This window comes from Mesorhizobium sp. M0954 (assembly GCF_040319155.1).
Classification (GTDB): Bacteria; Pseudomonadota; Alphaproteobacteria; order Rhizobiales; family Rhizobiaceae; genus Mesorhizobium.
The window spans coordinates 279,169-333,446 of record NZ_JAMYNR010000004.1; the positions used below are offsets into that span (position 1 = coordinate 279,169).

The 54,278-nt window shown below is 63.9% G+C and carries 63 protein-coding genes and 2 pseudogenes (2 of these 65 only partly in view); 34 read left to right on the forward strand and 31 right to left on the reverse strand.

Going from position 1 to position 54,278, the window contains the following annotated elements:
• The 3 genes from NKH93_RS08115 to NKH93_RS08125 all read right to left on the reverse strand — a co-directional run.
• On the reverse strand, positions 1–1,545 hold the 5' portion of the coding sequence (locus NKH93_RS08115; RefSeq protein WP_352920210.1) for an acyltransferase family protein. Its footprint begins 420 nt before the window's first position; only the first 1,545 of its 1,965 coding nucleotides appear in the window; it begins with the start codon at positions 1,543–1,545; its stop codon lies off the left edge, out of view.
• Between the two features lie 192 nt (positions 1,546–1,737).
• Positions 1,738–1,959 (reverse strand): alkylphosphonate utilization protein, encoded by a 222-nt coding sequence (locus tag NKH93_RS08120; protein WP_023675660.1) that lies wholly within the window; start codon positions 1,957–1,959, stop codon positions 1,738–1,740.
• A gap of 318 nt (positions 1,960–2,277) precedes the next feature.
• Positions 2,278–2,565, reverse strand: a complete 288-nt coding sequence (locus NKH93_RS08125; RefSeq protein ID WP_352501220.1) for a hypothetical protein — start codon at positions 2,563–2,565, stop codon at positions 2,278–2,280.
• Positions 2,566–2,825: 260 nt separating this feature from the next.
• On the opposite strand from NKH93_RS08125, the gene NKH93_RS08130 reads away from it, so the two are divergent.
• Positions 2,826–4,823: an AI-2E family transporter gene (locus NKH93_RS08130; protein ID WP_352969806.1), complete on the forward strand. Its 1,998-nt coding sequence runs from the start codon at positions 2,826–2,828 to the stop codon at positions 4,821–4,823.
• Between the two features lie 124 nt (positions 4,824–4,947).
• Here NKH93_RS08130 and NKH93_RS08135 read toward each other — a convergent pair whose 3' ends face one another.
• From NKH93_RS08135 to NKH93_RS08175, 9 genes are all read right to left on the reverse strand, one after another.
• A complete protein-coding gene (locus NKH93_RS08135; protein ID WP_023675663.1) occupies positions 4,948–5,883 on the reverse strand; it encodes a phosphatidate cytidylyltransferase in 936 nt (311 codons plus the stop codon).
• Between the two features lie 22 nt (positions 5,884–5,905).
• Positions 5,906–6,568: a lysophospholipid acyltransferase family protein gene (locus NKH93_RS08140; RefSeq protein ID WP_031211476.1), complete on the reverse strand. Its 663-nt coding sequence runs from the start codon at positions 6,566–6,568 to the stop codon at positions 5,906–5,908.
• Positions 6,569–6,576: 8 nt separating this feature from the next.
• Positions 6,577–7,005, reverse strand: a complete 429-nt coding sequence (locus tag NKH93_RS08145; protein ID WP_352501219.1) for a hypothetical protein — start codon at positions 7,003–7,005, stop codon at positions 6,577–6,579.
• Positions 7,002–8,345 (reverse strand): phosphatase PAP2/dual specificity phosphatase family protein, encoded by a 1,344-nt coding sequence (locus NKH93_RS08150; RefSeq protein WP_352920207.1) that lies wholly within the window; start codon positions 8,343–8,345, stop codon positions 7,002–7,004. The genes NKH93_RS08145 and NKH93_RS08150 overlap by 4 nt, the downstream gene beginning before the upstream one ends.
• 2 nt (positions 8,346–8,347) lie before the next feature.
• On the reverse strand, positions 8,348–10,135 hold the full coding sequence (locus NKH93_RS08155) for a bifunctional alpha/beta hydrolase/class I SAM-dependent methyltransferase (protein ID WP_352920204.1): 1,788 nt from the start codon (positions 10,133–10,135) through the stop codon (positions 8,348–8,350).
• A gap of 26 nt (positions 10,136–10,161) precedes the next feature.
• On the reverse strand, positions 10,162–10,764 hold the full coding sequence (locus tag NKH93_RS08160) for a CDP-alcohol phosphatidyltransferase family protein (protein WP_352501216.1): 603 nt from the start codon (positions 10,762–10,764) through the stop codon (positions 10,162–10,164).
• Positions 10,765–10,873: 109 nt separating this feature from the next.
• Positions 10,874–11,557 carry a hypothetical protein gene (locus tag NKH93_RS08165; protein WP_352969809.1) on the reverse strand — a complete coding sequence of 228 codons (684 nt, stop codon included), beginning with the start codon at positions 11,555–11,557 and terminating at the stop codon, positions 10,874–10,876.
• Positions 11,558–11,614: 57 nt separating this feature from the next.
• Positions 11,615–12,136, reverse strand: coding sequence for an Hsp20/alpha crystallin family protein (locus NKH93_RS08170; RefSeq protein WP_352472123.1), 522 nt, complete (start codon positions 12,134–12,136; stop codon positions 11,615–11,617).
• A gap of 29 nt (positions 12,137–12,165) precedes the next feature.
• The gene (locus tag NKH93_RS08175) at positions 12,166–12,642 is read right to left on the reverse strand and encodes an Hsp20 family protein (protein WP_352472122.1); all 477 of its coding nucleotides are present in this window, start codon (positions 12,640–12,642) and stop codon (positions 12,166–12,168) included.
• Between the two features lie 344 nt (positions 12,643–12,986).
• Between NKH93_RS08175 and NKH93_RS08180 the strand changes: the two genes are divergently transcribed.
• Together NKH93_RS08180 and NKH93_RS08185 are read left to right on the forward strand one after the other, a co-directional pair.
• Positions 12,987–13,199, forward strand: coding sequence for a hypothetical protein (locus NKH93_RS08180; RefSeq protein WP_245274651.1), 213 nt, complete (start codon positions 12,987–12,989; stop codon positions 13,197–13,199).
• Between the two features lie 137 nt (positions 13,200–13,336).
• A complete protein-coding gene (locus NKH93_RS08185) occupies positions 13,337–13,606 on the forward strand; it encodes a DUF982 domain-containing protein (protein ID WP_352541165.1) in 270 nt (89 codons plus the stop codon).
• Between the two features lie 115 nt (positions 13,607–13,721).
• On the opposite strand, the gene NKH93_RS08190 is transcribed toward NKH93_RS08185, so the two are convergent.
• Positions 13,722–13,991, reverse strand: coding sequence for an usg protein (locus NKH93_RS08190; RefSeq protein ID WP_352457304.1), 270 nt, complete (start codon positions 13,989–13,991; stop codon positions 13,722–13,724).
• Positions 13,992–14,330: 339 nt separating this feature from the next.
• On the opposite strand from NKH93_RS08190, the gene NKH93_RS08195 reads away from it, so the two are divergent.
• From NKH93_RS08195 to NKH93_RS08210, 4 genes are all read left to right on the forward strand, one after another.
• Positions 14,331–14,645 carry a co-chaperone GroES gene (locus NKH93_RS08195; RefSeq protein WP_352472118.1) on the forward strand — a complete coding sequence of 105 codons (315 nt, stop codon included), beginning with the start codon at positions 14,331–14,333 and terminating at the stop codon, positions 14,643–14,645.
• A gap of 57 nt (positions 14,646–14,702) precedes the next feature.
• The gene (gene groL / locus NKH93_RS08200) at positions 14,703–16,334 is read left to right on the forward strand and encodes a chaperonin GroEL (protein WP_352501213.1); all 1,632 of its coding nucleotides are present in this window, start codon (positions 14,703–14,705) and stop codon (positions 16,332–16,334) included.
• A gap of 103 nt (positions 16,335–16,437) precedes the next feature.
• On the forward strand, positions 16,438–16,653 hold the full coding sequence (locus NKH93_RS08205) for a hypothetical protein (RefSeq protein ID WP_254819654.1): 216 nt from the start codon (positions 16,438–16,440) through the stop codon (positions 16,651–16,653).
• Positions 16,650–17,279, forward strand: coding sequence for a DUF982 domain-containing protein (locus tag NKH93_RS08210; protein ID WP_352920195.1), 630 nt, complete (start codon positions 16,650–16,652; stop codon positions 17,277–17,279). Before NKH93_RS08205 ends, NKH93_RS08210 begins: the two co-directional genes overlap by 4 nt.
• A gap of 207 nt (positions 17,280–17,486) precedes the next feature.
• Here NKH93_RS08210 and NKH93_RS08215 read toward each other — a convergent pair whose 3' ends face one another.
• The 5 genes from NKH93_RS08215 to NKH93_RS08235 form a co-directional block, all read right to left on the reverse strand.
• Entirely contained in the window at positions 17,487–17,984 is a 498-nt protein-coding gene (locus NKH93_RS08215; protein WP_352920192.1) for a GNAT family N-acetyltransferase, read from the reverse strand.
• A 90-nt stretch (positions 17,985–18,074) separates the two neighbouring features.
• On the reverse strand, positions 18,075–18,443 hold the full coding sequence (locus NKH93_RS08220; RefSeq protein WP_352472114.1) for an endonuclease domain-containing protein: 369 nt from the start codon (positions 18,441–18,443) through the stop codon (positions 18,075–18,077).
• A 241-nt stretch (positions 18,444–18,684) separates the two neighbouring features.
• The gene (locus tag NKH93_RS08225) at positions 18,685–19,701 is read right to left on the reverse strand and encodes an ABC transporter permease (protein WP_254819652.1); all 1,017 of its coding nucleotides are present in this window, start codon (positions 19,699–19,701) and stop codon (positions 18,685–18,687) included.
• Positions 19,698–21,266 (reverse strand): sugar ABC transporter ATP-binding protein, encoded by a 1,569-nt coding sequence (locus NKH93_RS08230; RefSeq protein ID WP_352920190.1) that lies wholly within the window; start codon positions 21,264–21,266, stop codon positions 19,698–19,700. Before NKH93_RS08230 ends, NKH93_RS08225 begins: the two co-directional genes overlap by 4 nt.
• A gap of 229 nt (positions 21,267–21,495) precedes the next feature.
• Positions 21,496–22,446, reverse strand: coding sequence for a substrate-binding domain-containing protein (locus tag NKH93_RS08235; protein ID WP_352472200.1), 951 nt, complete (start codon positions 22,444–22,446; stop codon positions 21,496–21,498).
• Positions 22,447–22,762: 316 nt separating this feature from the next.
• Here NKH93_RS08235 and NKH93_RS08240 point away from each other — a divergent pair, with 316 nt between their 5' ends.
• The 6 genes from NKH93_RS08240 to NKH93_RS08265 all read left to right on the forward strand — a co-directional run bounded on the left by NKH93_RS08240 (position 22,763) and on the right by NKH93_RS08265 (position 29,403).
• Positions 22,763–22,987, forward strand: coding sequence for a hypothetical protein (locus tag NKH93_RS08240; protein WP_352472112.1), 225 nt, complete (start codon positions 22,763–22,765; stop codon positions 22,985–22,987).
• 87 nt (positions 22,988–23,074) lie between these two features.
• Positions 23,075–25,573, forward strand: coding sequence for a DNA ligase D (gene ligD, locus NKH93_RS08245; RefSeq protein ID WP_352501210.1), 2,499 nt, complete (start codon positions 23,075–23,077; stop codon positions 25,571–25,573).
• Positions 25,574–25,791: 218 nt separating this feature from the next.
• Positions 25,792–26,706, forward strand: a complete 915-nt coding sequence (gene ku, locus NKH93_RS08250) for a non-homologous end joining protein Ku (RefSeq protein WP_352773121.1) — start codon at positions 25,792–25,794, stop codon at positions 26,704–26,706.
• On the forward strand, positions 26,703–27,797 hold the full coding sequence (locus NKH93_RS08255; protein WP_352920186.1) for a tetratricopeptide repeat protein: 1,095 nt from the start codon (positions 26,703–26,705) through the stop codon (positions 27,795–27,797). The genes ku and NKH93_RS08255 overlap by 4 nt, the downstream gene beginning before the upstream one ends.
• Before the next feature lie 181 nt (positions 27,798–27,978).
• A complete protein-coding gene (locus NKH93_RS08260; protein WP_352920184.1) occupies positions 27,979–28,623 on the forward strand; it encodes an alpha/beta hydrolase family protein in 645 nt (214 codons plus the stop codon).
• Positions 28,624–28,632: 9 nt separating this feature from the next.
• On the forward strand, positions 28,633–29,403 hold the full coding sequence (locus NKH93_RS08265) for an exodeoxyribonuclease III (protein ID WP_352920181.1): 771 nt from the start codon (positions 28,633–28,635) through the stop codon (positions 29,401–29,403).
• Between the two features lie 39 nt (positions 29,404–29,442).
• Here the strand turns inward: NKH93_RS08265 and NKH93_RS08270 are convergent, their stop codons facing one another.
• Entirely contained in the window at positions 29,443–29,907 is a 465-nt protein-coding gene (locus NKH93_RS08270; RefSeq protein WP_352920179.1) for a GFA family protein, read from the reverse strand.
• A 153-nt stretch (positions 29,908–30,060) separates the two neighbouring features.
• Here NKH93_RS08270 and NKH93_RS08275 point away from each other — a divergent pair, with 153 nt between their 5' ends.
• The 3 genes from NKH93_RS08275 (at position 30,061) to NKH93_RS08285 (ending at position 33,059) form a co-directional block, all read left to right on the forward strand.
• Positions 30,061–30,360, forward strand: a complete 300-nt coding sequence (locus tag NKH93_RS08275) for a WD40 repeat domain-containing protein (protein WP_352501204.1) — start codon at positions 30,061–30,063, stop codon at positions 30,358–30,360.
• Between the two features lie 363 nt (positions 30,361–30,723).
• Positions 30,724–31,275, forward strand: a complete 552-nt coding sequence (locus tag NKH93_RS08280; protein WP_352920177.1) for an isochorismatase family protein — start codon at positions 30,724–30,726, stop codon at positions 31,273–31,275.
• Between the two features lie 161 nt (positions 31,276–31,436).
• Complete coding sequence (locus NKH93_RS08285) at positions 31,437–33,059, forward strand: ABC-F family ATP-binding cassette domain-containing protein (protein ID WP_352472101.1); 1,623 nt, start codon at positions 31,437–31,439, stop codon at positions 33,057–33,059.
• A 61-nt stretch (positions 33,060–33,120) separates the two neighbouring features.
• On the opposite strand, the gene NKH93_RS08290 is transcribed toward NKH93_RS08285, so the two are convergent.
• Positions 33,121–33,552 carry an SAM-dependent methyltransferase gene (locus NKH93_RS08290; RefSeq protein ID WP_023675692.1) on the reverse strand — a complete coding sequence of 144 codons (432 nt, stop codon included), beginning with the start codon at positions 33,550–33,552 and terminating at the stop codon, positions 33,121–33,123.
• Between the two features lie 481 nt (positions 33,553–34,033).
• Between NKH93_RS08290 and NKH93_RS08295 the strand changes: the two genes are divergently transcribed.
• The 3 genes from NKH93_RS08295 to NKH93_RS08305 all read left to right on the forward strand — a co-directional run bounded on the left by NKH93_RS08295 (position 34,034) and on the right by NKH93_RS08305 (position 36,755).
• The gene (locus NKH93_RS08295; protein WP_502896442.1) at positions 34,034–35,155 is read left to right on the forward strand and encodes a KamA family radical SAM protein; all 1,122 of its coding nucleotides are present in this window, start codon (positions 34,034–34,036) and stop codon (positions 35,153–35,155) included.
• Between the two features lie 195 nt (positions 35,156–35,350).
• Positions 35,351–35,605 carry an exopolysaccharide production repressor protein gene (locus NKH93_RS08300; RefSeq protein ID WP_352472098.1) on the forward strand — a complete coding sequence of 85 codons (255 nt, stop codon included), beginning with the start codon at positions 35,351–35,353 and terminating at the stop codon, positions 35,603–35,605.
• A 325-nt stretch (positions 35,606–35,930) separates the two neighbouring features.
• Complete coding sequence (locus NKH93_RS08305; RefSeq protein ID WP_352490956.1) at positions 35,931–36,755, forward strand: hypothetical protein; 825 nt, start codon at positions 35,931–35,933, stop codon at positions 36,753–36,755.
• Positions 36,756–36,974: 219 nt separating this feature from the next.
• Here NKH93_RS08305 and yghU read toward each other — a convergent pair whose 3' ends face one another.
• On the reverse strand, positions 36,975–37,862 hold the full coding sequence (gene yghU / locus NKH93_RS08310; RefSeq protein WP_352685185.1) for a glutathione-dependent disulfide-bond oxidoreductase: 888 nt from the start codon (positions 37,860–37,862) through the stop codon (positions 36,975–36,977).
• Positions 37,863–38,110: 248 nt separating this feature from the next.
• On the opposite strand from yghU, the gene NKH93_RS08315 reads away from it, so the two are divergent.
• Positions 38,111–39,016, forward strand: a complete 906-nt coding sequence (locus NKH93_RS08315) for a S1C family serine protease (protein WP_023675699.1) — start codon at positions 38,111–38,113, stop codon at positions 39,014–39,016.
• Between the two features lie 15 nt (positions 39,017–39,031).
• Here NKH93_RS08315 and NKH93_RS08320 read toward each other — a convergent pair whose 3' ends face one another.
• From NKH93_RS08320 to NKH93_RS08340, 5 genes are all read right to left on the reverse strand, one after another.
• Complete coding sequence (locus NKH93_RS08320) at positions 39,032–39,643, reverse strand: hypothetical protein (protein WP_352780813.1); 612 nt, start codon at positions 39,641–39,643, stop codon at positions 39,032–39,034.
• Positions 39,644–39,684: 41 nt separating this feature from the next.
• Complete coding sequence (locus NKH93_RS08325; protein WP_352472094.1) at positions 39,685–39,882, reverse strand: hypothetical protein; 198 nt, start codon at positions 39,880–39,882, stop codon at positions 39,685–39,687.
• A 209-nt stretch (positions 39,883–40,091) separates the two neighbouring features.
• Positions 40,092–40,274, reverse strand: coding sequence for a DUF3606 domain-containing protein (locus NKH93_RS08330; RefSeq protein ID WP_023675702.1), 183 nt, complete (start codon positions 40,272–40,274; stop codon positions 40,092–40,094).
• Positions 40,275–40,285: 11 nt separating this feature from the next.
• Positions 40,286–40,594, reverse strand: coding sequence for a hypothetical protein (locus NKH93_RS08335; protein ID WP_352472092.1), 309 nt, complete (start codon positions 40,592–40,594; stop codon positions 40,286–40,288).
• Positions 40,591–40,950 carry a hypothetical protein gene (locus NKH93_RS08340; protein ID WP_352820019.1) on the reverse strand — a complete coding sequence of 120 codons (360 nt, stop codon included), beginning with the start codon at positions 40,948–40,950 and terminating at the stop codon, positions 40,591–40,593. The genes NKH93_RS08335 and NKH93_RS08340 overlap by 4 nt, the downstream gene beginning before the upstream one ends.
• 226 nt (positions 40,951–41,176) lie before the next feature.
• On the opposite strand from NKH93_RS08340, the gene NKH93_RS08345 reads away from it, so the two are divergent.
• Positions 41,177–42,136, forward strand: coding sequence for a prohibitin family protein (locus NKH93_RS08345; RefSeq protein ID WP_352465360.1), 960 nt, complete (start codon positions 41,177–41,179; stop codon positions 42,134–42,136).
• A gap of 52 nt (positions 42,137–42,188) precedes the next feature.
• Here NKH93_RS08345 and NKH93_RS08350 read toward each other — a convergent pair whose 3' ends face one another.
• Entirely contained in the window at positions 42,189–42,755 is a 567-nt protein-coding gene (locus NKH93_RS08350) for an RBBP9/YdeN family alpha/beta hydrolase (RefSeq protein WP_352820018.1), read from the reverse strand.
• Positions 42,756–42,867: 112 nt separating this feature from the next.
• Here NKH93_RS08350 and NKH93_RS08355 point away from each other — a divergent pair, with 112 nt between their 5' ends.
• Complete coding sequence (locus tag NKH93_RS08355; protein WP_352472087.1) at positions 42,868–43,341, forward strand: Lrp/AsnC family transcriptional regulator; 474 nt, start codon at positions 42,868–42,870, stop codon at positions 43,339–43,341.
• Here NKH93_RS08355 and NKH93_RS08360 read toward each other — a convergent pair whose 3' ends face one another.
• On the reverse strand, positions 43,342–43,818 hold the full coding sequence (locus NKH93_RS08360) for an Lrp/AsnC family transcriptional regulator (protein WP_352920166.1): 477 nt from the start codon (positions 43,816–43,818) through the stop codon (positions 43,342–43,344). It lies immediately after the preceding gene.
• A 155-nt stretch (positions 43,819–43,973) separates the two neighbouring features.
• Here NKH93_RS08360 and NKH93_RS08365 point away from each other — a divergent pair, with 155 nt between their 5' ends.
• Both NKH93_RS08365 and NKH93_RS08370 read left to right on the forward strand, forming a co-directional pair.
• On the forward strand, positions 43,974–44,726 hold the full coding sequence (locus tag NKH93_RS08365) for a tryptophan 2,3-dioxygenase family protein (RefSeq protein WP_352816944.1): 753 nt from the start codon (positions 43,974–43,976) through the stop codon (positions 44,724–44,726).
• 269 nt (positions 44,727–44,995) lie between these two features.
• Positions 44,996–45,427, forward strand: a complete 432-nt coding sequence (locus tag NKH93_RS08370; protein ID WP_352816941.1) for a DoxX family protein — start codon at positions 44,996–44,998, stop codon at positions 45,425–45,427.
• Between the two features lie 38 nt (positions 45,428–45,465).
• Here the strand turns inward: NKH93_RS08370 and NKH93_RS08375 are convergent, their stop codons facing one another.
• Positions 45,466–45,771: a hypothetical protein gene (locus NKH93_RS08375; RefSeq protein ID WP_352920162.1), complete on the reverse strand. Its 306-nt coding sequence runs from the start codon at positions 45,769–45,771 to the stop codon at positions 45,466–45,468.
• 110 nt (positions 45,772–45,881) lie between these two features.
• On the opposite strand from NKH93_RS08375, the gene NKH93_RS08380 reads away from it, so the two are divergent.
• Positions 45,882–46,109, forward strand: a complete 228-nt coding sequence (locus NKH93_RS08380) for a hypothetical protein (RefSeq protein WP_352920160.1) — start codon at positions 45,882–45,884, stop codon at positions 46,107–46,109.
• 377 nt (positions 46,110–46,486) lie between these two features.
• On the opposite strand, the gene NKH93_RS08385 is transcribed toward NKH93_RS08380, so the two are convergent.
• Complete coding sequence (locus NKH93_RS08385) at positions 46,487–47,314, reverse strand: class I SAM-dependent methyltransferase (RefSeq protein ID WP_352920157.1); 828 nt, start codon at positions 47,312–47,314, stop codon at positions 46,487–46,489.
• A gap of 375 nt (positions 47,315–47,689) precedes the next feature.
• On the opposite strand from NKH93_RS08385, the gene NKH93_RS08390 reads away from it, so the two are divergent.
• The 6 genes and pseudogenes from NKH93_RS08390 to NKH93_RS08415 all read left to right on the forward strand — a co-directional run bounded on the left by NKH93_RS08390 (position 47,690) and on the right by NKH93_RS08415 (position 51,638).
• Entirely contained in the window at positions 47,690–48,094 is a 405-nt protein-coding gene (locus NKH93_RS08390; protein ID WP_352920154.1) for a hypothetical protein, read from the forward strand.
• A 3-nt stretch (positions 48,095–48,097) separates the two neighbouring features.
• Positions 48,098–48,496 (forward strand): hypothetical protein, encoded by a 399-nt coding sequence (locus NKH93_RS08395; protein ID WP_352920151.1) that lies wholly within the window; start codon positions 48,098–48,100, stop codon positions 48,494–48,496.
• Positions 48,462–49,091: pseudogene (locus NKH93_RS08400) on the forward strand (terminase large subunit domain-containing protein); the annotation flags it as partial. The gene NKH93_RS08395 and the pseudogene NKH93_RS08400, both read left to right, overlap by 35 nt.
• Positions 49,092–49,280: 189 nt before the next feature.
• Positions 49,281–50,177 (forward strand): phage terminase large subunit family protein, encoded by an 897-nt coding sequence (locus tag NKH93_RS08405; protein ID WP_502896439.1) that lies wholly within the window; start codon positions 49,281–49,283, stop codon positions 50,175–50,177.
• Between the two features lie 147 nt (positions 50,178–50,324).
• Positions 50,325–51,350, forward strand: coding sequence for a methyltransferase (locus tag NKH93_RS08410; protein WP_352969822.1), 1,026 nt, complete (start codon positions 50,325–50,327; stop codon positions 51,348–51,350).
• Between the two features lie 36 nt (positions 51,351–51,386).
• On the forward strand, positions 51,387–51,638 hold the full coding sequence (locus NKH93_RS08415; protein ID WP_352920147.1) for a hypothetical protein: 252 nt from the start codon (positions 51,387–51,389) through the stop codon (positions 51,636–51,638).
• A gap of 406 nt (positions 51,639–52,044) precedes the next feature.
• Here NKH93_RS08415 and NKH93_RS08420 read toward each other — a convergent pair.
• Positions 52,045–53,028, reverse strand: a pseudogene (locus NKH93_RS08420) (IS630 family transposase).
• Positions 53,029–53,123: 95 nt separating this feature from the next.
• Between NKH93_RS08420 and NKH93_RS08425 the strand changes: the two are divergent.
• The 3 genes from NKH93_RS08425 to NKH93_RS08435 all read left to right on the forward strand — a co-directional run.
• On the forward strand, positions 53,124–53,666 hold the full coding sequence (locus tag NKH93_RS08425) for a hypothetical protein (protein WP_352920145.1): 543 nt from the start codon (positions 53,124–53,126) through the stop codon (positions 53,664–53,666).
• Positions 53,667–53,670: 4 nt separating this feature from the next.
• On the forward strand, positions 53,671–53,796 hold the full coding sequence (locus NKH93_RS08430; protein ID WP_352906155.1) for a hypothetical protein: 126 nt from the start codon (positions 53,671–53,673) through the stop codon (positions 53,794–53,796).
• A gap of 285 nt (positions 53,797–54,081) precedes the next feature.
• A protein-coding gene (locus tag NKH93_RS08435; RefSeq protein ID WP_352920142.1) for an acyltransferase family protein crosses the window boundary here: on the forward strand, positions 54,082–54,278 show its 5' end (the start). 967 nt of this gene lie beyond the right edge of the window; only the first 197 of its 1,164 coding nucleotides appear in the window; the start codon lies at positions 54,082–54,084; its stop codon lies beyond the right edge, outside the window.

A 54,278-nucleotide genomic window follows, 5' to 3' on the forward strand; every position in this document is an offset into this window, starting at 1 on the left:
CTCCTCGGGCGATTCTTTCATCACATTGCCGATCGAGAACTCCGAGATCACCACCAGTTGCGGGTGGAGCGCGATGATGTCCTTGACCGACTGCTCGCGCCATTGGTCGCATTCGGTGTAGTCGCGCTTCAGCCGCCAGTTCCAGGTCGTCACCCGCGAAGCCCGGCAGGAGGATTTGAGAAAGGTGACGACGCGAAAATTGTTCTTCTCGGCCGCCTTGATCAGCGGCGTCGACCAATGGTCGGCATGCGAGTCGCCGAACAGCACGACCGAGCGCTGGGCATCCTTGCGGCCGAACATGCAGGGTTTTGGCTTGACGGTCTCGAAATCGAGCACGCAGCCGCCATTGCTCGCGCGCACAGTAGAGAGCTGCGCGGCGCTGTCGGCGATGACGTGCTGTTCGGGGCTGAGATTGTGCTCGGCAAAGCGCGCATTGCCATAGGCCGCGACCACGCCGGCGCCGGTCAGCGCGACGGCGGGCACCAGCGCCCGCGCTGCTCCGGCCATCAGCCAGCCGTTGCGGCGGATCGGGTTCTCGATGAAATGATAGGTGAACATCGACAGAAGCAGCGTCAGCGCCGCGCAGGCAAGGCGGTCCAGGATGGACAGGCTGGGAACCACCATCGCCGCATAGACGATGACCGGCCAGTGCCAGAGATAGAGCGAATAGGACAGCCGGCCCAACCATTGCATGGGCGGCAGCGCCAGCAGGGCGCTCGGCAGATTGCGGCCGCCGCTGCCGCTGAGCAGCAGCAGCACGGTGCCGACAACAGGCGCCAGCGCATTCACCCCGGGAAACGGCGAGTCTTCGTCCAGCATCAGATAGGCCCAGGCGATCAGCGCCAGACCGAGGCATGCCTGGAGCGTGGCCAGCAGCGGCCGGTCGCGCCAGATCTTTGCCGGCGCCATGGTCGCGAGGCCGCCGGCGGCGAATTCCCAGGCCCTGAGCGGCGAGAAATAGAAGGCCCAGGGCTGCGACACTTCCGTCAGCCAGGCGCAGGCCGCGAAGGAGGCCGCGCCGGCGACGCCGATGACGATTATAGCGGCGCGCTTGCCGGGACGCAGCCAGGCGGCGGCAAGAAGCAGCGCCGGCCATGCCAAATAGAACTGTTCCTCGACCGAGAGCGACCAGAAGTGGATGAACGGGTTGTTGGTGGCGTCGGCGGCGAAATAGTCGAACGACCAGCGGATCAGCCAAAGGTTGATCATGTAGGCGGAGGCGAACATGGCGCCTTTCGAATAAAGCGCCTGTTCCTCCGGCGACAGGATGAAGTAACCCGCGAACAGCGTGGCGAGGATGACGAACAGTGCCGCCGGCAACAGGCGCCGGGCGCGCCGGGCGTAGAAGCGCCAGAGGTTCAGCCGCCCGGTCTCGGTAATTTCCGTAACCAGGTGGCGGGTGATCAGATAGCCGGAGATGACGAAGAAGATGTCGACGCCGGCAAAGCCGCCGGGCAGGCCGGACAGACCAAAATGGAAGGCGATGACACCCGCCACCGCCAGCGCGCGCAGCCCTTCGATGTCAGGCCGAAATGATGCCGACACAATCACCTCATGCAAGGAATGCCCACCTCGCAGAGGCTCGACCCGATGCGACGATATTGCAATGCAACAAATCTAACGCAGTGCAACATAGGGGGAGGGCGCGGCTCCTCCAGTTCCTCGCGTGGGCGGTTCACTCACACGAGCGATTCGAGAGCCACTGATATGGAAGCGAAGCGAAGGGTGCCGAGGCGATCACGCCTTTTTCAAAAACTCGGTCTTCAGCACCAGGCCCTTCACCTGCCTGGTGCTGCATTCGATCTCGCCGGGATTGCCGGTGAGGCGAATATTCTTCACCAGCGTGCCGCGCTTGATCGTCTCCGACGTGCCTTTGACCTTGAGATCCTTGATCAGGGTCACGGAGTCGCCCTCGTGCAGCGCCGTGCCATTGCTGTCTCTTATGATCGCGTCGGTCATGGCAGGTCTTTCGTGGGACTCCGGTGGGAGGTGGTCGGGCCAGTCCCCGGCCTATCCCACGCTCGGCGACAAGGTCAAGCGTCAAGCGGGGTCAAGCGTCAAGCGGGCCGCCCGCCAATACTATGCGGGAACGGCCGACCGGAAAACCCGAGGTTGCAAGCAGACGGTGCCCCTGGACCATAATGTCATTGCCGCTCCGGCCGGCGTCGCGATTTCAAATGGCTAGGCACCCGCCGGTATGAGTGCGGACTGGAAGGTCGCGAAAGGGCCGCCCGCCCTTTCGCTTGGCCCCCATTTCGCTTGGCAAGAAGCCGACGGTTACTTGTTGAGCTGCTTGGCCATCTTGCAGAAGTCGGCATGCATCTTGGCAATGCCTGCGTCGCTGCATTCCTTCAACATCATGGCCCGGTCGCTCGTGGACATGGCCATCCATGCCGCCTTGAATTCGGCTTCCGACTTCATGGTCTTCATGCCGGCGTCGGTGAAGAAGGGCGTCATTTTCTGCGGATCGTCGAGCGCCGAAGTGCCAGTGGCACCGGCGGCAAGCGCTGCGCCGGTCATCATCGAAAGGGCCATCGCGCCCATGCAAAGCGTCTTGAAGTTCATGATCATTCCTCCTGAGCTGCTGCTTTGAGGTTGTCCATCAGCGATCTACGAAGGAACGGTGTTTTGACCCAAAAGTTCCACGTTCTGGCGCAGACATGGAACAGGATTGCCCGTGACGTCATTAATGCAAAAAATTCTACCATGACTGAATTTGCCGCGCTGCCGACCAGGGCAATCGGCGTCCAGCTGGGTGAGACGCTGCGAAGTTGCAGGCCGGCTCAATATGCCCGATCATGGCGACGGCGGAGCGGAGGTATCAAGTGGCGGCAAATCGTCGAAACGACGCGCACCTGTCGGAGCCCCGGCGGGCGGGCATCGTTTCCGCGGCCAGGGCGCTTCCGCGCACATCGTTGCCCAGCGTAGCGTCGGTCGTGACGGCCGTCGCGGCGCTCTATTTCGGGCGCGAGGTCTTTCTGCCGATCGCAATCGCGCTGCTGCTTACCTTTGCGCTCGTGCCCATGGTGTCGGCACTCAAGCGAGCCGGCATTCCGCGTCTTCCGGCCGTGATCGCCAGTGTGCTCGGCGCATTCACCGTGCTGGCGCTGTTCTCCTTCATCGTCGCCACGCAGGTCAGTGAACTGGCGCAGAACATTCCGCTCTACCAGGCGAATATCCTGACCAAGGTCCGGTCGCTCAAGGAAACCGGCGTCGGCGGCGGCATCGTTTCCAGATTGAGCCGGGTGATCGAACGCGTCGGCCAGGAACTCGACAGACCCGAGCCCGTACAACCCGCCGCCGATCAGCCTCCGCGGGAACCGATCCCGGTCGAAATCGTCGCGCGCGAACGACCGCTCGAGGTTCTCCAGAATCTGATCGGCCCGCTGCTGAGCCCGCTGGCATCGGCCGGACTGATCGTCGTGGTCGTCATATTCATGCTGCTCGAGCGGGAGGACCTGCGCGATCGCTTCATACGCCTCGTCGGCTATGGCGATCTGCATCGAACCACCGAGGCGCTGCAGGATGCCGGCAAGCGCGTCGGCCGCTATCTGCTCATGCAACTGGTCGTGAACATCGTCTATGCCGTCCCGATTGCAATTGGACTTTGGCTGCTGGGCATACCCAATCCATTGCTGTGGGGTTTGCTGGCGCTGGCGCTGCGCTTCGTTCCCTATATCGGCCCGGTCATCGCGACGCTGTTGCCTCTGTTCCTGGCGCTTGCCGTGGCGCCCGGCTGGTCGCTCGTGCTCTGGACCGCAGGGCTTTTCGTCGTGGTCGAACTGATCACCGGCAACGTGATCGAACCCTGGCTCTACGGCTCGCGCACCGGGCTGTCGCCATTGGCCATCATCGTTGCGGCGATATTCTGGACCTGGCTCTGGGGGCCATTGGGCCTGGTTCTGTCGACGCCGCTCACGGTCTGCCTCGTCGTGCTCGGCCGCCATGTGCCGCAGTTCGAATTCCTCGACGTTCTGTTCGGCAACGAACCCGTGCTCGAACCTCACGCCCGGCTTTACCAGCGGCTGTTGGCCGGCGATCCCGAGGAAGCGACGGACCATGCCGAGGAGATGCTGGACGAAGAATATCTGGTCGAGTTCTACGACAAGGTCGCGATTCCCGCACTTCTGCTCGGCGAGCAGGACCGGGTGCGTGGTGTGCTGAGCGACGAGCAAAGACAGCAGGTCGCGGGCAGCGCGCTGACGATGGTGGCGAACCTCGACGACAGCGCGCAGGAGGAGGCGGAAGCGGACGACACGGCCGCGGCCGAGGACAACGGCTCACGCGAGGACAGGCACGTTCAGGGGGAGGTTCAGGGCGAGGAGTACACCGAACTGCCGGATGGCACGGGCATGTCGGTGCTGTGCGCCGGCGGGCGCGGCGAACTCGACGACGCGGCGGCCGCCATGCTGGCCCAGGTGCTCGAAGTCCAGGGCGCTACGGTGTTGAGAGCGAGCTTCGCCGAGATGGAACCGGGGAGCATTCGCCGCCTTGAGCTCGACGCCGTCGATAGTGTCGTCATCGGATTTTTGAACCGGGATTCCGTCAAGCACGGGCGGTTCCTGGTCCGTCGGCTGAAACGCACCAAACCAAGGTTGCGAGTGGGCATCGTGTTGTGGTCGGAAGCCGACAGCGACAACCAGGAGGCAGATGCCAGATTGGCCAACGAGATCAACGCCGATTTCGTCGCACATGGCATGGTCGGCGCGGTGCTCGGTGCGTTGTCCAGCGCTCCGCCGGTGGCGCTGAAGACCACCGCCAAACGCCGCATGCGCCGCCTCACGCCGGCGCGCAAGAAAGAGCCGCTCGCCGCGGCAAAATGAGCGCGGCGAAGACCGCGGCAGGTCGGGTTATTACCGCTTTCGCGAAAGTGGTAATAACGAGACGGATCAGGTTATCTTCGCAAGATCGCGCTGAACCATCCGCCGCGGCAAACGGCGCCAACCTTCATACAGTCCAGAAATAGCGCACCGTATGGAAGAAAACCGGAGCGGCGAAGACCAGGCTGTCGGCACGGTCCATCATGCCGCCATGGCCTTCGATCAGATGGCCCCAGTCCTTGACGCCCTGATCGCGCTTGATGGCCGAGGCGACCAGCCCGCCAAGGAAGCCCATCAGGCAGGCGATGAAGGCCACGCCGGCTGCCTGCAGCGGCGAGAACGGCGTCAGGAACGACAGCAGCGCGCCGAGCAGGCTCGACGCCGCCAGCCCGCCGACCAGCCCCTCCCAGGTCTTCGACGGCGAGACCGTCGGCGCCAGGAGATGCCGGCCGAACAGCTTGCCGAAAATATATTGCAGCACGTCGCTGCCTTGCACGGTGATGATCAGGAAAGCGATCAGCAACAGGTTGCGGCCTTCGAAGCCTGGCACCTCGAGCGTCAGCAGCGCCGGCACGTGGCTGACGCAGTAGACCGAAATCATCACCGCCCATTGCTGCGCCGAGACGCGCTCGAGAAAGCGTTCGGTGTCGCCGTGCAGCGCGGTGATCGCCGGCATCAGCAGGAAGCAGTAGACCGGGATGAAGATGGTGAACAGGCCATACCAGGCGGTCCACACCAACCAGTACTGGAACGGGATGACGATGCCGAACATGCCGAGCAGCACCCAGTGGTCGCTGCGGCGGCTGTGCGTCAGCGTCACGAATTCGCGCAACGCGGCGAAGGAAATCAGCGCGAACAGGATGGTCATGCCGGGGCGGCCGAAGAAGAAGGCGACGGTGATCGCCACCACCATCACCCACCAGGCATTGATGCGCTGGGTGAGGTTGACCAGCGTCGGCGACAACGGCTTTGGCGCGCGCCATGACAAGACGCCGGCGACGACGCTGGCACTGATCAGCACCGCCAGCAGGCCGACAATCAGAATGAGGGTTTCGTGCATCATCGGCAGCATTTTGCCTTGGTCCTCAATCGTCTCGCTGCGGCCGGGGGTTGAGCGCCAGCAGCGTTTCGCGGGCGCGGTCGAGAAAGGCGCGGCGTTCCTCACCCGGTTGAATGGCGATCGGTGCGCCGAAGACGACACGGCAAAGCAGCGGCACCGGCACGAATTGGCCCTTGGGCAGCACCCGCGACATGTTCTCGATCCAGCACGGGATGAGTTCGACATCGGGCCGCGCCATCGACAGATTGTAGAGGCCGGAACGGAACGGCAGGAGCGGTTCGTCGGTCATGTTGCGCGTGCCTTCGGGAAACAGGATCAGCGAATGGCCCTGGTCGAGCACCGACAGCATGATCGAGATCGGGTGCTGCGTTTCATCCGTCCACTGCCGGTGGATCAGCACGGAAGACAGCATGTCCTCGGCAATGAAACGGCGCAGCCGCGTCTTGCTCCAATAATCGGCGGCCGCCACCGCATGGGTACGGGCGCGCTCCTTCTCGCTGAGGCAGGCCGACAGCAGGATGAAATCGCCGTGGCTGGCATGGTTGGCGAAGTAGATGCGCTGCCGGTCCGATGGCTGGCTGCCGTTCCAGATCGGCCGCACGCCGGTGACCACCCAGGCCAGTGCTGACAGGCCGACCGAGGTCACCGTCTGCAGCAGGGTATAGGTGCTGACGCGAAGCTTTGTCATGGACGGGCTCAAAAGAATGCCGCGACGACCGAGGCCGCCGCGAACAGGCTGAAGGCGATACGCTGCTTGGCGAGCAGACGGCGCGTGCCGGCCATCCGCTGGTCGAGCGAGCGGCCACCGGCCGCCGTGGGTTTCAGCCGCATGCGCGCCAGCACGTCGTCGATCGCCGCAGCGCCGCCTGCTTCGCTGGCGTGGCTGGCCATCAGCCGGAACAGCAGCGCGTCAAACAAAAGCAGGGCCGAGAGAATGATTGTGGCTATGGCACCCGCGGCGGCGATCAGCCAGGCCGCCGCGGACAGCGACGATGTTTGCGGCGCAGTCGCCAGGCCGATGACCGGCGCCGCCAGCAAGGCAGCAGCAATCAACAGCAGCGGCCACGCCACCTGCACCATCAGTCCGGCGGCGAACGTCTCGGCCTTATCTCGAAAAGCGGTCATGTCGCCGCGTCCATGCCAAGATGCACAGGCCGGCCCGCGGCGGCGAGCTGGCCTCGCGCCTGATCCGGCGTGGCGGCCCGGCCGCTGGCGACCAGCCATTCGGCGACGACGGCGGCGCTGCGCTGGAAGCCGAGCGCACAGCAGACCAGCACCGTGCCCTGGCTCTGCGCCGTCTCGATCGCCGCCACCGCTTGCGCACGCGCCTCGCGAGACGGCGGCAAAAGGTCGACCATGGGCAGGCTCATCCAGTGGATCGAGGCGCCACGCGGCCGTTCCAATTCGCCGGCAAGGTCGATCACCGTGCCAAAGGCGTCGGCCTCGGCGGCGGTCGGAAAACGGCCAAGGGAAACACCGTCGGCGATGACGATCTGCGCCGGGAGCTTTCGCGTCCATGCCCACACATTGACCTTGGCGGCAACCCGGTAGGGCCACAGCAGAAGACGGCTGGCCAGCGACACGCGGCCATCGGCTGTTTTCTGGAACACCTTGGCGCCGGCGCCGGCATAGGCGAAAGCGACTATGGCCAGCGCCAGTGCCGGCCACAACAGGATGAGCCATAGCGCCGAGACCAATGCGCCGGCAGCAGCGCCGGCCAGCGCAAAGGCTGCGCCAAGCGCATAGAACAGCGCCAGAAGCCGCGCTTTCGGGTCCGCGGTCAGGCGGAAGCCGACGAAAGGCAAGGCGCCGTCGCGCGGAAACAGCCACAGCGCGAAAAGGCCGAGCAGCGCGCCGGTCGGTATGTCGATGAAATGGTGCTGCCACGTCGTCAGCACCGAGGCGCCGATCAGGAAACACCAGACATGCCAGGCGACGCCGGCGATGCCGGCCAATCTGTGACGCCAATGGTCCCAGATGATGACCAGCAGCGCGATATGCAGCGACGGCGCCTGGTTGAAGGATTTGTCGAAGCCGCCGAGCACGGCGAACATGAAGCCGGGCAGGCCGCTCGTCTGTGGGCGCACGAACGTGGCAGTCAGCGGGAACAGGATGAAGCAGGCGACGGCAACGATCTGTGCCGTCAGATAGCGGCCGGCGAGGCGGTCGACGCCGCTCTTCGAATTGTTCAACAGCAGCGACAAGCCGTAGAACAGGTTGATCGACCAGTAGGGCACGATCGTCCAAGCAAGGAACGGGATGCCGCGCTCCCAGCCAAAGACGATGCTGCCGACGTCGTCGCGCCGCGACGCCAGCCAGTTGGCGAAGCCGTAGGTGGCGTAGAAGAACGGCGCCAGAAATGCCAGCCACAATGCGGCGCGCAGGACTATCCCGTGATACGGCTCGCGTGGCAAGGCCGGAAGGGCAGGGGCATCGCGAGGTGAGGCACAGGCAGGCAGGTCCATGCTCAGACGCGCCGCGCGACCGAAACGGTGAAGATGCCCCACTGGTCGATGCGCTGGTCGAGCTTCTCGAAGCCGGCGGCCGCCACCAACTGGTCCATCTCGGTCTGCGTGCGGCGGCGCATCACCCATGCCTGGCCGCCGCGGTGCGAGGTCAGGCTGCGCGCGATCATCTCGAGCTGCGGATGCCAAGGCTGGTTGGTGTAGACCAGCAGGCTTCCGGGCTGCATGGCGCTGGCCAGTCCACCGAGCGAGCGGGCGATCATGGCATTGTCGGAAAACAATTCGTAGAGCCCCGAGACGATGGCGAGATCCGGCGCCGGGTCGAGCCCGGCCAGCATCGTGGCGTCGAAGGCGTCACCTCGATGGAACGAGACGGTCGCCGGCAGCTTGCGCTCGGCGATCAGCTTGCGGCCGAGCGAGACGTTCAGCTCGGAGAAATCCTGCAGCCGCACGCTTGCCGGCGACGCGGCGCCTTTCTGCACGGCATCGAGCACATAGCGGCCATGGCCGGCGGCGATATCGACGATATGGACCGGCCGACCGGCGGCCTTCAGCGTCTCAACGGCGCTGCCTATCAGCTCCTCCAGATGCAGCTTGCGCTGGCGGATGCCGCGCCAGCCGACGGCGTCCAGAAAGGTGCGGTCGATCATGCGGCCGATGGGGCTGATGCCGCGCGCCTCGTTCTCATAGACATAGTCGAGCGTCGAGCCGGAATCGAAGCCGGTGGCAATCCCCGTCTTCATGCCGGATGACAGCCAGGCGCCCATGCGGATCGAGGCGCGGCTCATTGCCCAGTAGAGTCCCCTGGGAGACAGCAGCGGCAGCGGCGAGGCCAGCCGGTCGGCCTCGTCGCGTGTGTAGCCGGCGCGGTCGGCCCAGGTCAGGTCGACCGGCTCTTCCGGCGCCGCGAACTGCTTTTCGAGGAAGGGCCTGATCAGGTCGAGTGCCTTGTGGCGGTCGCGCTCGCCCAGCGTGTCGTGGAAGAAGCCGGGCAGCACGTGCCGCTCCTTGGCCGGGCTCGCCAGATTGACGAAGAATTCGTGCTGCGGTCCATGCCGCACCACCCAGTCGCTGCCGGAGATCAGAAGCTGTGTCGGCACGGTGATGGCGCGGGCGTCGGCGACGATGCGCGCGGCATGATCGTAGAGCTCGACCAGGATGTTGGAGGCGATCGGCCGGGTGATCAGCGGGTCGGCGTCGAAGGAGGCGATGCGCTCGGGGTCATGCGTCAGGAATTTCGCTTTGACGTAGGAATTGACGAAGAAGCGGCCCTTCAGCTTCTGCCACAACGCAATGCCTTGCTTGGCGAAGGGTACGTAGAGCTTGACCGAGAAGGCCGGCGAGGCCAGCACCAGGGCGCGAATGTCGGGCGCGTAATCATGCACCCAGGCGGCGGCAAGCACGGCGCCGAAGGATTGCGCGATCAGCGCGATATCGCGCCGGGCAAAGCCGTCGCTGCCGATCTCGCGCACAAAACAATCGATGTCGCGCACCAGTGCGGCAAACGATGGCGCATAGCCGCGTTCGCCGGCGGAGCGGCCATTGCCGCGCGCGTCCCAGGCATAGAAGGCGTGGTCGGGCATCTGGAGCTCGTCGACCAGATGCGCCATGCGGCCGCCATGCTCGTGGCCGCGATGGAACAGCAGGATGGCGCCCTTGCGGTTTTCCGACAGCGCCGGCCAATAGCGGTAGAAGATCTCGGTGCCGTCATGGCTCTTGAAGCTGCGCTCCTGCGCCACCCGCTCGATATTGGCTGAAGCCACTGCGGCAACCGTCTGTTGGTGAAGCATGTTGTTCTCCCTGGCGAGACCGGAATTCAGCTGCCGCTCCCGTTAAGGCCGCTGCGTATCCGGTTGATGGCGGTCGCCAGCGAGAGTGTAGCCATGGCCGGAAACACGAGCGGCGTGAGCGCCGGGACCCACAGGCCGGACGCGATAAGCACGGCGAGGATGCCGAGCGCCAGCGCCCGGTCGCTTTTGCCGAACGGGCCGGCATAGTTGCGCCCGGTTCCGGCGGCGATGCCGAGCACGCCGGCGAACTCAGTGATCATAGCCGCGATCGCAAATGCAACGACACCCCAGGCGGGAAAAATGACGGCAAATGCCAGGATCAAAGCGAGGTCGGAGATCATATCGCAGAGCTCGTTGAGATACATGCCGAGCTTCGAGGCCTGGCCATGTTCCCTTGCGAGCATGCCGTCGATGGCATTCAGCGCCATTCGCGTAAACAGCACGAGCGGCATCAGCAGAAAGACCGCGCGATGGCCTGCAAGGACTGCCACCGCAAGGCCGGCGGCGAGCGAGAGGGCAGCGGCCAGCAGTGTGATCTGGTTGGCGGTGACGCCGGCCCTGGCCAGGCCATCGGCAAGCGGCCGCAGCCTGGCCTGGAAGGCCGGTTTCAGCGCATAAAGCGTCGGCATATGCGAACCCCCCGGCCGCGGTGCAAATGATGTTGGCGAGGATGGTCAATTGGCGCGCAAGACGCAAGGGCGGCGCCCTGCCACTTTTCGACATCCGGATATGTCGGCGCTAGCTTTCCCTGCCATTGTCGCCCGGGAACCGTGCGGGCAAGCTTTCTTCGGCCGCCGCCCAGGCGCGACTATGATAGCGCCGCAGGATGAGAATGCATGTCGCGAAGACCGCCAGCCCGCAAATCACGCCGGGCGACATGCCCCCGCCGAAAGCGGACTTAACAACGATGCCGGTGAAGACGCCGGCAATGGCGCCGTTGATCGTGCCCACCATCCCCGCGGTGGTCATGAAATATTGCAGCGGCGAGGGTCTGAGGCCCTTGTCGACCAGCACCGCCGAGGGGTCGTCATGCGTGGAATTGACGAGGTATCTTTGCAGGACGGGCGCCAGTTCGACGAAATAGTGGCGGATCCTGGCCATGCCGCGGGCATGCACCATGTCCTCGATGGCAACCTGCACCGCGCGCACAAAGGTGACCAGTCCGATGAAGAAAAGGCAAGGCAGCAAGATCAGGCTGAACAACACGAACGGCCTGCCCATCTCCGTGACCTGCGCGACGAAGGACAAGGCAATCGTTGCGCTTGAGACCGAGGTCAGGAACAGATCGGCTCTCTGGTTCGCTTCCTGAATGGTCGCGGCGCGAGCGTTTTGCAGCACGAAATGCTCGGTCGTCAGGCACTGCAGGGCGTGCTGCGCCTGGTCAGGCGGAACCGGAGCGTCGGGAGAACGGGTCATCGACATTTGCCCGCTTCTGCCCGCCGGAACCGACAGGCAGAAGGGACGTCGTCCTACGAGCCGTCAGGACTTGCCGTCGCCGCCGGTGATGGCGATACGCTTGGCCTTTGCCTGGGCGCGCTCCGTCTTGGGCAGCGTCACGCTGAGCACACCGTTCCGGAACGCGGCGTTCACCTTGTCTTCGTCGACTTCGTAGCCGAGCGGGATACGCCGCTCGAAACGGCCATAGAAGCGTTCGGAGAACTGCCTGTCCTTGTCCTCGGTCTCTTCGCGCTTCTCGCCGCGCAGCGTCAGCACGCCGTCATCGAGCAGCAGCTCGACGTCTTTCTCGTCCATGCCGGGGATCTCGGCGGTGACGCGGATCTCCTTTTCGCTATCGGAGATTTCGACACTCGGCCAGCTGGCGCGGGCAGCGGAGAAGCCGCCGAGCGACGGCAGCCTCGCGTCGAAGCCGCGGAACGCCTCGTCGAACAGGCGGTTCATTTCGCGATGCAGCGTCAGGAAGGGATCGCCGTCGCCGTTGCGGAACAGGCTGGGGGGCTGATTGTTCTCCCGGCCCCACGGAATGAGATCACGAATAGCCATTGCATAGTCTCCTTTCTCGACTGGTGCATTCAGGCAGCCTGCTTGTTTGCTTCGCCCTGCGCGACCTTCGGCCCGGTCTTCGGCGAGGCGACATCGGTCGCGATGGCGATGCGCCGAGGCTTCATCTCCTCTGGCACCTCACGTACCAGATCGATGCTGAGCAGGCCGTTGTCGAGCGAGGCGCCTGCGACCTTGACGTGATCGGCAAGCTCGAAACGGCGGGTAAAGGGCCGTGTGGCGAGGCCATGATGCAGATACTCCGTGTTGTCCGGCTCCTTGTGCTGGCCGGAGACAATCAGGAGGTTGGGTTCATGAGTGATTTCGAGGTCGTCCTCGGAAAACCCGGCTACGGCGATGGTGACGCGGTAGTTGTTCTCGCCGCTGCGCGCGATGTCATAGGGCGGCCAGGCGTCGAAGGCCTGCGGAGCATTTTCCAGCAGGTTGAAGACGCGGTCGAAGCCGATGCTCGACCGATAGAGCGGGGAAAAGTCGAATGCGGTTCTCATAGCTACATCCTCCATCGAGCAACATAGATACGAGGGGCGCCAAAGAGCTGGCGCTCCCTGGTTCCGCCGGCCCCATTTCGGCGACCGGTGCCTTCGATCTGGTTATTGTCCGCCGCAAGTCAAGACCCGGTGGCTCTCGCGTTGCCGGTTTTTCGGGCCGGTTTTCGGTCGGTTCGGCGAGGCTGCCAATCTCGCCACAAGTGGGGAGATGTCCGGCAGGAGATTGCCTGTTGGTTTCAATTGCCAACGCTGACTTCCCCGGCCGGTTATTGTCTGCAGCAGGTCAAGATCCAGATTTCTTGTGTTGCCGGGCCCGTTCCCGGCACTCGCAGATGGAGCTGACCATGACACGCGACGAGATCATTTCTGTGCTGGGCCCGGTCGACGAAGCCGTGATCGCCGACATTGCGGCGACGGACGGGACGGTCCAGGAATTGCGCGAGGCCCTGGCCTGGATCGCCGCCGACGAGGCGCTGGTGAACGAGGGCCGACCGCTGCCGACGGCAAGGGTAGCGACGCTGATCGAACTGCTGCAAGGGCCGGACGAGGAGGAATAACCGGCTGCTGCCGCGATGCTCTTGAACCGCGCAAAGGGACGAACCATGTCCTTCAGCGGCGCCGGCCGGCCGCCGGTGCCGCCAGCATAACGTTGCTTGCTCAAACAAGAAGACGATCAGAAAACAAGGAGGAAGTGATGGACGACGTCCGCTTCGCCGAGCCGATCACGTTGAAATTCCAATCCAGCGAGCGCAAGGTCGCCAGCAGTTGGGAAGCCATCGAATGCATGCGCCAGCAGTGGCCGGACCGTGCACGCGGCCGGAGCTGGCGCGCCGCCTATCGGACCTGCCGCGACGCGCTCGACGGCTGGCGCACCGCGCGTGATGCGCGCAAGGCCTTCGTCAGGGCGGCGCGCAAGGCTGGATTGCTCGCAGCGGCCCGCAAGCCTGTCGACCACGCCGGCTAGTCCGGACGCCCTCCGATATTGTGAGATCCAAAACAAAGTGGGGGAGAGTCAGCTACCCCTCTCCCCCGCTTCGGAGGCACTTTGTTTGCTGTCTGGCGGCAGATCGGCTTGCTCCTCAGTGGACGGTGATAATGCCATTTACGGCCCGCCATTCGGACGGTTGGATCAGACGGTGATGAGCCACGCGCACCGAATGCAGCGGGCCTTCGATCTCGCGCTCCCAGAAATCGAGGAAATGCTTCAGCGTCGGGAAATCAGGGGCGATATCGTATTCCTGCCAGATATAGAGCTGAAGCAGGCTTCGATGATCGGGCAGGCGGTAGTGGATCTCCGCCGTGGTGAGGCCAAACCCTTGCATCTGGAGCTGAAAGTCCCTGCTGGTCATGCAATCCTTCCTTTCCCAATGAACCTCGGTCTGCAAAACGCCTCGCCTTCCACATAGGTTCCAGCCGCCGGCAAGCGGCTCAGGAGACGGACAGATTTGGAAATCCGGCCGGGTCATCGCGCCGGAAACGGCGAATGTGCGAACAATTACAGCGTATTGGCACTCTCAGGTGTCGAGTGCTAAAATTTTTGCATGATCCTCTTGAAAGCTGAAAAAAGCGCGACTAGTTCGTATGCGCGCGATGCCTGAAGAAGAGATCGCGCACCCCGTGCCGGGCCGATATTGCCGGTCCGGTCAGGAGGATGTTCGAAGATCTGTTTGTCCCGAGAGGAGAACGACATGGCGTTCCGTCCATTGCATGACCGCATCCTGGTCCGCCGCATCGAGGTCGACGAAAAGACCGCGGGCGGCATCATCATCCCCGACACCGCCAAGGAGAAGCCGCAGGAGGGCGAGGTCATTGCCGCCGGTCCGGGCGCGCGCGACGACAGCGGCCAATTGCAGCCGCTCGACGTCAAGGTCGGCGACCGCATTTTGTTCGGCAAATGGTCCGGCACCGAGATCAAGCTCAATGGCGAGGATCTGCTCATCATGAAAGAGAGCGACGTGCTGGGCGTGATCGAAGCCACGGGCGAGATGAAGAGGGCTGCCTGAGCGGGGCCTGAACAAGCATTCCAGTCAACGAAAAGCTGCCTATCGAGGAGTGTTCCAATGGCTGCCAAAGATGTGAAATTTCATACCGAAGCCCGCGAGAAGATGTTACGCGGTGTCGATATGCTTGCCAATGCGGTGAAGGTGACGCTCGGTCCCAAGGGCCGCAACGTTGTCTTCGACAAATCGTTCGGCGCGCCGCGCATCACCAAGGACGGCGTGACGGTGGCAAAAGAGATCGAGCTCGAGGACAAGTTCGAGAACATGGGCGCTCAGATGGTCCGCGAAGTTGCTTCGAAGACCAGCGACACCGCAGGCGATGGCACCACGACCGCGACGATTCTTGCTCAGGCCATTGTCAGGGAAGGGGCCAAGGCGGTCGCTGCCGGCATGAACCCGATGGATTTGAAGCGCGGCATCGACAAGGCGGTCGACGCCGTGGTCGCCGACCTGAAATCCAATGCCCGCAAGGTGACCAGGAACGACGAAATCGCTCAGGTCGGCGCCATCTCTGCCAATGGCGATGCCGAGATCGGCCGCTTCCTCGCAGAGGCGATGGAAAAGGTTGGCAATGAGGGTGTCATCACTGTCGAGGAAGCGAAGACCGCTGAGACCGAGTTGGAAGTGGTCGAAGGCATGCAGTTCGACCGTGGCTACCTCTCGCCCTATTTCATCACCAATCAGGATAAGATGCGCGTCGAACTCGAAGAACCCTATGTGCTGATCCACGAGAAGAAGCTGTCCAACCTGCAGGCCATGCTTCCTGTGCTCGAAGCCGCCGTGCAATCCGGCAAGCCGCTGTTGATCATCGCCGAGGACGTCGAGGGCGAGGCGCTGGCGACGCTGGTCGTCAACAAGCTGCGCGGCGGCCTTAAGGTCGCGGCCGTCAAGGCACCGGGCTTCGGCGATCGCCGCAAGGCCATGCTGGAGGATATTGCCATCCTGACCGGCGGCACGGCGATCTCGGAGGACCTCGGCATCAAGCTCGAGAACGTCACACTGGAGATGCTCGGCCGCGCCAAGAAGGTGCTGATCGAGAAGGAGAACACCACCATCGTCGACGGCGCCGGCCGCAAGGATGAAATCCATGCGCGCATCAGCCAGATCAAGGCGCAGATCGAGGAAACCACCTCCGACTACGACCGCGAAAAGCTGCAGGAGCGGCTGGCCAAGCTCGCCGGCGGCGTCGCCGTCATCCGTGTCGGCGGCTCGACCGAGATCGAGGTCAAGGAGCGCAAGGATCGCGTCGACGACGCCATGCACGCCACACGCGCGGCGGTTGAGGAGGGCATCCTGCCCGGCGGCGGCGTGGCGCTGCTGAGAGCGGCGAAGGCGCTCGATAATGTCGTCGTCGACAATCCCGATCAGAAGACCGGTGTCGACATCGTGCGTCGCGCCATCGAAGCGCCGGTGCGCCAGATCGCCGAGAATGCCGGCGCCGAAGGTTCGATCATCGTCGGCAAGCTGCGCGAGACGACCGACTTCGGCTATGGCTGGAACGCGCAGACCAACGAGTTCGGCGACCTCTACAGTCAAGGCGTCATCGACCCGGCCAAGGTCGTGCGCACTGCCCTGCAGGGTGCCGCCTCCGTTGCCGGCCTGCTGGTGACGACCGAGGCGATGGTGGCCGAGAAGCCGAAGAAGGAAGCTGCCGCGCCGGCCATGCCCGGCGGTGGCGGCATGGACTTCTAAGGCCAGGCTTCCAAAGCGCGACTTCGAAACGGCAGATGGACCGTGTCCGCCAAAAGCGGGCACGGTCTTGCCGGTCCGGGACTAATGCTGAGCAGGTGTTGCCATGGATATGATGGACAGTTTTGGAAAGATCGCGGCGCCGACCCGCCCGAAAAACGATTTCAACTATGAAGCCGACTGCAGGGCGGCGCTGGCGCCTTTGGTCGACGGCTTGCTGGATATGGCCGAGTCGGCCGGCTGGGACCGCCGCAAGGCGGCCTACACGCTGATGTTTCTGTCGGCTCAACGCGTGGGGGCCGGCACGGAGGAGCGCAAATGATCGCGGCGCGGATGCGCGAATGCCTGCGCCTGCTGCGTTGGTCGGAAACCGATTTCGCCGAAGAGGCGGGATACCCGCTCGCCAAGGCAAAGGCGTGGCTCTACGGGCGCGAACATCCGCCGCTGGGCGTGGCGGCCTGGCTCGAGGCGCTGGTCAAGGTGCATCGGCTGCTGCCGCGGCCGAGCATGCAAGCCGTGTTGCATTCACCGATCGACGCCGTCCTGCAGGCGGATCGAAGCGCCCGCGCGGTTGAGTTCCGCAAGCAGCCGATTGAGCCAGGAAAGGAGAGTTTCATGGATCGTGCTTCGTTCGACAAGCCAGTTACCATCCTCACCGGCCTCGGTACGCCGACGAAGATAGAAAGCGCGGCTGAGGCTTATGCACTTTTGGCTGAGTGGCCGGCAACGAGCCGGACGGCCGCGCATGACATCGCCGCCAAGGCCTGCCGGGCGGCAATGGAAGGAGAGATCGACGCCGAGACGGCGCGCGCCACCTTCGTCGCCTTCGCCCGCCGCAACGACCTGCTTGCGCCGCAGGCGAACGGGATGGTTGCCGGCGAGAGTGTTGCTGGCGCGACGGTTGCCGACTGGGCAACGCGCGCACAGCGCGTCAACGCCCCGGCCTGAGCGGTTGGAGAAGTCGCCAATCTCCCCCCTTGAGGGTCCCTTGAGGGGGAGATGTCGCCGAAGGCGACAGAGGGGGTCGGTACGTCCTGGCGCGACGCCATGTTGGACGAAAGAGAAAGTTGGCGCCTCACGCGCGGCTATCCCCTCTGGCCTGCCGGCCATCTCCCCCTCGAGGGGGGAGATTACGCGCTCAGCCGCTTTCGCCTACTAAGCCATCGGTAGCAGCCGGCGCATGATCAGCGAGGCATGGCCGCCCACCCCGTGTGCAGCCGGCCGGCGCTCGACGACCTCGAAGCCGTGCTTGCGATAGAAGGCGATTGCGCGGTCGTTGCCCCCGATCACTTCCAGGGCGATGCTGGGAATACCCGCATGCGCGGCAAGAACGGCATGCAGCAGGTCGGCGGCAAGGCCGGTGCCGTACTCTGTTTTGTCTATATGGAGCCGCTCGAGCATGACCTCGCCCTTGTCGTCCATCGCTGCCATCGCATAACCGGCGAGCGAGCCGTCAGCCCGCTCGGCGACGAAGGACATCTTGTTGTCATCCCCGAGCTCGGCCGCCAGCCGCTCCGGCGCGTGCTTCTCATCCGACAGCCGTGCCGTCGTCTCGGCACCCAGGATTGGCGAATAGGTGTGTCGCCAGGACCCTCCAAGCAGCCGCGACACCGCCGGAACGTCCTGTTCGGTCATGGTTCTTATTTGGGTCATTGGCACCTCGCCTCAGAAACCTGCCCCTTTTGAGCGGAGATGTCCGGCAAGACAGAGAGGTGCTGTCCCGCCGGCCCTGCACGGCTGAGTTCAGCGCACATCCGCGCCGGCCACCATGACTATGTGCTGGCAGACATTGTCGATATCGCGAATGACGTCGTCGTTCCAGAACCGCAGGATAGTCCAGCCCAGCGCTTCAAGCCGTGCGCTTCTGGTAGCGTCCGATATTGAGGCATCGGCCCGGGCATGCTGGGAGCCATCCAGTTCGACAATCAGCTTTTTGTCCGGGCAGGCAAAATCGACAATATGGCCTGCAATTGGCATCTGCCGCCGAAATGCCAGCCCCATGAGTCGATGCGCCCTGACCTCATTCCAGAGCTTCAGCTCGGCATCCGTCATGGCCTTGCGCATCTTGCGCGCATTGCCGCGGTTACGGGGAGGTACGGGATAGTGATTCACTACTTCTATTCCTCAGCGCGAACCTTGCCCATCTTCTCTATGCTGCGCTTGAACACCCCCCTCTGTCCTGCCGGACATCTCCCCCTCAAGGGGGGAGATTGGCAGCTTCGCCGAAAATTCTCCCTTCTTTAGAGATTGGCGAAAGCTGGAGCGACGTCCAATCTCCCCCCTTGAGGGGGAGATGTCCGGCAGGACAGAGGGGGGTGCTGGCCCGCCGACCTGGATAGGCATGGCACCTGTATCACCGCCTTACCCGCGATTTCAGCCAGCGGTCGAAGGCCACGGCGAGGATGAGGATCAGGCCGATGACGATGCTTTGCGTGTAGGACGAGACATTGTTGAACTGCAGCCCGTTCTGCAAGACGCCGATCAGTCCTGCACCGACCACCGTGCCGCCGACGCTGCCGATGCCGCCGAACAGCGAGGTGCCGCCGATGACGACCGCCGAGATCACCGTCAGCTCGTAGCCGATGCCGGCGACGGCTTCGGAGGAGTTGAGCCGCGCCGACAAAACGAAGGCGGCAAGGCCGGCGAAGAAGCCGACGATGATGTAGACCGAGATCAGGATGCGGTCGACACGCAGGCCGGAGAGTCGTGCCGCCTCGGCATTGCCGCCGACGGCATAGACCGCGCGGCCGTAACGTGTGTAGCGCAGCACGATATGGCAAAGGATCGCGGCAATCGCGAAGATGATCGCCGGCACCGGAACCGGGCCGATCAGGCCGGTACCGAACCAGCGCATCGAGGCGTCGAAGCCGGAGATCGGGCCGCCATTGGAAATCGTCAAGGTCAGGCCGCGAAACACGGTGAGGCCGCCAAGCGTGACGACGAAGGGCGGCACTTTCAGCCTGGTGATGGCAAAGCCCTGGACGCCGCCGGCCACGGCACCGACGACGACGGCCGCGAGAAGGGCGGCGAACCAGCCATAGCCCTGCGTGCCCGTTGTCGACAGCGACAGCGTGTTGGCGGTGCCGCCCTTGGCCACCACCGCCGCGACCATGCCGCAGAAGGCGAGCAGCGAGCCGACCGACAGGTCGATGCCGGCGGTGAGGATGACGAAGGTCATGCCAAGCGCGATCAGGCCGGTGATCGAGATCTGGCGCATGATGTTGAACAGGTTGATCGGGTCGATGAAGCTCGGCTTCAGCACGGTGAAGACGACGATCAGCAACGCCAGGAACATCAGTGGGCCGAAACTCATCAGCAGCCGCGCAATATTGACACCGCCGCGCTGGCTCCGTTCGGTCGTGCTGGTCATTGGGTTGCTTCCTGCTTCTGGTCGAGCGCCATCAGTTCCATCAATTTCTCCTCGGTCGCCTCGACGCCGGGCATCTCGCCGGTAATGCGCCCGCGCCGCATGGTGACGATCCTGTCCGACACCGCAAGCACTTCGGGCAGCTCGGACGAGATCATCATGATGGCGATGCCGCGCGCGGCGAGCTCCACCAGGATCTGGTGCACTTCCGCCTTGGCGCCGACATCGACGCCGCGCGTCGGTTCATCGACGATCAGTACCTTGGGATCGCGCGCCAGCCAGCGGGCAAGGATCACCTTCTGCTGGTTGCCGCCGGACAGGCCCTCGATCGCCTGCTCGGGCGAGGCCATGCGGATCGACAGCATCTTCCTGTAGTTCGCCAGCGCCTCGCGTTCGCGCCGCTCGGCCATGAAGCCGACACTGGAGTAGCGGTCGAGCGCGGCGATCGAGAAATTGGTGAGGATGGCGAGTGCTGCGAAGATTGCCTGGTGCTTGCGGTCCTCCGGCACCAGGCCGATGCCGAGCTCGATGGCGTCGGCGGGTGAGGCGGGCGCGATCGGCTTGCCGTCGAGCCTGATGGTGCCGGCGGCAATGCGGTCGGCGCCGAAGATGGCGCGGGCGAGCTCGGTGCGGCCGGAGCCGACGAGCCCGGCGACGCCGAGGATTTCGCCCGCCTTGAGGTCGAGATCGACGCCTTCGAGCACGATGGCGTGCGGCGCCTGCGGATCGCGCACCGTGCGCAGGCCGCGCACCGAGAGCCGGACGTCGCCGGCGACGTCGCGCTGCGTCGGCCTGGCATAGAGCTCGGAAGCGGCGCGGCCGACCATCTTCTCGATGATCTTCGGCAGTTTGATCGGCCCGCCTTCGCGGTCGAGATGGCCGGCCAGCCTGCCGTCGCGCAGCACCGTCATGCGGTCGCAGATCGCCGAGGCCTCCTCCAGCCGGTGGGTGACGAACATGATGGCGACGCCATCCTTGCGCAGCCGGTCCATGATCGACATCAGCCTGTGCACTTCGGTTTCGGTCAGCGCAGAGGTCGGCTCGTCCATGATGATCAAGCGGCTCTTCAGCGACAGCGCGCGGGCGATCTCGACCAGCTGCTGCTCGGCCACCGACAGCGCCGACACCGGCGTCGCCGGGTCGAGGTCGAGGCCGACGCGGGCGATGATCGCGCGTGAGTCTTCCACCATCTTTCGCCAGCTGACCAGCCCGAACCGGCCGAGCGGCGCGCGACCGATGAAGATATTCTCCGCTACCGTCAGCGTCGGGATCAGGCTCAGTTCCTGGTAGATTGTTACGATGCCGTGGCGCTTGGCATCCTGCGGATTGTGCGGGCTGAATTCGACCCCATCGAAGACGATGCGGCCGCTGGACGGCGGCATCACGCCGGACAGGATCTTGAGCAGCGTCGATTTGCCGGCTCCGTTCTCGCCGAGCAGGCCGAGAATCTCGCCGGGGCGGACTTCGAGCGAAACGTCGTTCAGCGCGGTGACGCCGGCAAAGCGCTTGGTCACGCCCTCGACGGTGAGCAGGGCGGGAGAGGGCGCGATGGCGGCTGCCTTGGGCAAAGTTTGCTCCTGGATTGCGATTGTCGGCGGGTCAGCGCCCCCCTCTGTCCTACCGGACATCTCCCCCACGAGGGGGGAGATTGGATGTCTTTCGCCAATCTTCCTGCGTTGCAGAAAAGGCGCCATCGGCGAAGCTTCCGATCTCCCCCCAAGTGGGGGAGATGCCCGGCAGGGCAGAGGGGGGCGCGACAGAATGCTACTTTTGCCGCTGCGCGCCCTTTGTGCAACCTCACTTCGTCTCGCCCAGCCTCTCTGCCTTGTCGAGATTGTCCTTGCCGATGACGATCGGCGTCAAAAGCACCAGCTTTTCCTTCGGCTCGGTCTTGTCCCTGGCGTAGGCGACCGCGATCTGCACCGCAGTGCGCGATTGTTCGCCGGGGAATTGCTCGACCGTTCCGGCCAGCTTGCCGTCGCGCACGGCGACCAGCGCTTCGGGAAGCGCGTCGAAGCCGTAGATCTTGACGTCGGTGAAGTTGCGCGCCGCGCAGGCTTCAACCGCGCCAAGCGCCATGTCGTCATTGGCGCAGATGATCGCGTCGGGCTTGCCGTTGGCGGCAAGGCCGGCCTCGGTGACGGACAGCGCCTCGGCGCGGGCGAAGTTGGCGGTCTGCTCGAAGATGATCTGGTACTTGTCCTTCATCGGATCGAGGACGTTGTGCACACCCTTGTTGCGGTCGATCGCCGGGCCGGCACCGGGCTGGCCCTGCAGATGGAATATCTTGGCGCCGTTCGGGAACGCCGCCACCATGGCCTTGGCTTCAGCCTCGCCGCCCTTGACGTTGTCGGCGCCGACATGGGCAAGGATGCCCTCGACGCCTTCGACACGGCGGTCGATGGTGACGACGGGAACGCCGGCCTTGACCGCTTCCTCGATGGCTGGGGCAAGCGCGTTGACGTCGAGCGGCGAGATGACGATGGCGTTGACCTTCTGCACGAGCGCCGCTTCGATATCGGCGGTCTGCTTGGGCGCCGAGTTCTGGCCGTCGCTTTCGACCAGGTTGACGCCCTGCGCCTGGGCTTCCGCCTTGATCTGGTTCAGCATGTGCACGAAGAACGGAAAGCCGAGGCTCGGCACCGAACCCAGGATGGTCAGCTTGTCCTGGGCAAAAGCCAGTTGCGGGGCGGCCAGCGCTAAAGCGCCCATCGCCGCGGTCGACAGCAGGAATTCACGTCTGTTGATCAATTTAGTCTCCTCCCAGATGAGCGCACGACCCGAAACCGGAATGGGTTTTCCGGAAGGTTCCTTGCGTCGATTCAAAAATGGAGTGTCCTTCGAGCGCCCAACTCGTGTTTGAAGGGACGCAACGGCGCTCCAGCCGGTCCACCGCGACGTTCTCCTCCGCTCGGTGCCTGCCGGCGGATGCTAGCCAAGGCCGGAGCTTTGCGCAAGAACACGCTACCGCGCGCGGCTCGCAGCGACCGCCAAATTGACAGCCGACACGCTCTCGGCCATCCTTAAGGCACGCCGCCTTGCGGCTTGTGCGTGAGTAACCAGCATGGCCAGTTCCGTCGCCAGTCAGAAATCCAAGCGCGCCGCGGTGCGGAACGCGCTCGACCGCCACAAGGTGTACATCACCGCGCAGCGTTTTTCGGCCGGCAGCTACAGCGCGCGGGTGCTGGTCAACGGCGAGGCCTATTGGGTCGACGAATTCCGGCTCAGCCAGCTGCAGCAGGGCCTGTCGCCGGCCGAGCTCGAATTGACGCCGGCCACCGACGATTGAGCGGCATGACGCCGACCTGCCGCATGCTGACAAAATGATTCAAGACATGCGCATCAAGCCGTTGTTTTTGCGCAAGAGCATGTGGCCGTGACCGCCCCGCCAAAGCTCAAGGCCTATCGCGCCAAGCGCGAGTTCACGAGGACGCCGGAACCCGCCGGCGGGCTGGTTGCCGGGGAAGGCAACCGCTTCGTCGTTCACAAGCACCACGCCACCGCCGACCACTACGACCTTCGCCTGCAGGTCGGCGACGTGCTGAAGAGCTGGGCGGTGCCGCGCGGCCCGTCGCTCAACCCCGCCGACAAACGGCTGGCGGTCGAGACCGAGGACCATCCGCTCGAGTATATCGACTTCGAAGGTGTCATTCCCGAAGGCGAATATGGCGGCGGGCCGATGATCGTCTGGGACACCGGCGTCTGGGCGCCGATGGACGATGTCGAGAAGAGCCTGCGCACCGGTTCCTTCAAGTTCCGCCTCGCCGGCGAAAAGCTGAATGGCGGCTGGATGCTGACGCGGCTGAAACCGAAGCCCGGCGAGGATGCGGGCAAGAAGAACTGGCTGCTGTTCAAGGAGCGCGATCTCGCCGCCGACGCCAAGCTCGACATACTGGAAGCCCGGCCGGAAAGCGTCAAATCCGGACGCCGCATTGAGGAACTGGCGGCAACGCCGAAGCCGGCCGCCAAGCCTGCCAGGCCGGTGGTGCTGAAGCCAGGTGCTTTGCCGGGCGCCGTCAAGGCGCCGCTGCCCACCCGCATCGAGCCGCAACTGGCGACGCAGGTTTCGAAACCGCCGGGCGGCGATGACCCAGCGGCCCGAACGGGCGAAGTCTGGCTGCACGAGATCAAATTCGATGGCTACCGCACCATGGCGCATCTCGCTAACGGCGCAGTCAGGCTGATCACCCGCGCCGGCCTCGACTGGACGAAGCGCTATGGCGACCTGCCGCTTGCCTTCGCCAGGCTGCCGTGCCGCGAGGCGATCATCGACGGCGAGGTCGTCGCGCTCGACGCCAAGGGCATCAGCCGCTTTGCCCTTTTGCAGAATGCGCTGGCCGAAGGCGCCGGCAACAAGCTCCACTTCTACGCCTTCGATCTTCTGTATCTCGACGGCTGGGACCTGAGACAAGCGCCGCTCCGCCGGCGCAAGGCGCTGCTTTCGCAATTGCTGTCCGGTCTCGGCGCCAATTCGGCCATCCAGCTCAGCGATCATGTCGAAGGAGACGGCCAGGCACTTTATGACCAGGCGTCCGAGATGGGGCTCGAGGGTGTCGTCTCCAAGCGCGCCACGGCAATCTACCAGAGCGGCCGTACCAAGACCTGGACCAAGACCAAGGCGCTTCAGACCGGCGACTTCGTCATCGCCGGCTACACAGTTTCCGACGCGGCCGAGGGGCTGGCTGCACTTGGCCTCGGCGAATTCGAGGACGGCGAGCTGCACTATCGCGGCAAGGTCGGCACCGGCTTCGATGCGGGAACCGCCGGCGAATTGCTGGCCAGGCTGGAGCCGCTAAGGGCGGGTGCATCCGCGCCAGAAGGCGTTCCGCGCGAAATCATGCGCGAGATGAAATGGGTGCGGCCGCTGCTTTCGGCGCATATCCACTACGCCAACCGGACCACCGACAATGCGCTGCGCCATGCGGTGTTCCGCGGCCTGCGCGACGTCGGCCTGTCGACGCCGGTTTCGGCCAAGCGCAAGCGGCTGATCGCCGAGGCCGACCTCGCCACCATCTGGGTGACCAACCCGACGCGGCGGCTGTTCGGCAAGACCGGCCCGACCAAGCTCGACATTGCCGTCTATTATGCGCTGGTCGGCGATTTCATGCTGCCGCACATTCTCGGCCGGCCGGTGTCGCTGGTGCGCTGCCCGACCGGCAGGCCGCAGGACTGTTTCTTCCAGCGCCACGCCTTCACCGGCATGCCGTCATCCGTGGCGACTTTCGAAGCGACCAATTCGGAGGGCGAGACCAAATCCTATCTCTCGGTGGAAGACGCCAAGGGCTATCTGGCCCTGGCGCAGTTCGGTGTCGTCGAGTTCCACACCTGGGGCACCCATCGCACGCGGCTCGACAAGCCGGACCTGGTCGTTTTCGACCTCGACCCGGGCGAGGGGATCGCCTGGCGCGAGGTGGTTGAGGCGGCGGTGCACATTAAGGGCGAGCTGGAAGCGCTAGGGCTGGTGCCGTTCGCCAAGACGTCCGGCGGCCACGGCATCCACATATCAGTACCGGTGACGCAAAAGCAGAACTGGAAGAAATTGCACCAGGCGACCAGCGCCATCTCGACGCATCTTGCCGCCACCGCGCCCGACACTTTCACCACCACCATGGGCAAGGATAACCGCAAGCGGCGCATCTTCATCGATTATCACCGCAATGCGCGCGGCCACACCTCGGCGGCTCCCTATTCGCTGCGCGCCCGCACCAATTTGCCGGCCTCGACGCCGGTGAGCTGGAGCGACCTGGCGACCATCGATGCCCCGCAGGATCTGAATTATTCGTCACTGCCGGGCCTGCTGGCGACGTCAGGCGACCCTTGGGCCGACATGGAAGATTTCGCCCGGGATTTGCCGGTGATGGGCACTGCGAGATAGTCCCGCGGGCGCGGCCCCAGACTCCATCGACGCTCCGGAAAATTTGAATTATTCTTCGCCACGGACCTCTTACCTGCAGGGGCTCCGGCGGAGGAAGATTTCGCTAGGGATTTGCCGGTATTGTAAGGGCAATGTAGGATTTCGGCAGCCGCATTCGTCCTCCGGACGAATGAACGCTGCGAACAGTTCGACAGCACAAGGCCGCGTAGGAGTATTTCATGGCGCCCAGGGCAAGTTGGAAAGGTTACCTCAAGCTCAGTCTGGTCAGCTGTCCGGTCCGGCTCTATCCGGCGACGAGCGCCAGCGAGCGCATCAGCTTCAACCAGCTGCACAAGAAGACGCACAACCGCATCAACATGAAGCCGGTCGACCCCGAGCTCGGGCTGGTCGAGCGTTCGGACCTGGTCAAGGGCTACGAATACGAGGACAAGCAGTACATCATCATCGAGGACTCCGATCTCGATGCGGTGCGCATCGAATCCAACCATACGATGAACATCGAGGCTTTTGTCGACGAGCATTCGGTCGACGTCATCTATCAGGACGCGCCCTATTACCTGGCGCCGGACGGCGCAATGGCCGAGGAGACCTTTGCCGTGTTGCGCGAAGCGATGCGCAAATCCGGCAAGCTGGCGATCGCCCGCCTGGTGCTGTCCAGCCGCGAGCGCGTGGTGACGATCGGCGCGCGCGAGAACGGCATGTTCGTCTGCACCTTGAGGAATCCGAACGAAGTGCGTGGCACGGCTGAATATTTCGGCAATATCCCGGCCGGAAACCCCGATCCCGAAATGCTGCAATTGGCCGAAGCGCTGATCAAGCAGAAGGAAACCACCTTCGATCCGAAGAATTACGAGGACCGCTACGAGATCGCGCTGATGGCGATGATCCGCGAGAAGCTGAAGGGCCATAAGCCGATCATCGCGGCGGCCCCCGAGCGCGGCAATGTCATCAATCTCATGGATGCGCTGAAGGCGAGCCTGTCGCAATCGGCCAAGCCGCCGGCCAAGTCGAAGAGCAAGGCCGATGAAACGGCCAAGCCCGCGGCGAAATCCGCCAAGGCCAGCGCCGCCGCGGTCAAGGAAAACCCGCTCAAGGCGAACCTTCTCAAAGCCGTCGGCAAGAGCAAGGCGTGACGGCTCTCGCCGGCACGGTCTTCGGCATCGTCGGCGCGCTGGCGGCCTTTCCGCTCAGGCTGGCGGCGCGCGAGGTCGAGCGCCAGTACGGCCAGTTGCGGCGCGGCGTCACTCGGCGCACCACACATGTCGTGTTGGGCCGCAAGTTGCTCGCCAAAGCCGGCGATGGCGAGATCGAGCGTCGCGCTGCTGCGGAGCGCGCGGCCGGGCGCAAGCTGGTCAGCGAGAACGGCTTCCTGCGCCTGCTCGGCCTGATGAAAGCGCCGGAGGCTTCGGCGCTGTCGCGGCAGTCGCTGATCGACCAGTCGCGGCTGACCGGCGCGGATCTCGACCTTTTGTCGCTGTTCGATGCCTTCGAGCATGATTGCGAACCGTATTCCTTTCGCGACCTGATCCTCGCCCGCAAATATGCCGGGCTGGTTGCCGGCGGCGCCTCGTGGGGGGCGATTGCGCGCTCGGTGCACCGCTCGGGCCCGGTCGCCTCGCTCACCGCCAAGTCGCTCGCCGTCGGCTCGCAGCATGGGCGGGCCGACGCGATCTATCTCGAGGGAGGCCAGAGCGAACTCGACGGCCAGCTGCTGTTCGATCTGGGAACGCAGGATGACGACACGCTGGAAGAGCTGTTCGCCGATGCCGAGGCGGCGGAAGGGGCTGAAGACCACGAGCAGGCGGCGGCGCTCTACCAGCGCTGCCTGGCCATCGACCCAAGCGATGCCATCGCCGCCTTCAACCGCGCCAACTGCCTGCGCGCCGCCGGCCACGCGGCCGAGGCGGCGCACGACTATGCCCGCGCCATAAAGCTCGATCCCGGCTTCGTCGAGGCCTGGTTCAATCTCGCCGGGCTGATGAGCGAAGAGGGGCGGGTAGCCTCGGCGCGCCGCCATTTGCTGAAGGCGATCGCACTCGATCCCAATTATGCCGACGCGGTGTTCAACCTTGCCAGGCTGGAGTTCGACGCCGGCAATCTCGCCGAGGCGCGGCGTCGCTGGGTGCGCTACCTCGAGCTCGACGCCAATTCCGAATGGGCGCGCACGGCGGGCAAGGGGATACAGTTCGTGGATTTGCAGCTGGCGCGGATGTCGGCGGGATAGGTGGTAGCGCCTCCTTCTCCCCTTGTGGGAGAAGGTGGATCGGCGCGCAGCGCCGAGACGGTTGAGGGGTGTTGGAAGAAATGAGGCGTCGGCGTTCCCTGGAACACCCCTCATCCGACCGAGCTTCGCTCGGTCACCTTCTCCCACAAGGGGAGAAGGGGTCACCAGCGTTGGAGTCCCCATGACAACCTTCCTCTTCGACGGCCCCGACACCGCCGCCATCATCATCCTGCTCGCCCATGGCGCAGGCGCTCCTATGGACTCGCCCTCGATGACCGCCACCGCCAAGGCGCTGGCCGCAGCCGGCTTCCGCGTCGCGCGCTTCGAATTCCACTACATGGCGGCTCGCCGCTACGGCCACCGCAAGCCGCCGCCGCGCGCCGAGACGGTTAACCCGGAATACGTCAAGGCGATCGCCGACCTCCGGGCGAAGGGCGTGAAGGGTCCGCTGATCATCGGCGGCAAGTCGATGGGCGGACGCGTCGCTTCGATGATCGCCGACGAGATGTTTTCGAAGGGCGAGATTTCAGGGCTGCTTTGTCTCGGCTATCCCTTCCATCCGCCTGACAAACCGACGCAGCTTCGGACAAAGCACCTGGCCGATCTCAAGACGCCGACAGTGATCTTCCAGGGCACGCGCGACGAGTTCGGGACCAAAGACGAGGTCGCGACCTATGCTTTGTCCGATGCAATCGAGATCTTCTGGCTGGAAGACGGCGACCATGATCTGAAGCCGCGCAAAAACATCTCCGGCTTCTCCACCGCCGATCATCTGAAGACGCTCGCTGATGCGGTGAAGGCGTGGACCGAACGCATCGTGCGCTGAAGCAGGCCGATGAAGATCGCCACCTTCAACGTCAACAACATCAACAGCCGGCTGCCGAACCTGCTCGCATGGCTGGCTGCCGCCAAACCCGACATCGCCTGCCTGCAGGAGCTCAAGGCGAGACAGACGCAGTTTCCGCGCACTGCGCTGGCGGCGGCCGGCTACGGCGCGGTTTGGGTCGGGCAGCCGACCTGGAACGGCGTCGCCATCCTTTCGCGTGGCGCAGAACCCGTTCTGACCCGCGAGGCGCTGCCCGGCGACGATAGCGACCAGCAGGCGCGCTACATCGAAGCGGCGGTCAACGGCATCGTCGTCGCCTGCCTCTACGCGCCGAACGGCAATCCGCAGCCCGGCCCGAAATTCCAGTACAAGCTCAACTGGCACGAAAGGCTGGAGGCGCATGCGGCACAGTTGCTCGACACCGACCTGCCAGTGGTGCTGGCCGGCGACTACAACATCGTGCCCGAGCCGCGCGACATCTACCCGACCCGCTCCTATGACGACAACGCGCTGGTCCAGCCGGAAAGCCGCGCATCGTTCCAGCGGCTGCTCGACCAGGGCTGGCTTGACGCGCTGCGCAAGAAGCACCCGAACGAGACGCTCTACACATTCTGGGACTATCGCCGCAACCGCTGGCCGCGCGATGCCGGCCTGCGCCTCGACCATATCTTGCTCAGCAAGAAGCTGTCGCGCCGGCTGGTAGCGGCGGGCATCGACCGCGACGTGCGCGGCGAGACCGGCGCCAGCGATCATGCGCCGGTCTGGGTGGAGTTGAAGTGAGGCACGGAGGCTGGCGCCGCCTTTCCGGGCGGCAACCAGTCAAGTTGGCCGCGCCGCTTCGCGGGCGAACGCCTCGATCAGAGGGGCGTATCCCTCGAGGTCGGGCTGCGTAGCGAAACTGTGGCTAGCGGCGGTCGAAGCCCAGGGCAGCTTTTCCGAAGTGAAGACTTCGACGAAAGGCACGTACCATTGGTGCTGGTCCAGCATGGTCGCACGAACGTTGACGAAAAAGTCCAGGCCATGCGGGCGCGTGAACATCCAGTTCTTGCAATGCGGGCAATAGAGCTGCCGGTGCGGGCCGTGCAGGCCGCCGACCACCGGCTCGCCCTGGGTGACGGCGAAACCGTCGCTGGGCACGGCGATGGTCAGGGAATACGCGCTGGCGCTCAGCTTCTGGCAGCCGGTGCAGTGACACGCCATCGTCAGCAAGGGCGGGGCGCTGATGCGAAAGCGTATTCCGGCGCACAGGCAACCGCCGCCCCAAGGTAGCTTCCAATCGTCCATTGCTGGCCTCGCGTTAGCCTCTGCCAGCGATCTAGCGCACGACCGGCCTCCCGGCAAACGCGGCGATGCCTGCGGCTGCTGCCGAAGGGCTGGGGTGGACTTGAGCCATCACCGACAGCCAGGCGCCGAGCGCCATCATTGCAGAGCGGATAGATGAACAGGTTTGCTGACAGGCTGCTTGCAGCCCTCATGATCGTGATCGGCACGGCTTGCTTCATCGAGGCGTATCTGGCGCTGGGCGAGGCGTGCTCGCGAGGTGCCGAACGGCCTCAGTTTCACCGCCGGCAGACCGGCAACCAGCTCGCCATGTTCGACAGCCAGTCCGGCCCGATCTATGCGGTTGCCTTTGCCGCGGGCGGCACGGTGCTGACCGGCGGCTACGACCGCAGCATCAGGGACTGGCCGGCTGGCGGCGCCGATAGGATGGTGCTTTTCGCCGGGGCGCCGGATTGATTGCGGGATATCCAATTTCGTCGCCGGGGCTTGGACACCCCCACTGTTGCGCTGGGCAACCGCATTTGGATTCTTGCGAAGATGGACCCCCACCCTAACCCTCCCTACAAGGGGGAGGGAATGCTGCCGCGCGCCCTTACTTCCCCTTTGGCGCCGAAAGGCAGGCAATTTGCCGAGGTCAGCGCCAACGGAAGTCTCCCTCCCCCTTGTGGGGAGGGGTTAGGGGTGGGGGTCCATCGTAGAGCGAAAGTCTCGGCTTTCCATCTGCCATAGCCCTGCGCTGGTGGGGGGAGATCGGCAGCTCCAGCGTCGGCTTCGGCGCGTATACTTGACCCGCCTACCACCAACGCTATGTTCGCGGCCATGTCAGAGACCAGCCCCGCGGCCACCGTGCCGCTCATCGTGATCGATCTTCAGACCGGCATGTTCGACGGTGTTGCCGAACCGCCGATCCATGATGCCGACGGCATCGTTGCCCGCACCCGCGCGCTGATCGAATGGGCGCGGCGCAGCGGGCGCAAAGTCGCCTTCATCAGGCATGACGGGCCGCAGGGCGATCCTCTGGCGCCGGGTGAGCCGGGCTGGCCGGTGTGGCCGGCGCTCGGCCAGGCCGAGGACGAGCCGACTTTCGCCAAGTGTGTCGGCGATGCGTTCAGCAATGCCGCCCTTGCAGAATGGGTGGCCGGGCAGGGCGCCGGCGAGGTCGTTCTGATCGGCGCGCAGACCGATTTCTGCGTGGCGGCCACGGTGAAGGGCGCCTTTGCAGCGGGCCTGGGCGTCACCGTGGTTTCCGACGCCCACAGCACGCTCGACGCGGCCAGCGAGACCGCCGCGGAGATCATCGCCCGGCACAATGCGGCATTTGCCGCCGCCGGGGTCAAGCTGGCGACGACAAAAGCCCTGACCGATAGCTGATCCGCCGGCTCATCCCTACGCCGTCAAAGCCTGATCCAGCCGGGAAGCAACTGGCGGGTTCAGACAATTTGGCGCGGGGCGCCTCACTACTGCGGGCTTCCGCCGGCGCGGTCTATCGCGTATTGGCGCAGGAACTCTCCTTTGGCCTTCCCCGGAAAACCATGATTCGTCTCGAAAGCATCAGCAAGCAGAACGGCAGGCAGATCGTCTTCATCGAAGCCTCCGCCGCGTTGCAGAAGGGCGAGAAGGTCGGGCTGGTCGGGCCTAACGGCGCCGGCAAGACGACGCTGTTTCGCATGATCAACGGCGAGGAGCAGCCCGACGAAGGCCAGGTCTCGGTCGATCGCGGCGTCACCATCGGCTATTTCAGCCAGGATGTCGGCGACATGGAAGGCCGCAGTGCGGTGGCCGAAGTGATGGACGGCGCCGGACCGGTCAGCGAAGTGGCGGCCGAGATGCGCGAGCTCGAGCACGCCATGGGCGACCCTGACCAGGCCGACCAGATGGACGAGATCATCGCCCGCTACGGCGAGGCGCAGCACCGCTTCGAGGAGCTCGACGGCTACGCGCTGGATGGCCGGGCGCGCGAGGTGCTGGACGGCCTCGGCTTCAGCCAGGAGATGATGGACGGCGACGTCGGCAAGCTGTCCGGCGGCTGGAAAATGCGCGTGGCACTGGCCAGGATCCTTTTGATGCGGCCCGACGCCATGCTGCTCGACGAGCCGAGCAACCATCTCGACCTGGAAAGCCTGATCTGGCTGGAGCAGTTCCTGAAGAACTATGACGGCGCGCTGCTGATGACCTCGCACGACCGCGAGTTCATGAACCGCATCGTCAACAAGGTGGTCGAGATCGACGGCGGTTCGCTGACCGCTTACTCCGGCAACTACGAATTCTACCAGCAGCAGCGGGCGATTGCCGACCGGCAGCAGCAGGCGCAGTTCGAGCGCCAGCAGGCGATGCTGGCCAAGGAGATCGCCTTCATCGAGCGCTTCAAGGCGCGTGCCTCGCATGCTGCCCAGGTACAGAGCCGGGTGAAGAAGCTGGACAAGATCGACCGGGTCGAGCCGCCCAAGCGCCGCCAGAAGGTATCGTTCGACTTCCAGCCGGCGCCGCGCTGCGGCGAGGACGTGGTGACGCTGAAGAACGTGCACAAGGGCTATGGCAGCCGCTCGATCTACGAGGGATTGGATTTTCAGGTGCGCCGCCGCGAGCGCTGGTGCATCATGGGCGTCAACGGCGCCGGCAAGTCGACGCTGCTGAAGCTGGTCGCTGGCGCTTCCGAGCCGGACAATGGCACGGTGGCGCGCGGGCCCAGCGTCAAGATGGGCTATTTCGCCCAGCACGCCATGGAAGTGCTGGAGGGCGAGCGCACCGTGTTCCAGACGCTGGAAGATGCGTTTCCGCAGGCCGGCCAGGCGCCGCTCAGGGCGCTGGCCGGCTGCTTCGGCTTTTCCGGCGACGAGATCGAGAAGAAATGCCGCGTGCTGTCGGGCGGCGAGAAGGCGCGGCTGGTGATGGCGCTGATGTTGTTCGATCCGCCCAATTTGCTGGTGCTGGACGAGCCGACCAACCACCTCGACATCGCCACCAAGGAGATGCTGATCACGGCACTGTCGCAGTACGAGGGAACCATGCTGTTCGTCTCGCACGACCGCCATTTCCTGGCGGCGCTGTCGAACCGGGTGCTGGAACTGACGCCCGAGGGCATCCACACCTATGGCGGCGGCTATACCGAATATGTCGAGCGCACCGGGCAGGAGGCGCCGGGGTTGCGGAGCTGAGGCCGGCTCTGCCGCGCACGGTCACGTAGACGCTCGATTCCGGGGGCCAAGCACGAGGTGCTCAGCCATGTATCGCAATTTCGCGCAGCGGATCGCCGCCGTCGATGAACAGCCGGCCTTGCGCGGTCAACGCCGCCTTGAGCCGTCGCAGGGCAATTTTTCCTGCTTCGGGATGACGCCCGTCCAGCGCGCCGACGCGCACCGCAACGGCAATGTCGAAGTGCTTCTCATCGGCCTCCAACTCGAAATCCTCGATGGCGATCTGGCGAAGGCTCAGCCGGCCTGCCGCAATCTCGGCGCGCGAGGCGGCCCCGGCCTGCGCGATGGCCTTGGCCGAGCGGTCGATCGCCAGCACGTGCCCGCCGCCGATCCGGCGCGCGATCTCGCGCGCTGCAGCACCCGGTCCGCAGCCGATCTCCAGCACTCGCATGCCCTGCCGCAAAGGCAGCGCATTGACGATCTCCAAAAGCCTTGGCGACAAGTCGTTCGCCATACGCTGTTCTCCAGCTTTTTCACAATCCGAGACTAGCGACCGCGGCCGGCGACGGGAAGGCCGAGAGACGCGGGCATCGCCGATGTGTTCAGCTGGCATGTTCAGCTGGGTGCTGCTTGAGCAGGGGGCATGATCGACATCGAAGAGGTCGACGATCCGGTCTCGACCGCGGGCGACCGGGCGGCCCGGCGTCGTTGACCTGAGGGGTAGGGAGGGAACTGGCGCCGAGCCTAACCGGTTGGGGGGTAGATCACCGGCCGTTTATGTGTATACGCTCAAGCTAATATAAGAGCAAGCTAATGTTTTGCGTCAGCGATGTTGGACGATTGTTCTGACCATGGCCGGTTGTGGCTTCCTGCCGCGCCCTCCAATCCGGCCAAACACCGCTTATTGCCTTCAAGTCCTGGCTTCAATGCTGTACCCCGGCCCGAAATTCAAGGAGCCTGCGATGACCTCACATCCCGACATCCCCGACGCCAGCATGGCGGTCGATGCGGCCGGCGTGGCAGCCGATGACCGGCGCGCTCGCGAGGCGGATGCCGCATGGCGGGACGATGTTCGCGAGGGCGTGCGGCAGGTAGGCGATCTGGATTCGCTGCTGCTGTCGCCAGCCGAGCGGGCGGCGGCCAAAGCCGCGGCCACGCGCCACAAGGTTCGCATTCCCAAGGCCTATCTCGACCTGATCGACTGGAACGACCCCGCCGATCCGATACGGCTTCAGGTCATCCCGTCGCCCGACGAACTGGCAGAGCAGGAGGGCGAACTCGACGATCCGATCGCCGACCACGCCTTCAGTCCCGTGCCTAGATTGACGCATCGACATGCCGACCGGGTTCTGTTGTTCCCGACCTATCAATGCGCGGTCTATTGCCGGTTCTGCTTTCGCAAGGAGCAGCTGACCTCGATCGGCCGGGGTTTTTCGCGCGAGGCGCTGGAGCCGGCCTTCGCCTATATCGCGGCCCATCCGGAAATCCGCGAGGTGATCCTGACCGGCGGCGACCCGCTGTCGCTGCCGGACAGGGCGCTGGCGGAAATCCGCGCCCGTGTCGAGGCGATCCAGCATGTGCGGCTGTTGCGCATCCACACTCGCGTACCCGTCGCGCTGCCGTCGCGCGTCACCGGCGGGTTGATTCAAGCCTTGCAGGGCCGGCTGATGGTTACTGTCGTCACCCATTTCAACCATCCACGCGAAATCACGGAGGCGACCGAGCGGGCCTGCCGCACGTTGCGGCAGGGCGGCTTCGTGCTGCTGAACCAGAGCGTTCTGCTGAAAGGCGTGAACGATACGGTCGAGGTGCTGGAAGAGCTGTGCCGCGAGCTGATGTATCGCCTTGGCGTCAAACCCTATTACCTGCACCACGGCGATCTCGTGCGCGGCATGGCGCACCGGCGCACCACGATCGCCGAGGGCCAGGCGCTGGTCAGCGCCTTGCGTGCGCGCCTGTCGGGCATCTGCAATCCCGTCTACGTGCTGGACCTGCCGGACGGCGGAGGGAAAGTCCCGCTCGGCCCGTCCTATCTCGAGGCGCGCGAAGGGGAGACGTGGCGAATACGTGGGCTTGATGGGGCGGTGAGGGCGTATAGGGAGGTTGCTGGGGAGTAGGGGACGCGCAGCCGCTGTCCAAGCCAGCCCACCTTGGTGACCTGACATGCAGCCCTTGATCACGGAAGCATGCGTTAACTGCTGTTCTATTTGGTGCTTGCGCAATTGCTAAAATAGTGAAAACGTTGCCCCGGGGTAATGGGTTAGGGGAGTTCGTCCCGGCTGTTGCGAGTTTCGGGGCGGCGCAGAAAAGTCATGAACTTTCCACAGTTCCTGGTGGGGCTGACCACCACATCGTCCATCGTGGCGATCTCGACTTACTTTGCGACGGGTTCAATCTGGAAGACGCTGGCCTGGACGATCTTGACCTTGATCGTCATGCAGGTTGGATATTTCCTGTTCGTCGTCCGGTTGATCTACGGATCCGGGGCGAAAGGCGCGGCGGCAAAGCCGCGGCGTCTGAGGGCTGTGCCGCCGAACCGTCGAGGTCGCATTCAGCTTATGCAGTAATGTCCCATATAGATATCATGGTCTAGACAGGACATGTTCGGTTCTGGGAATGTGCGTTGGACGTTCCGCTAGTTTAGCCAACTAATATATATCGCCCAACTCATATCGTCGTTTTTGGGCTAGCGGGAAAACCTGCCTGCTGCTTGTACGACTGTGCCTAAGTCCGCATTTTACAACCGGCTGGCAAGCTCCCTTTCGTTGACGCAGCCTAAATCCGGCTGGTGTTTTCGATGGGCGGTTGAGGCTATAAAGCCGTTCAACCGGGCGGCATCGGGATGCATTTCGGCCGGTCGAGAGGGTTGTGGTGATCGACGGAACGCCAAACGTGATCTTGCTGATCGGCAGCGCCCCCGATGTGGTGCGCTGCGCCGCCTGGCCCAAGCAGGCCTTCGGCAAGATCGTCGCCATCAACAACGCCTGGCGCGTGCGGCCGGACTGGGATTTCCTCGTCCATGCCGGCGATTTCCCGGCGGAGCGGATGCCGCAAGGCGGTCCCCTGCAGCAGGCGCAGATCTTCAGCGCCTCGCATTACGTGCCGGCGCAAAACAGCTTTGGCGGCTTCGTCTATGCCGGGGGCACCATGTCGATGACGGCGGCCTACTGGACGATCCACAGTCAGAAGCCGGACGTGCTGGCATTCCTTGGCTGCGACATGATTTACGACCAGCCCGGCAACACGCATTTTTACGGCGTCGGCCGCGCCGATCCGCTGCGCAACGACGTCACCCTGCGCAACCTCGAGGCGAAGTCGGCCCGCCTGCTCATCCATGCGCTTCGGCGCGGCTGCCTGTGCGTCAACCTATCCGACCTGCCGCGCAGCCGGCTGGTCTTCCCGCGGCTGACGCTCGATGAAGTCGGCGCGCTTTCTTCCTCGCGGCTTTCGGAAATGAAGGCCGAGATGCTTGCCGGCCTGCGGCTCGATCAGGCGGAGGAGGCCGACAGGATCGAGAAGGAACTCGGCTATTTCTTCGAGGACGGCATGTACTGGAAGCACCTCGAAAAGCTCGACGAGAAATTCCTGGCCAACATCGACCGGCTGTGGATGGCGGCGGTGAAGGCGAGCTTGAGCAGTCGGCCGAAGCTCCCGATCTCCCCCCTTGTGGCGGGGCAATCGCATTTGGATTCTTACGAAGATGGACCCCCACCCTAACCCTCCCCACAAGGGGGAGGGAATGCTGCCGCGCGCCCTTACTTCCCCTTTTGGCGCCGAAAGGCAGGCAATTTGCCGAGGTCAGCGCCAACGGAAGTCTCCCTCCCCCTTGTGGGGAGGGGTTAGGGGTGGGGGTCCATCGTAGAGCGAAAGCCTCGGCTTTCCATCTGCAATAGCCCTGCCCATTGTGGGGGGAGATCAGCAGTTTCAGTCGTCCGCTTAGCTTTTGGCCGCCGCGAGCTTGTCTTGCGTCCTGGTCTCGAAATCGCTGGCGTCATGGCGCTCGTGCAGTTGCATCGAAGGCTCGCCGAAGGTGCGGTTGACCATGCGGCCGCGCTTGACCGCCGGCCGCGCGTCGATGGCGTCGGCCCAGCGCTGCACGTTCTTGTACTGCTCCACCTGAAGGAACTCGCCGGAATCGTCATACATACGGCCCTTGGCCAGCCCGCCATACCAGGGCCACACCGCAATGTCGGCAATCGTATAGTCGCTGCCGCCTAAATACTCGCTTTCGGCGAGGCGTCGGTCGAGCACGTCCATCTGCCGCTTGGTTTCCATGGCGAAGCGGTCGATGGCATATTCGATCTTCGTCGGCGCATAGGCGTAGAAATGGCCGAAGCCGCCACCGAGATAGGGCGCCGAGCCCATCTGCCAGAACAGCCATGACAGGGTCTCGGCGCGAGCCGGCTGCTCCGTCGGCAGGAATTCGCCGAATTTTTCGGCGAGGTAGAGCAGGATCGAGCCGGATTCGAAGATGCGGACCGGCTTTTTCCCACTGCGATCCATCATGGCCGGGATCTTCGAGTTGGGGTTGACCTCGACGAAGCCGCTGCCGAACTGGTCGCCGTCGTTGATCCTGATAAGCCAGGCGTCGTATTCGGCGCCGCTGTGGCCGAGCGCCAGAAGTTCCTCCAGCATGATCGTCACCTTGACGCCGTTCGGTGTCGCCAGCGAATAAAGCTGCAGCGGATGCTTGCCGACCGGCAGTTTCTTGTCGTGCGTCGGGCCGGCGATCGGCCGGTTGATGCTGGCGAAAGCGCCGCCATTTGCCTTGTTCCAGGTCCAGACTTTTGGCGGCGTGTATTGGTCCGTTGCGTAGTCGTTCATTTGGGAGGCCTTTGGAAGGGTTGGGTTGGGAGGATATCAGATATCAACGTGGGCAATGGCGGAGGAACTTTGCATAGGGCAGCTTGGGATAGCCGTAGGTACAGATAGGGCTGCCGGCGCTGTTGCAAAACCCCGGCGCGAACGGCGCGGCGCCGGTCCACGCCAAAGCCGGCGCCACCTCTTGCGCCTGATCACCTGCGCCATACCTATAGCCCATATCAGCTGCGAACATTGCCAGGAACCAAAGCATGAATATCGAACCCCTTTTGCGATCCATCGTGGCCGTCCGCGCCACCGTGCCAGAGGACGCCTTCACGGCAAATACACTTGGCACCCGCCGCGAGGGCAGTGGCGTGGTCATCCGCGGCGACGGGCTGGTACTCACCATCGGCTATCTCATCACCGAGGCCGAGGAGGTCTGGCTGGCCGACCAGGACGGGCGCGTGGTTCCCGCCCATGCGCTCGCCTACGACCAGGAGTCGGGCTTCGGCCTGGTGCAGGCGCTGGCGCCGCTCGGGCTGCCCGCCATTGCGCTCGGCGATGCGTCCAGGGCCAAGATTGGCGATCCCGTCGTGCTCGCCGACGGCGTCGGCCGCTCCGTGCGGGCGCGGATCGTCACCAAGCAGGAATTCGCCGGCTATTGGGAATATCTGCTCGACGAGGCGATCTTCACGGCGCCGGCTCACCCCTCATGGGGCGGCGCCGGCCTCATCGGCGCGGATGGCAGGCTGCTCGGCATCGGTTCACTGCGCCTGCAGATGAGCCGCAACGGCGAGGTCGCCGACATCAACATGGTGGTGCCGATCGATCTTCTGCCGCCCATCCTCGACGATCTGCTGACGCGCGGGCAGGTCGCCAGGCCGCCGCGGCCGTGGCTCGGCGCCTTCTCGGCCGAGAGCGACGGCAAGGTCGTGGTGATGAGCGTCGCCGAGGGCGGTCCAGCCGCCCAGGCGGGCCTTCGCCAAGGCGATGTCATCTCGGATGTCCGCGACACGGCGGTCGATGGGCTTGCCGATTTTTATCGCAAGCTTTGGAAGAGCGGCCCGGCGGGTGCCGAGATCCCGCTCCGGGTGCTGCGCGATGGCCGCGAAACCTGGCTGCGCGTCAAGTCCGCCGATCGCAACAGCCTGCTGTGGAAGCCGCCGCTGCAGTGAGGCAACCGAAACCTCTCACTCTCCGCAAGCGCTGAAGCCAGTGCCCGGGGTCCATTCCGCGAATGCGATGACCTTGCCTTCGACCGATACGGTCGCTTGCCTGGTGCTGCCGTCCGCCAGCTTCTTGCTGCTTTTGCCCTTGCCGGTCAGCACATTGTAGTCGCAGTCGCCGGCAACATTGTCGTCCATGTAATCCCAATAATCGTAGGCAAAACCGGCGACGACGAACGTGCCGTTGCGCCAGGCGAGCGTCAGCGTCTTGTTGGTCCGCTCGCTGCCGATCTCCATCGCCGGAACATAGAGCTTGATCGAACCGTTGGGGAGCGCGGTGAGTTCGGGCTCGGTGTCGGATGTGGCGGGGCCCGGCCGGTCATAATCCTTCCATTCGCCGTAAATCTGTTCATGCACGACCCCGGCAGGTTTTAGAAAATCGCCATCGCGATCCTTGAGGAAAAAATACATGTCCATGGGATGGCCGGGCTCGGTCTCCACGATCATCGCCAGATCGGCGGCGCCGTCGCTGTTCCAGTCGCCGGTCGCCGCCGTGATGATCTTCTGCGTCTCGATCGGTTCTGCCAGGGCGGCGGCCGGCAGCAGCAGGACCAGACCGAATATTGTCGATCGCATGTAGATCCCCTCGCGCTTGGGCAGGCCTGAGAGCATGCTTCTCAGGAGGCCCGGCTCTGCCGCGTCTCGGAACGGCTCGTCTCGTTGAGCAGCCGGCAGAGCGAAACCGCTTCACGACGGCTCAGGCCGATCAGCGCGATTTGCGAAAATTGCGCCGGCAGATCGTGAACGATGTCCCACACCATCCATCGGCCGTTCGGCTCCATGACACATTCGTAGCGCAATAATTGTTCCTGCATCCGACCCCCCGGCTTTGCTCATCGGACTGGTACAGCGTCGAGGTAAATGAGTTGTTGCGCCGCGAGCGTATTCCGCGGCTGTCAAAACCAGGCGTTGAATCCCCACAAGGGCGAACCCGACAGGTCACGGCTGACGGTGCCGATGCTCTCGACAAGGCAGCAGGGCAGGGACGCTTCCGGCGTGAACGGCGGCCGCCGCCAGAGTTGGATCAGGCGTTGCGGCTCGCCATGTGCGCGTCGAGCTTCCTCCTCGAGGGGCCGTAACGCTTGATGATGGTCGCGGCCTCGCTTTGCGGTATGCCGTATTTGCGGGCAAAGGCAGCGACCTCGTAAGGCTCTTCGCCTGAGACCAGTTTGCGATCCTGCTTGGTCTTGGATTTGTCGTCGGCCATGGCGTCCTCCATCACATCTGGTCGTTATAGGGCTCCTTGGTCCGGCCGACCATCCTGGCCAGTTCGGCAAAGGACGGTACGCCGGTTTCACCCTGGGCATTGTTGGCCGCCTGCAGCAGCCTGAGCGGAAAGCAGACGGCGTCGCGGTTGGATGGCGACATGTCTTCATAGAGACGCTCCTCGCTGGTCATCGCCGCCTCGGCCCGGCGCAACGCCATGTCGACCTCGTCGACCGACAGCAGGCCCTTGTGGACCAGCGCGTTGTTGACGGCCGCGATCGCCATCATCAATCCTTCGAGCTGGAGATTGGCGACGTTCATCGTCTTGCGTCCTTGCCGGGCTTCTTGGCGGTGGCCTTGCCGTCTGGCCGGATCGCTGCGCGCGGCGGGTTCTGGCCCTCCGAATGCAGGGTCCTGTCGTCGAAATCGTCAGCCGGCCTAGTCAATCCCATGCCGCCGGGAGGTGGCTTGTTGCCGGCCGCATCCTGCGAAAATTCGTCGGCCGCGTCGCGGCTCGTCTTTGCCGGATATTTCCTCGCTCCGGTCTCGTAGCGGTTCGGGTCGTCGGCCATGTCCTGTGCTCCCGTTGCAATGAGCAGATAACTTTCATGCGGCGGCAGCGGTTCCGTGGCGAAATCGACCTTGCCGGTGCGCAAGCCTTCGCAATCTGCGACCACGACTACGAGGATTGCCCGAAGCGCAGAACCGATGCCGGACGGCAGAAGCAGACGCCAGGCAACGCGTCCCAGCCCGCAGCCGCGGCTGCAGGGGAAATCGGCTGGCCACCCTGAACCACCCGCCGGTCCGGCCGGCTGCCCCGAAGGTCTTTCCATATCCAGAGGATTGCAATGCCGCCACTATTGTGGGCAAAAGCAGCACGGGCAATCAGGTTGGGGTGGGGTGATGACCGAAACGCAAGGCAATTCAAGCCGTCCGCAGGGCAAGCCGGGGATGGCATCGGGGTCGATCGGTTCCGGCCTGATCGCACTCGTCATCGTGGCGCTCGGCGTCTTTGCGCTGTTTGGATCCTGGTACACGATCGATCAGGGCGACCGCGGCGTGCTTTTGACCAACGGAGCGCTGAGTTCGGTCGTTGATCCCGGACTGCATTTCAAGCTGCCGTGGTTACAGCGTGTCGAGAAGATCAGCCTGCGCCAGCAGGTGCTCAAATGGGGCTGCGAGAACCAGAACGATTGCAGCGGCCTGCCGGCCATGCAGGCCTATTCGCGCGACCAGCAACCGGCCGACATGCGCGTCACCGTCAATTTCCACGTGCCGGCCGCCGAAGTCAGCAACGTCTACACCAATTATGGATCGATCGAGGCACTGGCCGACCGCGTCATTGCCAGGAAAGCACCGCAGGAGATCAAGACGGTGTTCGGCCAGTACGACGCGGTGTCGGTTATCCAGAACCGGGCGAAGTTCAACAAGGACGTCGCCGAGGCCATCGCGGCGGTAACCGACGGCCCGGTGATGATCGACAGCGTGCAGGTCGAGAACATCGACTTCTCCGATGCCTACGAGCAGGCGGTCGAAGCCAGGATGACGGCGCAGGTCGAGGTGCAGAAGCAGGAACAGAACCTGCAGCAGGAAAAGATCAAGGCCGATATCGCCGTCACCCAGGCCAAGGGCCGCGCCGACAGCGTCAAGGCCGAAGCCGAGGCCAGCGCCTACAAGACCAGGGTCGAAGGCGATGCGACCGCGGGCGCCATCAAGGCTCGCGCCGCCGCAATCGCCAACAATCCGCTGCTGGTCGAACTGACCAAGGCGGAGAGATGGAACGGCGAATTGCCGAAGTCGATGATCCCGGGCTCGACCGTACCGTTCCTCGAACTCAGCACGCCTGCCGCAGCATCGAACTGAGGCGCGGCGCAAACCAGATCAGGGCGGCGGCGCGATAGCCGTCCTGGTGCGGTTACGGCTGAAGCACGGCGCCTCGGGCGATTGCTTGCGTTTGACCTAGAAAAGCTGTCAGCAGCTCCATTCCCGCCGGCCAGTCGCCGAGCCCGCTGTCGCCATTGATGTGGCGAAGCGGTCCGGCGATATGGAGATCGCTGCCCCATCGCTCGGATTTCGCCCTGGCATAGTCCAGCGAGCCGTAGGGATCGTTGGTGCTGGCGACAATCAGCGACGGAAAGCGAAGCCGTTGTTGCGGTGCGTCGGCGAAGGCCCGGGCGGAGGAGGGGAAGGCCGGCGACGCAGGGTCCGGAACCGCGACCAGCAACGCGCCGCCGATAGAGCGGGGGGAGATCCGCTGCCAGTGTACGACGAGCAGACAGCCGAGGCTATGGGCGACGAGCACCGGCGGTGTCCTTGCCTGGCATACAGCGGTTTCCAGCGCAGCCACCCAGTCGTCGAGGTTCGGCGCGTCCCAACTCGCCGGGTTGAACCGCCGCATCGCCGGGTTTGCCTGCTGCCAACGTGTCTGCCAGTGGGCTTCGCCCGATCCGCCGATGCCCGGCACAATGATGAAGTCGGTCATGCGAAGCCCTTCTTTCCTGATGCAGCGCGTGCAATTCTAGGTCTTCTCCCAGGTGGCGGAATGAGAGATCATCGGAAAGCAGCGACGAAATCCGATGGATTAAAGGGCGATCATGCGGAACGGCGATTATCGGCCAAGGCTCGACCCCACCGATCTGGCGATCATTGAGATCATGCAGGAGGATGGCCGCATCGGCATCTCCGAGCTTGGCCGCCGCGTCGGACTGTCCCAGCCCGCCACCTCGGAACGGGTGAAGCGGCTGGAGGAGCGCGGCGTCATCACCGGTTACAAGGCGGTGATCAATTCGGCAGCGCTCGGGCTCGGCACCATGGCGGTCATCCGCCTGCGCACCACGCATGAGCATATCCAGGCCTGCCTGAAGAAGTTCGCCCAATTGCCGGAGGTGGTCGAGGTGCTGCGGGTGACCGGCGAGGATTGTTTTCTGGTCAAGGTCGTGGTCCCGTCACCGCCCGATCTTGAAAGCATCGTCGACAGCATCGGCCGGTACGGCACGGTGACGACAAATGTGGTTCTGCGCGCCGAGCAACCGAAGCGGCTGGGACGCGAATTGATGACCAGGGCCTGACTATCGCTTGGTCTGCGCATGCCCGACGGCATTGGCGAACGAGATGCCGCCCTTGATCTCGCGCATCGCCATCGAGGTGATGGTGCGCCGCACGCCGGGCAGCCGGCTGAGCTCCTCGCGCAGCATCCTGTCGAGCGCCATCATGTCGACGGTGACGATCTGCAGGAGATAATCGGCCTCGCCTGTCGTGGCGTGGCAGCGGCGGATCAGCGGATGCTTTTTGACCGCCGCCTCGAAGGCGTCCGACAGTTCGAAATCGATCGACACCTGGATGAAGGCTTCGATGCCGAAGCCGAGCTTGGCTGGGTCGATCAGGGTCGAGTAGCCGCGGATGACGCCGGCGTCCTCAAGCGTCTTGACCCGCTTCCAGCACGGCGTCTTGCTCAAGCCGACCTCGTCGGCGAGCGCGGCAAAGGAGATGCGGGCCTCGCGTTCGAGCGCAGCTATGATCTTCCGGTCGACCGCATCCAGCATCATTCGTTCTTCCTATCCGCTTCAGACGCAGTGTTTGTCCTTCATTTTGCGCTAATCGAATAACAGAAAGGGACAATGTTCGGCAAGAAAGCGATTAGACTCGGGAACGGGATCCAACAAGCGCCTGCGGCCCAACGGCCGCGGCAAGGAGCATGGCCATGGACAAGCAGGATTATTATGCCCGCATCGAAACGCCTGAGATGCGCGACTATGGCGTCTACCTCAAATGCGACAGGCTGCTGGCCTGCCAGAAGCCGCTGGCCGAGATGGTGAATGCCGACGAGCTGCAGTTCCAGATCGTTCATCAGGTCGAGGAGCTGTGGATGAAGCTCATCGCCTATACGCTGGTCGATGTCGTTGATTTCCTGGAAAAGCAGGACACGCATCGCATCGTCACACTGATGGGGCGCGTGCACCGGCTGATGCGGCTGATGACGGCGCAGCTCGACCTGCTCGAAACCATGTCGCCCAAGGAATACCAGCAGATCCGGCTGCAACTCGGCAATGGCAGCGGCCAGGAATCGCCAGGTTTCAAGCAGCTGTTGCGCCTGCCGCCCGATCTGTGGCGGGCCTTCAAGGCGTCGTACCTCGACGACCGCGGCCTTTCGGTCGAGGATGTCTACGATACCGGCTACGATCACGGCGACAGCTATGTCGTTGCCGAAGCGCTGATCGAGTTCGACGAGCTGTTCCAGAAATTCCGTGCCAACCACCTCTATCTCATCCACCGCACGATCGGCCTCGGCGCGAAATCGCTGAAGGGCCGGCCGGTCGAATTGCTGGAAGCCGGCGCCCGCCACCGCTTCTTCCCGGAACTCTGGGACATACGCTGGGCGATGACCGACCGCTGGGGCAGCCAGTATGGAACGGTACGCGAGCCGATCAGCAAGCCGGGGGTCAAGTTGGGGTAGCGCAACCTTTCTTCTCCCCTTGTGGGAGAAGGTGGATCGGCGCGCAGCGCCGAGACGGATGAGGGGTGTTGGACGGAGTGCCGCCGGCGCCAAGCTGGAGCACCCCTCATCCGTCGCCTTCGGCGACACCTTCTCCCACAAGGGGAGAAGGGAAGGCGCCACTTTGGTGCCGGCGCTTGTATCTCTCAGGTTTTTCGGGGGATGATGTCGGGCTTGCGGCTGGTGGTGCGTCCTTGGGGCACAACCACCGTAACTCTTGGGAGGACATCATGACCTTGGAAACCGCTCAATCAACCGTTCAGTCGCCGTGGCAGACCGCGGCAATCCTTATCGCCCGCCTGATCTTCGCCGCCGTCTTCCTGATGGCCGTGATCTTCAAATTCATCGATATCGGCGCCACCGCCGGCTATATCGCGGCGGCTGGATTTCCGTTCCCGCTGTTCCTGGCCTGGTGCGCAGCCCTGCTCGAGGTCGTCCTCGTTCTATGTTTCCTGACTGGCGCCTTCTTCTCATGGGCAGCACTCGTCGCCGGCGCCTATGTGCTGTTCCTCGGCTTCGCCTTCCACGGGCCGTCGCACTGGGCCGGCAACCAGGCGGAGTTCGGCTTCTTCGTCGATCACTTTACCTTCCTGGCCGGGCTGCTGTTTGCCGCCGTGCACGGGCCGGGCCGCGTCCTGGCGCTGAGGCTTGGCAGGGGGTGATGCCAAGCTTGCTGCGGCGGTCATCCTCGGTCGCCGCGTCACATCTGGTCGTTGTAAGATTCCTTGATCTGACCGACCATGCGCGCCAGTTTCGAGAAGGACGGCATGTCCGTCTCCGGCTGACATTGATTGGCCAACTCCAGCAACCGGATCGGGAAGTTGACGGCATCGCGGCTCGACGCCGACATGCCTTCGGACCTTTCCTCGTTGGTCTCGCTGGCTTCGGCCTTGCGCAAGGCGATGTCTATCTCTTCGACGGAGACCACGCCCTTGCGGACCAGGACCTGATTGATCGATGCGATGGCCATCAGCAGGCCTTCGAGTTGCAGATTGGCGACGTTCATGGCTTTTGCTCCCATTGGCTGGGGTTCAAACGCGCGAATGCCTGTTCTGATCCGCGGCTGCGGCTGCTCGTCGGCCGGTGAGATGCCTCGGCAAATGGAGGAAGCGCCAATTGCCGACGCTGCGTTCGCGCCCACAAAGTGGCTGGCGGGTAACGCGAGGCGCCGAAGAGAAATTCGGTTTTTTGTCGCCGCGCCACATTTTGTTCTTGCTTTGTGCCGGCAGCTATGCTACTAATTTGGGTATGGTGCCAATTGGCTCCAACGACCCGCCCGCCGAGGCGGGTTTTTGTTTTTCAGGCTTCTTTTCGATCGAACGTTGCTTGTGTTGCCGGCTGTGAAGTCGGCGGGACAGCGCTCGGGACAGTACCCCCTCTGGCCTGCCGGCCATCTCCCCCTCAAGTGGGGAGATTGGCGGTTTCGGCGCTGCGCTCTTCCTGCAACGTTGGAGATTGGCGAAAGCCGGCGCGAAAGCCGATTTCCCCCCAAGTGGGGGAGATGTCCGGCGGGACAGAGGGGGGCGCGAAGGAATGCAGCCTAGCGGTCTTCTTGGAAGGTCAATCGGGAGGCGGACAAGGCGAGGCGCTGAACGGAATTCGCATTTTTCTGCCGCCGCGCGCCACATTTTGTTCTTGCTTTGTGCCGGCAGCTATGCTACTAATCTGGGTATGGTGCCAATTGGCTCCAACGACCCGCCCGCCGAGGCGGTTTTTTTGTTTCAGGCCGGTTTGGAGACGATCACGGCGAGCGACGCGAGTTTTCCGTCACTCAGGCTTCGGATGTAGTTGCGGCGGCGCTGCAGGAATTCCGCGCCCATGACGACTTCATTTGCCTGCTGCTGCGCCGGCGAGGGCACGATGCCGGAATTGGCTCTCTTCAGCGCCAGCTCAACATGTTCGCCGGTTTCGTCGACGATTTCGTCGATGCGAAATCCGGCATCGACAAACAGGGTTTTCAATTTTTCCCGATCGGCGAGGTGGCTGGTCGCCGCAGAAACCGCCCAGGGCATGGGATAGTAGGGCTCGCCGCCGGCGAGCACGGCTTCGGTCCAGATCAGCCTGCCTCGCGGTTTCAGCACGCGCCAGGCCTCGTCGATGACCGAGGCTTTGTTCTCGATGTTCATGCCCACATAGAAGCAGATCGCCGCATCGAAGGTGCTGTCGCCAAAAGGCAGTTTCGTTGCGTCGGCCTGATGGAAGCGAACTTTGTCTGCCAGTCCGCTGAGTGCGGTCAGTCGGCTCGACGCGGCGACAAAGGCTGGTGTCAGGTCGATGCCGTCGACCTCGCAGCCATAGGCCGAGGCCAGAAACCTTGCCGGCCCGCCAATGCCGCTGCCGATATCCAGGATTCGATCTGTCGGCGAAGGAGCAAGACGGGCCGCATGCTCCTGCGTGGCGGTCAGCTCGCGGCCATGGAACTGATCGAACGGATAGAGTTGCGCGGCCGCGAGTTTGCCGGCCGGGTCGGCGTCCGGGATCGCGGCCAATATGCGATCGACGATGCCGTCGCTGCCCTCGCTGCCGTAGTGACTGGTGACATTGCCCATGACGCGTTCCCCTCAAGCGCAACCACCATCCCATCAACGCAAGTCTCACGCAATGCCCCGCCTTTTTCGCCCCTCTTTCCATCCGTTCACCGACGGGGATGCGAGGTCGGCAGCGCATTTTTCTGCCGCCGCGCCACATTTTGTTCTTGCTTTGTGCCGGCAGCTATGCTACTAATTTCGGTATGGTGCTAATTGGCTCCAACGACCCGCCCGTCGAGGCGGGTTTTTCATTTCGGGCTCCTGTTCGACCGAATGTTGCGTGTGCTGCCGAGGTATGTCGGCGCGAATGAACGCGACCGACTATCCCGGTCCGCAATCACCTATCGTCCATAGATTTCCCAACGCGCCCGTGCGCCCACTTCAGAGAACATCCCCATGTCCAACCGTTACGCCACCATCATCACCGACGATGACGGCCGCGAGGTCGTCAGCGCCATTGGCGAGTTTGCCGGCGCCGCACCCTACGCACGCCATGGCCGCTTCGAGCAGGTCGCCGCCGGCGTGCGGATCGGCATGGTGCGCGGCGGTACCGTCGATGCGGTCGGCGGCTTCGGCTTCCCGTCGGAAGCACTCGACGGCAACGCGGTGGCAATTCTCAGGGCAAGGCTGAACGCCTTGCCTGACGCCGCTGCGATGAAGCCCGGCACGACGACTGATGCGAAACCCGCAAGCCAGCCGCGGAAGCCGAAGTCGGCACGCGCCGGCAAGAAGGCCAGGCCGCGCAGGCGCATCGTGCGGCCAGGCAACAAGAAGCCGATGTCCGCCGGGACGGCGGAGTAGGGCATGGCCAAGGCTCCTTCTACCGGCGATCCGCAGCCGCACGATCAAGCACCCGGCAGCCGAACCAGGCGGCCGAAGAAGACGCTGGCTGACGGCTTTCTCGAAGCGATCCGCGCTGATTTTCGCGCCCATGGCGCCGGCGTCATCGCCGAGGTGCGCGCCGAAAAGCCCGATCAGTATCTGAAGCTCGTGCTGTCGGTGCTGCCCAAGGATATTAGTGTCAACATCAACAATCTGGATGCATTGAGCGATGACGAAATCAGGCAGCGCATCCGCGGCCTCGAAGCCGTCCTTAGGCCGTTCCTCGAGAAGCCGGGCTTCGCAAAAGGCCTCGCAGAGCCGGGCGGCAAGGACGGAATATCTCAGCCTGCTGGCGGAGCTGGACCGCAGGCGCCGCACTAACCAGCTTGCCGCCTATCGGCCCTATCCCCGGCAGGCCGAGTTCCACGCCGCTGGAGCTACCAATCGCGAGCGCCTGTTCATGGCCGGCAACCAGCTCGGCAAGACCAGGGCCGGCGGCGCCGAGTGGGCGATGCATCTCACCGGCCGCTATCCAGATTGGTGGCAAGGCAAGGTTTTCGATTGTCCGGTTCGGATGTGGGCGGCCGGCGTCACCGGCGAAAGCACGCGCGACAACCCGCAGCGCATCCTGATCGGCCCGCCGCAGCAGCAGGCGGCCTGGGGCACCGGCATGATCCCGGCCGACGCCCTCGTCAGCACGATGGCGGGGCGGGCGCCGGGCGCGCTCGACAGCGTCGTGGTGCGCTGGGGCGGCGGCGGCGACGTCCAGGCCGGCGAATCGGTGCTGTCGTTCAAGAGCTACGAGAAGGGCCGCGAGAAATGGCAGGGCGAAACACTGCACGGCGTCTGGTTCGACGAGGAACCGCCGCTCGACATCTATTCCGAAGGGCTGACCCGCACCAACGCCACCGGCGGCATCACCATCGTCACCTTCACGCCGCTGCTCGGCATGAGCGATGTGGTGCTGCTGTTCTTGTCTGCGGGGGAGGTGGGAGGGATGGGGAGGGGGTGAGGCAAGTTCAGGAAAGAAGCATTCGCTCTTCTCATCCGTTGCGTTCCTTCGCGCCCCCCTCTGTCCTGCCGGACATCTCCCCCACGAGGGGGGAGATTGGCAATTTCACCGGCCGCGCTTTGCAGTCGACGTTGGAGGTTGGCGAAAGCTGGAGTGGCATCCGATCTCCCCCCTTGTGGGGGAGATGTCCGGCAGGACAGAGAGGGGCGCTGTCCCGCCATCGGAAAGTTCTTTGTCAAACAGCACCATACGTCCAGCGCCTGCCACCACGATTCAATGCCGCGAGGGCGCACAATGACCCGCCACGTCACCTTCATGACCATCGACGATGCCGGGCATTATACGCCGCAGCAGCGCGCCGAGATCATTGCCGCCTATCCGGCGCATGAGCGTGAGGCGCGGGCCAAGGGCATTCCGGTGCTCGGCTCCGGCCGCATCTTTCCGGTGGCCGAGGAGCTGATCGCCTGCGAGCCGTTCCCGCTGCCGCGCTATTGGCCGCGGCTCGGGGCCCTCGATTTCGGCTGGGACCATCCCTCGGCGGCGGTCGAGCTCGCCTGGGATACGGAGGCCGATGTCGTCTATGTCACAAAGGCCTGCCGGGCTTCGCAGCAGACGCCCGCCATGCAGGCGCTGACCTTGAAACCATGGGGCGAATGGCTGCCTTGGGCATGGCCGCGCGACGGCCGCCGCGAGACGCTGGAAGGTGCCGGCACCGCACTGGCGAAGCAATATTCCGCACACGGGCTGAACATGCTCGCCAGCCATGCGCAGTTCGCCGACGGTTCGGTCTCGGTCGAAGCCGGGCTGATGGAGATGCTCGACCGCATGCATTCAGGCCGCTTCAAGGTGTTTGCGACGCTTTTGCCGTGGTTCGAGGAGTTCCGGCTCTATCACCGCAGGGACGGCCAGGTGGTGAAGCTGCGCGACGATTTGATGGCGGCGACCCGCTACGGCGTGATGATGCTGAGGGAGGCGCAGGTCGACCCGGCGGTGTTCAAGGCCGCGCGGCGCAAGGCCGGGCAGGCCGATCCGCTGGGGGCGTTTCGGTGAGGAAAATCGGGAGGGAGGCAATGCGCTCCGGCTCCGATTGGAAAACTGTAGTGAACGTCCGTGGACGTGGTGTAGCATCGAATGATCCCGCTCAAGGGACGCATCGGCGTGGCCTCACGGGGGCGTTCGCCGATAGGGGAGGCTCAGATGCAAGACGGAATTTCTCCAGACCACATACTGCAAATTGGCTTTGGGTTCTGGCCAGCCAAGACATTGTTGAGCGCCGTGGAACTGGGACTCTTCTCGCTGCTTGCGGACGGCCCCAAAACGGGCCTCGAACTGCAAGGCGCGATGGGGCTGCATCCGCGCGCAACGTATGATTTTCTCGACACCCTCGTCGCGCTCGGATTGCTGCAGAGGGACGGCGCCGGTGAAACCGGCAAATACGGCAATACGCCATCGACCGCGCTGTTCCTGGTCAAGCGGAGCCCCCAATACATCGGTGGAATCCTTGAGATGGCGAACGCACGACTGTATCGGTTCTGGGGCGATCTCACACCGGCATTGCAAACCGGAAAGCCTCAAAACGAGATCAAGGAGACAGGCAAGTCGATGTTCGGCGAGCTCTATGCGGACCCGGCGCGCCTGGAGCAGTTCATGGACGCGATGAGCGGCATCTCCATGGGCAATTTCACGGCGTTTGCCGAGAAATTCGACTTTTCCAAATATAAGACGCTGGCCGATATAGGCGGCGCAACCGGGCAGCTTTCGGCCATCGTCGCGGCGCGGCATCCGCATATGCAATGCCGGACGTGCGATCTCGCCGATGTGCAGCCGATCGCCGAACGGCGCTTGAGGGAGCGCAATCTCGGCGGCCGGGTCATCGCCGAGACGATCGACTTTTTCGCGGACGAATTCCCCAAGGCGGACATCATCACGATGGGAATGATCCTTCACGACTGGAATCTCGAGAACAAGAAAATGCTGATCGCCAAGGCCTACCGTGCATTGCCGACCGGTGGCGCGCTGGTCGCCATCGAGAACATCATCGACGACGAACGCAGGCAAAACGGCTTCGGTCTCATGATGTCGCTGAACATGCTGATCGAATTTGGCGAGGCGTTTGACTTCACCGGCGCCCAGTTCACCGAGTGGTGCAAAGAGGCAGGGTTTAGTCGCTGCGAGATTATTCCGTTGGCGGGACCTGCAAGCGCAGCAGTGGCTTACAAGTAGAGGCTTGGCACCCGCGCGCAGTTCGCCGGCGGTTCGGTGGCGGTCGGGCCGATGCTTGGCCGCATGCAATCAAGCCGCTTCAAGATGGTTTCGACGCTTTTGCCCTGGTTCGAGGAGTTCCGTCTCTATCATCGCAGGGACGGCCAAGTGGTGAAGCTGCGCCACGATCTGATGGCCGCGACCCGCTACGGCGTGATGATGCTGAGGGAGGCGCAGGTCGACCCGGCGATGTTCAAGGCCGCGCGGCGGAAGGCTGGGCAGAGCGATCCGCTGGGGGCGTTTCGGTGAGGAAGTGCCGAAAAGCTTAGCCGGGCTCCTTAGCCCATTCGCCGCCGCTGCCATGATAGGTCTCTGCGGAGAGCAAGAAAACCTGTGCGCAGGTCGTGCACCGAAAGCGGTAACGAAGCAGATCGTCCCATGGTCCATCCGGGTTGAGATCCGAAAACGGGATGACACTCGACATAGGACCACCCGGTACTTCCTGCAGAATACCGTCGCGTATGGCCTCTTTGGCCATCGTGATCGCCGCCGCGAGACGACCGGTGCTAAAGATCGTACGGGTCTCCTCGATCGGCGCGCAGTTACTACAAGTCATGCGCTTGTTCCCATAGGTACATCCACAAGTCACAGGCCAAGGAAATCCAGACGGCAAAGAGAGTCAATCTAGCTTGGCGCCTCGTTTCCCTAGAGCCTTTCACGTTTTGATGGAAGCGTAGCCGGCGTTTGCGAAGTAGTTGTTGCATTCGGTTGCCTCGATCGTTTCAACGAGGTGGCCGATGTGGCGCCAAGTGTCCTCGACGGTACGTTTCTGAGCTTGGCGCATCCAGTATTTGATTTTGGCAAAGGCCGCTCGATCGGATTGAGGTCTGGGGAGTAGGGCGGTAGGTACCAAAGCCTGGCGCCGGCCGCCTTGATCATCTGCCTGATGGCCGCCGACTTGTGACTTCCCAGATTATCCATGACGACGATGTCGCCGGGTTTCAGCACGGTGATGAGCTGCTGCTCGACATAGGCGCGGAAGCATTGGCCGTTGATTGGCCCGTCGAAGACGCAAGGTGCCGCGAGCCTATCGCAGCGCAGCGCGCCGAGGAAGGTCAGCGTGCGCCAGTGGCCGTGCGGGGCCAAGCCGCGCAGCCGCTCGCCCTTCGGCCCCCAACCGCGCAGCGGAGCCATGTTGGTCTTGATCCAGGTCTCGTCGATGAAGACCAGATGCTGCGGATCGAGGCCGGCCTGCCAAGAGCGCCATCGCTGACGCCTGCGGGCAATATCAGCGCGCGCCTGCTCAAGGGCGAACAGCGTTTTTTTTGAAGCTCAGGCCCTCGCGCCTCAAGAACATCCAGACCGCGTTGTGCGAGACCTTGACCCCGCGTGCGGCCAACTCATCCTTCAGACCATGCAGTGTCAGATGCGGCGTCTCACGCACACGCGCCTCGATGAAGGCACGGTGCGGCTCCAGCACCCTCTTGCGATGTCCGCCCATCTTGCCAGGCGCAACCGAGCCAGTCGCCCGATGGCGCTGCAACAACTTCACCGCCGCCGAAACCGAAATGCCGAACCGTTTCGCGGCCGACCGGCGGCTCTCGCCACCCAAAACCGCCGCTACAACACGTTCGCGAAGATCATCCGAAAGAGGTCGCGTCATCCGATGCTGGCCTCCACTCCAGCCAGCATCTTGAATCACAAAACCGACTGATCCGGAATCCCCTTCGATTCCGTCAAATCAGGAACCGCTCTAGGGCTCTCCGCTTCGCAGCGTGCCGGAAGTGACCCAACATGATCCTCCGCATCATTCCCGCCACTTTGCGCGACCTCTCCTACATCGCTGCCAACCTCCGGCTCGAGGACCGCGCCGAGATCGATTGCCAGTTCGACCACTGGTCGCCGGCGCTGCTGGCGTTGACGGCGCTGCAGGGGTTTGCCTATGTCGCCGAGCTCGACGGCAATCCGGAGGCCGGCTTCGGCGCTGCCGAGCAGCGCAGCGGGCTGTGGATCGCCTGGAGCTGGGGCACGCGCCGCATGAGGCGCTGCGTCCCTGGGATTACGGAATTCTTTCAGGCCGTGCTCGGGCCTGAAGTTGCCGCGCGCGGCGCCTGGCGTGTCGAGGCCCGCGCCTTGGCGGCCAATCAACTAGCGCTGCGCTGGCTTGCCCGGCTGGGCGCGACGCAACGCTGCCGCCTGCCGGGCTATGGCCGGAACGGCGAGGATTTTCTGCTCTACGACTGGACAAGAGCCTCTCACTTTGGAGAAAACCATGTGCCTTTTTCAAAAGCCGCCGGCGCTGAAGCCGTTGCCGCCGACACCGACCATTGCCGATAAGGACGTGCAGGCGCGCGAAGCCGCCTTGCGGGCCCAGCTTGCGGCCAATGATGGCACCGCCGGAACCGTGAAGACCGATTTGTCGCCCAGTGAGCTCACCGGCCAGCGCCGCGTGCTGCTGGGGGTGTGACATGGGCGCCATGAGAAGAGTGTTCCGCAACCGGGTGCTGGCTTGGTGGTACTGGCGCCGGCACGCGCGGTTGGTGAAGAAGAGGTAGACGGGAGCTTGCCTGCCGGGATCGCGTAAGCCGCGATCCTTCGCGCCCCGGGTGTTCAAGTGCATGCCTCTACAATTGCCCTCAGATGTTCCGCCTTTTCCGTAACAACCGAGCGCAAATCGTGTTCCTTCCGCACGGTTGACATTCCTCCCTCAGCCGCCATGCTGCATTGCAACATGGCCATCGAGGAGTTCGGCATGACAGAAGCCGGGTCATCGCGCATCGAGTGCCTGGACGGGCTTCGGGCGCTCGCCGCGATCTGGGTACTCATCGGGCACTGCTTGTTGTTGACCGGCTGGCAGATTCCTATTCTTGGCGAACCGGACCTCGGCGTCGATCTGTTCATCATGCTGTCCGGCTTCCTGATGGTGTTCCATTACCAGCTGCGCCAGGA

Coding starts and splice junctions, on each gene's coding strand:
- NKH93_RS08120 (WP_023675660.1), bottom strand. CDS start 1,959: ATGACCGACGCGATCATAAGAGACAGCAATGGCACGGCGCTGCACGAG.
- NKH93_RS08125 (WP_352501220.1), bottom strand. CDS start 2,565: ATGAACTTCAAGACGCTTTGCATGGGCGCGATGGCCCTTTCGATGATG.
- NKH93_RS08135 (WP_023675663.1), bottom strand. CDS start 5,883: ATGATGCACGAAACCCTCATTCTGATTGTCGGCCTGCTGGCGGTGCTG.
- NKH93_RS08140 (WP_031211476.1), bottom strand. CDS start 6,568: ATGACAAAGCTTCGCGTCAGCACCTATACCCTGCTGCAGACGGTGACC.
- NKH93_RS08145 (WP_352501219.1), bottom strand. CDS start 7,005: ATGACCGCTTTTCGAGATAAGGCCGAGACGTTCGCCGCCGGACTGATG.
- NKH93_RS08150 (WP_352920207.1), bottom strand. CDS start 8,345: ATGGACCTGCCTGCCTGTGCCTCACCTCGCGATGCCCCTGCCCTTCCG.
- NKH93_RS08155 (WP_352920204.1), bottom strand. CDS start 10,135: ATGCTTCACCAACAGACGGTTGCCGCAGTGGCTTCAGCCAATATCGAG.
- NKH93_RS08160 (WP_352501216.1), bottom strand. CDS start 10,764: ATGCCGACGCTTTATGCGCTGAAACCGGCCTTCCAGGCCAGGCTGCGG.
- NKH93_RS08165 (WP_352969809.1), bottom strand. CDS start 11,557: ATGTCGATGACCCGTTCTCCCGACGCTCCGGTTCCGCCTGACCAGGCG.
- NKH93_RS08170 (WP_352472123.1), bottom strand. CDS start 12,136: ATGGCTATTCGTGATCTCATTCCGTGGGGCCGGGAGAACAATCAGCCC.
- NKH93_RS08175 (WP_352472122.1), bottom strand. CDS start 12,642: ATGAGAACCGCATTCGACTTTTCCCCGCTCTATCGGTCGAGCATCGGC.
- NKH93_RS08180 (WP_245274651.1), top strand. CDS start 12,987: ATGACACGCGACGAGATCATTTCTGTGCTGGGCCCGGTCGACGAAGCC.
- NKH93_RS08185 (WP_352541165.1), top strand. CDS start 13,337: ATGGACGACGTCCGCTTCGCCGAGCCGATCACGTTGAAATTCCAATCC.
- NKH93_RS08190 (WP_352457304.1), bottom strand. CDS start 13,991: ATGACCAGCAGGGACTTTCAGCTCCAGATGCAAGGGTTTGGCCTCACC.
- NKH93_RS08195 (WP_352472118.1), top strand. CDS start 14,331: ATGGCGTTCCGTCCATTGCATGACCGCATCCTGGTCCGCCGCATCGAG.
- groL (WP_352501213.1), top strand. CDS start 14,703: ATGGCTGCCAAAGATGTGAAATTTCATACCGAAGCCCGCGAGAAGATG.
- NKH93_RS08205 (WP_254819654.1), top strand. CDS start 16,438: ATGGATATGATGGACAGTTTTGGAAAGATCGCGGCGCCGACCCGCCCG.
- NKH93_RS08210 (WP_352920195.1), top strand. CDS start 16,650: ATGATCGCGGCGCGGATGCGCGAATGCCTGCGCCTGCTGCGTTGGTCG.
- NKH93_RS08215 (WP_352920192.1), bottom strand. CDS start 17,984: ATGACCCAAATAAGAACCATGACCGAACAGGACGTTCCGGCGGTGTCG.
- NKH93_RS08225 (WP_254819652.1), bottom strand. CDS start 19,701: ATGACCAGCACGACCGAACGGAGCCAGCGCGGCGGTGTCAATATTGCG.
- NKH93_RS08240 (WP_352472112.1), top strand. CDS start 22,763: ATGGCCAGTTCCGTCGCCAGTCAGAAATCCAAGCGCGCCGCGGTGCGG.
- ku (WP_352773121.1), top strand. CDS start 25,792: ATGGCGCCCAGGGCAAGTTGGAAAGGTTACCTCAAGCTCAGTCTGGTC.
- NKH93_RS08260 (WP_352920184.1), top strand. CDS start 27,979: ATGACAACCTTCCTCTTCGACGGCCCCGACACCGCCGCCATCATCATC.
- NKH93_RS08265 (WP_352920181.1), top strand. CDS start 28,633: ATGAAGATCGCCACCTTCAACGTCAACAACATCAACAGCCGGCTGCCG.
- NKH93_RS08270 (WP_352920179.1), bottom strand. CDS start 29,907: ATGGACGATTGGAAGCTACCTTGGGGCGGCGGTTGCCTGTGCGCCGGA.
- NKH93_RS08275 (WP_352501204.1), top strand. CDS start 30,061: ATGAACAGGTTTGCTGACAGGCTGCTTGCAGCCCTCATGATCGTGATC.
- NKH93_RS08280 (WP_352920177.1), top strand. CDS start 30,724: ATGTCAGAGACCAGCCCCGCGGCCACCGTGCCGCTCATCGTGATCGAT.
- NKH93_RS08285 (WP_352472101.1), top strand. CDS start 31,437: ATGATTCGTCTCGAAAGCATCAGCAAGCAGAACGGCAGGCAGATCGTC.
- NKH93_RS08290 (WP_023675692.1), bottom strand. CDS start 33,552: ATGGCGAACGACTTGTCGCCAAGGCTTTTGGAGATCGTCAATGCGCTG.
- NKH93_RS08295 (WP_502896442.1), top strand. CDS start 34,034: ATGGCGGTCGATGCGGCCGGCGTGGCAGCCGATGACCGGCGCGCTCGC.
- NKH93_RS08300 (WP_352472098.1), top strand. CDS start 35,351: ATGAACTTTCCACAGTTCCTGGTGGGGCTGACCACCACATCGTCCATC.
- yghU (WP_352685185.1), bottom strand. CDS start 37,862: ATGAACGACTACGCAACGGACCAATACACGCCGCCAAAAGTCTGGACC.
- NKH93_RS08315 (WP_023675699.1), top strand. CDS start 38,111: ATGAATATCGAACCCCTTTTGCGATCCATCGTGGCCGTCCGCGCCACC.
- NKH93_RS08320 (WP_352780813.1), bottom strand. CDS start 39,643: ATGCGATCGACAATATTCGGTCTGGTCCTGCTGCTGCCGGCCGCCGCC.
- NKH93_RS08325 (WP_352472094.1), bottom strand. CDS start 39,882: ATGCAGGAACAATTATTGCGCTACGAATGTGTCATGGAGCCGAACGGC.
- NKH93_RS08330 (WP_023675702.1), bottom strand. CDS start 40,274: ATGGCCGACGACAAATCCAAGACCAAGCAGGATCGCAAACTGGTCTCA.
- NKH93_RS08335 (WP_352472092.1), bottom strand. CDS start 40,594: ATGAACGTCGCCAATCTCCAGCTCGAAGGATTGATGATGGCGATCGCG.
- NKH93_RS08345 (WP_352465360.1), top strand. CDS start 41,177: ATGACCGAAACGCAAGGCAATTCAAGCCGTCCGCAGGGCAAGCCGGGG.
- NKH93_RS08350 (WP_352820018.1), bottom strand. CDS start 42,755: ATGACCGACTTCATCATTGTGCCGGGCATCGGCGGATCGGGCGAAGCC.
- NKH93_RS08355 (WP_352472087.1), top strand. CDS start 42,868: ATGCGGAACGGCGATTATCGGCCAAGGCTCGACCCCACCGATCTGGCG.
- NKH93_RS08360 (WP_352920166.1), bottom strand. CDS start 43,818: ATGATGCTGGATGCGGTCGACCGGAAGATCATAGCTGCGCTCGAACGC.
- NKH93_RS08365 (WP_352816944.1), top strand. CDS start 43,974: ATGGACAAGCAGGATTATTATGCCCGCATCGAAACGCCTGAGATGCGC.
- NKH93_RS08370 (WP_352816941.1), top strand. CDS start 44,996: ATGACCTTGGAAACCGCTCAATCAACCGTTCAGTCGCCGTGGCAGACC.
- NKH93_RS08375 (WP_352920162.1), bottom strand. CDS start 45,771: ATGAACGTCGCCAATCTGCAACTCGAAGGCCTGCTGATGGCCATCGCA.
- NKH93_RS08385 (WP_352920157.1), bottom strand. CDS start 47,314: ATGGGCAATGTCACCAGTCACTACGGCAGCGAGGGCAGCGACGGCATC.
- NKH93_RS08390 (WP_352920154.1), top strand. CDS start 47,690: ATGTCCAACCGTTACGCCACCATCATCACCGACGATGACGGCCGCGAG.
- NKH93_RS08395 (WP_352920151.1), top strand. CDS start 48,098: ATGGCCAAGGCTCCTTCTACCGGCGATCCGCAGCCGCACGATCAAGCA.
- NKH93_RS08410 (WP_352969822.1), top strand. CDS start 50,325: ATGCAAGACGGAATTTCTCCAGACCACATACTGCAAATTGGCTTTGGG.
- NKH93_RS08425 (WP_352920145.1), top strand. CDS start 53,124: ATGATCCTCCGCATCATTCCCGCCACTTTGCGCGACCTCTCCTACATC.